This is a genomic window from Polaribacter aestuariivivens (genome assembly GCF_005885675.1).
GTDB classification, from domain to species: domain Bacteria; phylum Bacteroidota; class Bacteroidia; order Flavobacteriales; family Flavobacteriaceae; genus Polaribacter; species Polaribacter aestuariivivens.
The window spans coordinates 173015-230685 of sequence record NZ_VANR01000006.1 but is presented as its reverse complement, the minus strand read 5'-3'; the positions used below and the strand labels follow the sequence as shown (position 1 = coordinate 230685).

The 57671-nt window shown below is 28.8% G+C and carries 51 protein-coding genes and 1 tRNA gene (2 of these 52 running past the window's edge); 49 read left to right on the top strand and 3 right to left on the bottom strand.

Features of this window, described 5'->3' with window-relative positions:
* The 41 genes from FDT66_RS12375 to FDT66_RS12175 all read left to right on the top strand — a co-directional run.
* Positions 1-223, top strand: partial view of an anhydro-N-acetylmuramic acid kinase gene (locus FDT66_RS12375; RefSeq protein ID WP_138537003.1) — the end only. The gene continues 836 nt to the left of window position 1, outside the view; the window shows 223 of its 1059 coding nt (coding positions 837-1059); the start codon falls outside the window, past its left edge; the stop codon is at positions 221-223.
* Positions 224-400: 177 nt separating this feature from the next.
* Positions 401-1633: a Glu/Leu/Phe/Val dehydrogenase dimerization domain-containing protein gene (locus tag FDT66_RS12370; protein ID WP_138537001.1), complete on the top strand. Its 1233-nt coding sequence runs from the start codon at positions 401-403 to the stop codon at positions 1631-1633.
* 14 nt (positions 1634-1647) lie between these two features.
* Complete coding sequence (gene nhaD / locus FDT66_RS12365; protein WP_138536999.1) at positions 1648-3051, top strand: sodium:proton antiporter NhaD; 1404 nt, start codon at positions 1648-1650, stop codon at positions 3049-3051.
* A gap of 137 nt (positions 3052-3188) precedes the next feature.
* Positions 3189-3878, top strand: a complete 690-nt coding sequence (locus tag FDT66_RS12360) for a MotA/TolQ/ExbB proton channel family protein (protein WP_138536998.1) — start codon at positions 3189-3191, stop codon at positions 3876-3878.
* Positions 3879-3975: 97 nt separating this feature from the next.
* The gene (locus tag FDT66_RS12355) at positions 3976-4368 is read left to right on the top strand and encodes an ExbD/TolR family protein (RefSeq protein WP_138536996.1); all 393 of its coding nucleotides are present in this window, start codon (positions 3976-3978) and stop codon (positions 4366-4368) included.
* Positions 4369-4511: 143 nt separating this feature from the next.
* The gene (locus tag FDT66_RS12350; RefSeq protein WP_138536994.1) at positions 4512-5342 is read left to right on the top strand and encodes an energy transducer TonB family protein; all 831 of its coding nucleotides are present in this window, start codon (positions 4512-4514) and stop codon (positions 5340-5342) included.
* Positions 5343-5401: 59 nt separating this feature from the next.
* Positions 5402-6610 carry a bifunctional folylpolyglutamate synthase/dihydrofolate synthase gene (locus FDT66_RS12345; RefSeq protein WP_138536992.1) on the top strand — a complete coding sequence of 403 codons (1209 nt, stop codon included), beginning with the start codon at positions 5402-5404 and terminating at the stop codon, positions 6608-6610.
* Positions 6611-6669: 59 nt separating this feature from the next.
* Positions 6670-6747: transfer RNA gene (locus tag FDT66_RS12340), tRNA-Val, on the top strand.
* 110 nt (positions 6748-6857) lie between these two features.
* The gene (locus tag FDT66_RS12335; RefSeq protein ID WP_138536990.1) at positions 6858-7847 is read left to right on the top strand and encodes an SDR family oxidoreductase; all 990 of its coding nucleotides are present in this window, start codon (positions 6858-6860) and stop codon (positions 7845-7847) included.
* Positions 7840-9123 carry a nucleotide sugar dehydrogenase gene (locus FDT66_RS12330; protein ID WP_138536988.1) on the top strand — a complete coding sequence of 428 codons (1284 nt, stop codon included), beginning with the start codon at positions 7840-7842 and terminating at the stop codon, positions 9121-9123. The genes FDT66_RS12335 and FDT66_RS12330 overlap by 8 nt, the downstream gene beginning before the upstream one ends.
* Positions 9124-9126: 3 nt before the next feature.
* Positions 9127-10062 (top strand): Gfo/Idh/MocA family protein, encoded by a 936-nt coding sequence (locus FDT66_RS12325; RefSeq protein WP_138536986.1) that lies wholly within the window; start codon positions 9127-9129, stop codon positions 10060-10062.
* Positions 10063-10084: 22 nt separating this feature from the next.
* Complete coding sequence (locus FDT66_RS12320; protein ID WP_138536984.1) at positions 10085-10516, top strand: adenylyltransferase/cytidyltransferase family protein; 432 nt, start codon at positions 10085-10087, stop codon at positions 10514-10516.
* Complete coding sequence (locus FDT66_RS12315) at positions 10516-11829, top strand: UDP-glucose dehydrogenase family protein (RefSeq protein ID WP_138536982.1); 1314 nt, start codon at positions 10516-10518, stop codon at positions 11827-11829. Before FDT66_RS12320 ends, FDT66_RS12315 begins: the two co-directional genes overlap by 1 nt.
* Positions 11830-11841: 12 nt before the next feature.
* Positions 11842-12804, top strand: a complete 963-nt coding sequence (locus FDT66_RS12310) for a GDP-L-fucose synthase family protein (protein ID WP_138536980.1) — start codon at positions 11842-11844, stop codon at positions 12802-12804.
* A gap of 3 nt (positions 12805-12807) precedes the next feature.
* Positions 12808-13935, top strand: a complete 1128-nt coding sequence (gene gmd / locus FDT66_RS12305) for a GDP-mannose 4,6-dehydratase (protein WP_138536978.1) — start codon at positions 12808-12810, stop codon at positions 13933-13935.
* Positions 13936-13940: 5 nt separating this feature from the next.
* Positions 13941-15059: a non-hydrolyzing UDP-N-acetylglucosamine 2-epimerase gene (gene wecB / locus FDT66_RS12300; RefSeq protein ID WP_138536972.1), complete on the top strand. Its 1119-nt coding sequence runs from the start codon at positions 13941-13943 to the stop codon at positions 15057-15059.
* A gap of 1 nt (position 15060) precedes the next feature.
* On the top strand, positions 15061-16281 hold the full coding sequence (gene wecC, locus FDT66_RS12295) for a UDP-N-acetyl-D-mannosamine dehydrogenase (RefSeq protein WP_138536970.1): 1221 nt from the start codon (positions 15061-15063) through the stop codon (positions 16279-16281).
* Positions 16278-17312 (top strand): UDP-N-acetylglucosamine 4,6-dehydratase (inverting), encoded by a 1035-nt coding sequence (pseB, locus tag FDT66_RS12290; protein WP_138536969.1) that lies wholly within the window; start codon positions 16278-16280, stop codon positions 17310-17312. Before wecC ends, pseB begins: the two co-directional genes overlap by 4 nt.
* Positions 17312-18454 carry a UDP-4-amino-4,6-dideoxy-N-acetyl-beta-L-altrosamine transaminase gene (gene pseC, locus FDT66_RS12285; protein ID WP_138536967.1) on the top strand — a complete coding sequence of 381 codons (1143 nt, stop codon included), beginning with the start codon at positions 17312-17314 and terminating at the stop codon, positions 18452-18454. The genes pseB and pseC overlap by 1 nt, the downstream gene beginning before the upstream one ends.
* A complete protein-coding gene (gene pseF / locus FDT66_RS12280) occupies positions 18447-19151 on the top strand; it encodes a pseudaminic acid cytidylyltransferase (RefSeq protein WP_138536965.1) in 705 nt (234 codons plus the stop codon). The genes pseC and pseF overlap by 8 nt, the downstream gene beginning before the upstream one ends.
* A complete protein-coding gene (pseG, locus tag FDT66_RS12275) occupies positions 19129-20151 on the top strand; it encodes a UDP-2,4-diacetamido-2,4,6-trideoxy-beta-L-altropyranose hydrolase (protein ID WP_138536963.1) in 1023 nt (340 codons plus the stop codon). Before pseF ends, pseG begins: the two co-directional genes overlap by 23 nt.
* The gene (locus FDT66_RS12270) at positions 20145-20783 is read left to right on the top strand and encodes a formyltransferase family protein (RefSeq protein ID WP_138536961.1); all 639 of its coding nucleotides are present in this window, start codon (positions 20145-20147) and stop codon (positions 20781-20783) included. The genes pseG and FDT66_RS12270 overlap by 7 nt, the downstream gene beginning before the upstream one ends.
* Complete coding sequence (locus tag FDT66_RS12265) at positions 20776-21459, top strand: methionyl-tRNA formyltransferase (RefSeq protein ID WP_138536959.1); 684 nt, start codon at positions 20776-20778, stop codon at positions 21457-21459. The genes FDT66_RS12270 and FDT66_RS12265 overlap by 8 nt, the downstream gene beginning before the upstream one ends.
* A complete protein-coding gene (locus tag FDT66_RS12260; RefSeq protein WP_138536957.1) occupies positions 21437-22147 on the top strand; it encodes a PIG-L deacetylase family protein in 711 nt (236 codons plus the stop codon). The genes FDT66_RS12265 and FDT66_RS12260 overlap by 23 nt, the downstream gene beginning before the upstream one ends.
* Positions 22148-22159: 12 nt before the next feature.
* The gene (gene pseI, locus FDT66_RS12255) at positions 22160-23200 is read left to right on the top strand and encodes a pseudaminic acid synthase (protein WP_138536955.1); all 1041 of its coding nucleotides are present in this window, start codon (positions 22160-22162) and stop codon (positions 23198-23200) included.
* A 199-nt stretch (positions 23201-23399) separates the two neighbouring features.
* On the top strand, positions 23400-24644 hold the full coding sequence (locus tag FDT66_RS12250; protein WP_138536953.1) for an oligosaccharide flippase family protein: 1245 nt from the start codon (positions 23400-23402) through the stop codon (positions 24642-24644).
* Between the two features lie 127 nt (positions 24645-24771).
* The gene (locus FDT66_RS14270; RefSeq protein ID WP_171032382.1) at positions 24772-25263 is read left to right on the top strand and encodes an acyltransferase; all 492 of its coding nucleotides are present in this window, start codon (positions 24772-24774) and stop codon (positions 25261-25263) included.
* Positions 25256-26635, top strand: coding sequence for a capsular polysaccharide export protein, LipB/KpsS family (locus FDT66_RS12240; protein ID WP_138536949.1), 1380 nt, complete (start codon positions 25256-25258; stop codon positions 26633-26635). The genes FDT66_RS14270 and FDT66_RS12240 overlap by 8 nt, the downstream gene beginning before the upstream one ends.
* Before the next feature lie 139 nt (positions 26636-26774).
* Positions 26775-27833 (top strand): hypothetical protein, encoded by a 1059-nt coding sequence (locus FDT66_RS12235; protein WP_138536947.1) that lies wholly within the window; start codon positions 26775-26777, stop codon positions 27831-27833.
* Entirely contained in the window at positions 27827-28537 is a 711-nt protein-coding gene (locus FDT66_RS12230; protein WP_138536945.1) for a glycosyltransferase, read from the top strand. Before FDT66_RS12235 ends, FDT66_RS12230 begins: the two co-directional genes overlap by 7 nt.
* A 12-nt stretch (positions 28538-28549) precedes the next feature.
* Positions 28550-29683, top strand: coding sequence for a glycosyltransferase (locus FDT66_RS12225; protein ID WP_138536943.1), 1134 nt, complete (start codon positions 28550-28552; stop codon positions 29681-29683).
* Entirely contained in the window at positions 29680-30204 is a 525-nt protein-coding gene (locus tag FDT66_RS12220) for an acyltransferase (RefSeq protein ID WP_171032381.1), read from the top strand. The genes FDT66_RS12225 and FDT66_RS12220 overlap by 4 nt, the downstream gene beginning before the upstream one ends.
* Before the next feature lie 7 nt (positions 30205-30211).
* Positions 30212-32332, top strand: a complete 2121-nt coding sequence (locus tag FDT66_RS12215; RefSeq protein WP_138536941.1) for a bi-domain-containing oxidoreductase — start codon at positions 30212-30214, stop codon at positions 32330-32332.
* Positions 32314-33897 carry a heparinase II/III family protein gene (locus tag FDT66_RS12210; protein ID WP_138536938.1) on the top strand — a complete coding sequence of 528 codons (1584 nt, stop codon included), beginning with the start codon at positions 32314-32316 and terminating at the stop codon, positions 33895-33897. Before FDT66_RS12215 ends, FDT66_RS12210 begins: the two co-directional genes overlap by 19 nt.
* Complete coding sequence (locus FDT66_RS12205) at positions 33894-35084, top strand: glycosyltransferase family 4 protein (protein WP_138536937.1); 1191 nt, start codon at positions 33894-33896, stop codon at positions 35082-35084. The genes FDT66_RS12210 and FDT66_RS12205 overlap by 4 nt, the downstream gene beginning before the upstream one ends.
* Positions 35059-35973: an NAD-dependent epimerase/dehydratase family protein gene (locus FDT66_RS12200; protein WP_138536935.1), complete on the top strand. Its 915-nt coding sequence runs from the start codon at positions 35059-35061 to the stop codon at positions 35971-35973. Before FDT66_RS12205 ends, FDT66_RS12200 begins: the two co-directional genes overlap by 26 nt.
* Before the next feature lie 3 nt (positions 35974-35976).
* Complete coding sequence (locus FDT66_RS12195) at positions 35977-36921, top strand: MraY family glycosyltransferase (RefSeq protein ID WP_138536933.1); 945 nt, start codon at positions 35977-35979, stop codon at positions 36919-36921.
* Between the two features lie 20 nt (positions 36922-36941).
* On the top strand, positions 36942-38042 hold the full coding sequence (locus FDT66_RS12190) for a DegT/DnrJ/EryC1/StrS family aminotransferase (protein WP_138536931.1): 1101 nt from the start codon (positions 36942-36944) through the stop codon (positions 38040-38042).
* A 31-nt stretch (positions 38043-38073) separates the two neighbouring features.
* Positions 38074-39969, top strand: a complete 1896-nt coding sequence (locus FDT66_RS12185; protein ID WP_138536929.1) for a polysaccharide biosynthesis protein — start codon at positions 38074-38076, stop codon at positions 39967-39969.
* Between the two features lie 44 nt (positions 39970-40013).
* Entirely contained in the window at positions 40014-40796 is a 783-nt protein-coding gene (locus tag FDT66_RS12180) for a polysaccharide biosynthesis/export family protein (RefSeq protein ID WP_138536927.1), read from the top strand.
* A gap of 2 nt (positions 40797-40798) precedes the next feature.
* Positions 40799-43168: a GumC family protein gene (locus tag FDT66_RS12175; protein ID WP_138536925.1), complete on the top strand. Its 2370-nt coding sequence runs from the start codon at positions 40799-40801 to the stop codon at positions 43166-43168.
* Between the two features lie 52 nt (positions 43169-43220).
* Here FDT66_RS12175 and FDT66_RS12170 read toward each other — a convergent pair whose 3' ends face one another.
* Positions 43221-43961, bottom strand: a complete 741-nt coding sequence (locus FDT66_RS12170; RefSeq protein WP_138536923.1) for a tyrosine-protein phosphatase — start codon at positions 43959-43961, stop codon at positions 43221-43223.
* Positions 43962-44087: 126 nt separating this feature from the next.
* On the opposite strand from FDT66_RS12170, the gene FDT66_RS12165 reads away from it, so the two are divergent.
* The gene (locus FDT66_RS12165) at positions 44088-44939 is read left to right on the top strand and encodes an N-acetylglucosamine kinase (protein WP_138536921.1); all 852 of its coding nucleotides are present in this window, start codon (positions 44088-44090) and stop codon (positions 44937-44939) included.
* Here the strand turns inward: FDT66_RS12165 and FDT66_RS12160 are convergent.
* Positions 44932-46188 (bottom strand): UDP-N-acetylmuramoyl-tripeptide--D-alanyl-D-alanine ligase, encoded by a 1257-nt coding sequence (locus tag FDT66_RS12160; RefSeq protein ID WP_138536919.1) that lies wholly within the window; start codon positions 46186-46188, stop codon positions 44932-44934. The two genes, FDT66_RS12165 and FDT66_RS12160, sit on opposite strands and share 8 nt — an antisense overlap.
* Positions 46189-46256: 68 nt before the next feature.
* Entirely contained in the window at positions 46257-47939 is a 1683-nt protein-coding gene (gene gldJ / locus FDT66_RS12155) for a gliding motility lipoprotein GldJ (protein ID WP_138536917.1), read from the bottom strand.
* Positions 47940-48141: 202 nt separating this feature from the next.
* Here gldJ and porU point away from each other — a divergent pair, with 202 nt between their 5' ends.
* The 7 genes from porU to FDT66_RS12120 all read left to right on the top strand — a co-directional run.
* Entirely contained in the window at positions 48142-51537 is a 3396-nt protein-coding gene (porU, locus tag FDT66_RS12150) for a type IX secretion system sortase PorU (RefSeq protein WP_138536915.1), read from the top strand.
* A 39-nt stretch (positions 51538-51576) separates the two neighbouring features.
* Positions 51577-52683 (top strand): type IX secretion system outer membrane channel protein PorV, encoded by a 1107-nt coding sequence (gene porV / locus FDT66_RS12145; RefSeq protein ID WP_138536914.1) that lies wholly within the window; start codon positions 51577-51579, stop codon positions 52681-52683.
* Positions 52684-52760: 77 nt separating this feature from the next.
* The gene (gene cdd / locus FDT66_RS12140) at positions 52761-53243 is read left to right on the top strand and encodes a cytidine deaminase (RefSeq protein ID WP_138536912.1); all 483 of its coding nucleotides are present in this window, start codon (positions 52761-52763) and stop codon (positions 53241-53243) included.
* 63 nt (positions 53244-53306) lie between these two features.
* Entirely contained in the window at positions 53307-53687 is a 381-nt protein-coding gene (locus FDT66_RS12135) for a group III truncated hemoglobin (protein WP_138536910.1), read from the top strand.
* A gap of 121 nt (positions 53688-53808) precedes the next feature.
* Positions 53809-54873 carry a 3-oxoacyl-ACP synthase III family protein gene (locus FDT66_RS12130; protein ID WP_138536908.1) on the top strand — a complete coding sequence of 355 codons (1065 nt, stop codon included), beginning with the start codon at positions 53809-53811 and terminating at the stop codon, positions 54871-54873.
* A gap of 126 nt (positions 54874-54999) precedes the next feature.
* Positions 55000-56535, top strand: coding sequence for a glutamine-hydrolyzing GMP synthase (gene guaA / locus FDT66_RS12125; RefSeq protein ID WP_138536906.1), 1536 nt, complete (start codon positions 55000-55002; stop codon positions 56533-56535).
* Between the two features lie 5 nt (positions 56536-56540).
* Positions 56541-57671: the 5' portion of an amino acid ABC transporter substrate-binding protein gene (locus FDT66_RS12120; protein WP_246034866.1), read on the top strand. 504 nt of this gene lie beyond the right edge of the window; 1131 of the gene's 1635 nt are visible here — the first part of the coding sequence; its start codon is at positions 56541-56543; the stop codon falls past the right edge of the window.

Genomic DNA, 57671 nt, shown 5'->3' with positions numbered 1-57671 from the left:
TTTAGTAACTGGAGGCGGCTTTTTTAATGATTTTCTTATGGAAAGAATTAATAATATTTCAAAAATTCATATTCAGCACGTTTCAAAAGATTTAATTAATTACAAAGAAGCCTTAATTTTTGCTCTATTAGGTTTGTTAAGGATTGATAATCAAATAAATTGCTTAAAAAGTGTAACAGGTGCAAGTAAAAATCATTCATCTGGTGAAATTTTTTATCCCTAGTTTTTAATTTAAAAATTTGAGTAGTCATTTTTTTAATTTAAATTTGTTAAGTTATAATTAATAATTTTAAAATATTCTACGAAATGAATCAGCTTTAACTTTTGAATACTAAATTAAAATAGTAAAAATTGCACAAAAGAATCATAGTAAATAAGTTGAAAATTTGAACAAAATAGAATGAAAGAATTATTAAAAAAATACGAAAATAAACAACCAGAAATTGTGTTTCATTGGAAAGATCAAGAAACAGATGCTGAAGGTTGGACAGTTATAAACTCTTTAAGAGGAGGTGCAGCTGGTGGAGGAACCAGAATGAGAAAAGGCTTAGATATGAACGAAGTTTTATCTTTGGCTAAAACAATGGAAGTGAAGTTTACCGTTTCTGGACCAGCAATAGGAGGTGCAAAATCTGGAATTAATTTTGATCCAAACGACCCAAGAAAAAGAGGTGTTTTAGAACGTTGGTACAAAGCAGTAACACCGCTTTTAAAACACTATTACGGAACTGGAGGAGATTTAAATGTAGATGCAGACAAAGATGTTATTCCAATTACTGAAAATTGTGGAGTTTGGCATCCACAAGAAGGTATTTTTAACGGGCATTTTAAACCTACAGAAGCCGATAAAATAAATAGAATTGGGCAATTACGTTTGGGCGTAATTAAAGTGATAGAAAATAAGTTTTTTTCACCAGATTTATCCAGAAAATATACTGTAGCAGACATGTTAACAGGTTATGGAGTTTCTGAGGCAGTAAAACATTATTACAATATTTACGGAGGTAAAATCGAAGGAAAAAGAGCTATTGTACAAGGCTTTGGAAACGTAGGTTCAGCAGCTGCATATTATTTAACACAATTAGGTGCTAAAGTTGTAGGAATTATAGATAGAGATGGAGGTCTTATAAATAATGAAGGGTTTTCTATGGAAGAAATTACAGATTTATTTTTATCAAAAGACGGAAATAAATTAGTTTCTAAAAATATGATTCCTTTTGATGAAATTAATCAAAAAATATGGAGTTTGCCTGCAGAAATTTTTGTTCCAGCTGCAGCCTCAAGATTGGTTTCTAAAGAACAAGTACAGCAGATGATAGATACAGGTCTAGAGGTAATTTCTCCTGGAGCAAATGTTCCTTTTGCAGATAAAGAAATTTTCTTTGGACCAATTATGGAGTATACAGACAATCACTTGAGTTTAATACCAGATTTTATATCAAACTGTGGTATTGCAAGAGTTTTTGCTTATTTAATGGAGGCTAGAGTAGATTTGCCTATGCAAGACAAAGCTATTTTTGATGATACATCAAACGTGATAAAACGAGCGCTTCAGAAAACATTTAAAAAAAGCGCATCAAAAACAAAAATATGTTCAACAGCGTTTGAGATAGCGCTAAAACAACTGATTTAATTTAAAATAAAAATATGGAATCAATAATTATTATAGTATTCGTAATGGGGTATTTAGCCATTACGTTAGAGCACAACTTAAAATTAGATAAATTAATACCAGCCTTAATAATGATGGCGGTTTGTTGGGCATTAGTTGCTTTAGGAATCGATAATTTTTCTAATTGGTTTGATTCCGCAAATCATGGTTTGGTAGATGGTTTTGCATCTATGTTACATGATGATAAGCTACATTTAGTTGAAGAAACACTATTGCATCACTTAGGAAAAACAGCAGAAATATTAGTATTTCTTCTAGGAGCAATGACAATAGTAGAAATTATTGATTATTTTGATGGGTTTTCTACCATTAAAGGTTATGTAAACTTTAAAAGTAAAAAGAAGCTTTTGTGGATGTTTGCAATTTTAGCATTTATATTATCTGCAATAATTGATAATTTAACCGCAACAATTGTATTGATTTCTATTTTACAAAAAATTGTAAAAACTAGAGATGATAGAATTTGGTTTGCAGGTTTAATTATTATCGCAGCAAACGCAGGTGGTGCATTTTCTCCAATTGGAGATGTAACTACAACAATGCTTTGGATAGGTGACAGAGTAAGTACAGGAATGTTGTTTACGTATTTATTTTTACCTTCTTTATTGTGTATGGTTGTTCCAACGTTTATTGCTACTTTTTTACCTGCATTTAAAGGAGAAATTGATTTTGATGAAAATGAGGTGGAAAAGCCTAAAAGTCCACACAGTGGAAGAATGCTATATTTAGGTTTAGGAGCTATTTTATTTGTTCCAGTTTTTAAAACAGTAACTCATTTACCACCATATGTAGGTATGATGCTTTCCTTAGCTATTGTTGCTACTTTTGCTGAAATTTATAGTAACTCTAAGTTTTCTATCTCAAGTATAGAAGGAGAAGAAGCAGACGAACATGAAATGGGGGCGCATCACAGCCCTGTTCATTCATCTTTATCTAAAATTGAAATGCCAAGTATTTTATTTTTCTTAGGTATTTTAATGGCAGTAGCTGCTTTAGAATCTTTAGGAATTCTGTTTAATTTTGCAGATAGTTTAAAAGAAGGAATTCCATTAATTGGTTCTGAGTTAGAGGGTACAGCTGTATCAGATTTAGTTGTAATTTTATTAGGAATTGGTTCTGCAGTGATAGACAATGTTCCATTAGTAGCAGCTAGTTTAGGTATGTTTTCTGAACCTTTAGATAATCCTTTATGGCACTTCATCGCTTTTTCTGCAGGTACAGGAGGCTCAATGTTAATAATTGGTTCTGCTGCAGGTGTAGTAGCTATGGGTATGGAAAAAATTGATTTTTTCTGGTATTTGAAAAAAATATCTTGGCTAGCGTTAGTTGGTTTTTTAATTGGTTCTGTAGCATTTGTAGTATTAAGAATGTTTATTTAATATAAGAAACATAAATATAAAATGTCATTTCATACTTGCTTTGAAATGGCATTTTTTATGCGTTATAAATTGATTCATAAAATGAAACAATTTTAAAAAAAAATAGTCGTTAATGTAAAGAACATAAAAAAATATTCATGTTATCATTTTTTCAAGAAAATACAGCATTGTTAGAAGAAACAATTCCGGAAGAAAAAACATTATCCATCTACAAGTTAATTATGGATGGCGGTTTAGGTGGGCAAATAATTATATCCATTCTTTTTATACTATTAGCGGTAGCTATATATATTTATTTCGAACGATTTTTTGCAATCAAAGCCGCTTCTAAAGTCGATAAAAACTTTATGAATCAAATTAGAGATTATGTGTCTAATGGAAAGTTAGAGTCTGCAGATGCACTCTGTAAAAGTAAAAACACACCAACAGCAAGATTAATAGGTAAAGGAATTTCCAGAATAGGGAAGCCATTAGAAGATATAAACACAGCTATTGAAACTGCTGGAAAATTAGAGGTTTATCAACTCGAAAAAAATGTAAGTGTTTTGGCTACAATTGCTGGTGCAGCACCAATGATTGGGTTTTTAGGAACTGTAATTGGAATGATTGTTGCAATTCATGAAATAGCAAATGCTGGCGGACAAATAGATATTAAAATGTTATCAGATGGATTATATACAGCTATGACAACCACAGTTGCAGGTTTAATTGTGGGAATTATTGCTTACATAACCTATAATCATTTAGTGGTTAGAACAGATAAAGTTGTATATCAAATGGAAGCAAAATCTGTAGAGTTTTTAGACTTGTTAAACGAACCAGTATAAATAAGTTCAAGGTTTAAAGTTTCGAATTCAAAGTTCTCAGAGTCGAGTCTTAAACTTTAAATATTAAATCCTGAATCTTAAATTTTGAATACAAAGTATGAATTTACGCGGAAGAAATAAAGTCGATCCAACATTCAATATGTCATCAATGACAGATATTGTTTTTTTATTACTAATATTTTTTATGCTAACATCCACATTGGTAACAGTAAGTGCCATAGATGTTTTGTTGCCAAAAGCTGGTGGTAAAACAGAAAACAATACATCTGTAGCAGTAACAATTACCAGTAAATCATTGTTTTATATTGACAAGACTAAAGTAAGTTCCTCAGAATTAGAAAGTGCGATTTTAAATAAAGTAGGTACAGATAAAAAGAAAACAATTGTAATTAGAGGCGATAAAGATGTTCCTTATAAAAACGTGATGAAAGTAATTGACATCGCAAATAAGAACAAATTAAAAATGATTTTAGCGGTAAAAGGCAAATAATATTTTGGGCGTTTTAACGGGCTTTCCACTATATCTTTTTGCTCAAAAAAGCAAAAAGGATGTCGTTTCAATCCCTAACGCAAGAGCTTATTTAACAGAATAAGGAATAATTTAAATATGACAATAATTCTTTACAGAAGAAAATGAAAATATTAGAAACAAAACATAAACGAAAATCGGCATTAATAACATTAATAATTTTAATGTTATTAGTATTTGCTATTTTCAATTATGGAATGCAATATTTAGATCCACCAGAAGAATATGGATTGGCTATAAATTTTGGAGATTCTAATGTTGGTATGGGACAACCTGTCGTAAACTCAAAAAAAACAGCGCCAAAAGTTGTCGAGAAAAAAGAAGAAGTAGTTGAAGAGGTAAAAGAAACTCCCAAAGAAATAATCAAAGAAGAAATTATTACAGAAGATACTACAGAGGATGTTCCAGTAGTTGAAAAAGTTGAAGAAAAAAAGAAAGAACCTGTAAAAGAAGTTGTTAAAAAAGAAGTAAAACCTCAAGAAAAACCAAAGCCAAAACCATCAAAAGAAAACCAAGATGCCTTAAATAAATTGTTAAACGGAAATTCTTCAGACGGAAAACCAAAAGGGGAAGGAGATGATAAGATTGAAGGTGTAAAAGGTAAAGAAGGAGGAGATCCAACTTCCTCTAAATATTATGGAAATACAGGAAGTGGTTCAGGTGGAAATTACAATTTAGCAGGAAGAAAAGCATTGTCAAAGCCTAAAGAGCAACCAGATTGTCAAGAAGAAGGTATAGTTGTGGTAAGAATCACAGTTGATAAAAACGGAAAAGTAATTAGTGCAATTCCTGGAGTAAAAGGTTCTACAAACACAGCAGCTTGTTTATTAAAACCAGCAAAAGAAGCAGCATTAAAAACAAAATGGAATTCTGACTCTAAAGCTCCTTCAAAACAAGTAGGAACTATTATTTATAAATTTTCTCTGTCTAAATAATCCTGTATTTTTGTAGTCTTGTCATATCTTTGATAGCAAGAATCTTATTTTTATATTATATGACATACAAAGAAACTTTACATTGGATGTTTGCACAATTACCAATGTATCAAAGAGAGGGTAAAACTGCATTTAAAAAAGATTTAACCAATATTTTAGCGTTTTCAAAAGAGTTAAACTTTCCAGAAAAAAAGTTTAAAACGATTCATGTTGGAGGTACAAATGGAAAAGGATCCACAAGTCATATGTTGGCTTCAATTTTACAAGAAGCTGGTTATAAAGTAGGCTTGTATACTTCTCCCCATCTAAAAAACTTTACAGAGCGAATCCGAATTAATGGAAAGGAAATTCCAAGACGAAAAGTTTCTTCATTTATAAAAAAACACAAGTTCTTTTTGGAAAAACAAAAACTATCTTTTTTTGAAATGACAGTGGGTTTAGCTTTTGATTTTTTTGCTGAAGAAAAAGTAGATATTGCTGTTGTAGAAGTTGGTTTAGGAGGTAGATTAGATTCTACAAATATTATAACTCCAGAAGTTTCAGTAATTACTAATATCGGACTAGATCATACACAGTTTTTAGGAGAAACGCTACCTGAGATTGCATTTGAAAAAGCAGGAATTATCAAAAATAATATTCCAGTTGTTATTGGAGAAGAGCAAGAAGAGGTAAGGCAAGTATTTGTTAAAAAAGCAGAAGAAACAAAGTCTAAGATAGTTTTCGCTTCAAAAAATAAAGGAATTTTTAAAACAGACTTGTTGGGTGAGTATCAGCAAAAAAATTCAAAAACAGCAGTAACAGCAATTCAGCAATTACAAAATTTTACCATTTCTAAGAAAAATATCAACGATGGATTATTAAACGTTGTAAAGAATACCAACTTAAAAGGCAGATGGCAGGTTTTACAAGAAACTCCAAAAGTAATTTGCGATACAGCTCATAATAAAGAAGGTTTAGCAATTGTTTTAAATCAATTAAAAAAAGAAAAATATAACAAATTACATATTGTTTTGGGAGTTGTGTCCGACAAAAAACTAGAAGATGTTTTTCCATTATTTCCAAAATCTGCAACTTACTATTTTTGTAAACCAAATATTCCAAGAGGTCTTTCTGAAGACGTTCTATATGAAAAAGCAAAAGAATTTCACTTGTTCGGAAAAAAATATTTATCAGTAGAAAAAGCATTTTTTCACGCACTAAGTGATGCAAATCAGGAAGATATAATTTATGTCGGAGGAAGTACATTTGTTGTCGCAGAAATAATTTAAATAAAAATCATTTTTTTATTTGGTAGATTAAAAAAGCGTATTATATTTGCATCCGCTTAGGGCAATTAGCTCAGTTGGTTCAGAGCACCTCGTTTACACCGAGGGGGTCGGGGGTTCGAATCCCTCATTGCCCACCAAATTAAAATCCTCCACAATTTGTGGAGGATTTTTTTATGTTTCATATTTACGGTATTTTTAATTACCATTTTTGTACATTCGCTTTTTAGTAAAAAATAAACTACTATTAATGAATATTAATTTATCAGGAAAAAAAATAGTTGTAACTGGAGGTGCTGGTTTTATTGGTTCTAACCTCTGTGAAGCTTTACTTGATAAAAAAAATGAGGTTATTTGTCTCGATAACTTTTCAACAGGAAAAGTAGAAAATATAAAACCTTTTTTATCAAATTCAAACTTTACTTTAATTGAAGGTGATATTCGAAACTTAAACACTTGTTTAGGGGTTACCAAAAATGCTGATTATGTTTTACATCAAGCAGCTTTGGGTTCTGTTCCAAGATCCATAAACGATCCAATTACTACAAATGACGTAAATGTTGGAGGTTTTTTAAATATGTTAATTGCTTCCAGAGATAATAAGATAAAACGTTTTGTTTATGCAGCGAGCTCTTCAACCTATGGAGACTCTGAATCGCTTCCAAAGGTAGAGGATAAAATAGGAAAACCACTTTCTCCATATGCGGTTACTAAATATGTAAACGAATTATATGCAGATGTTTTTTCAAAAACCTACGGTCTAGAAACTATTGGTTTGCGTTACTTTAATGTTTTTGGAAAAAAACAAAACCCTAATGGAGCTTATGCGGCTGTAATTCCTAAATTTGTAAATCAATTGATAAATTTAGAATCACCTACAATTAACGGCGATGGTTTAAATTCAAGAGATTTTACATATATAGATAATATTGTTCAAATTAATTTATTGAGTTTAGTAGCTAATAAAAAATCTGTGAATACAGTTTATAACGCAGCTTATGGAGAAAGAAATACTCTAAATGACTTAATGAGTTTTTTAAAATATTACTTATCTGAATATAATCCTGAAATAAAAAACGTAGAAATTTTATATGGTGATAATAGGATAGGAGATATTCCTCATTCACATGCAAGTATTTTAAAAGCAAATAAAAAATTAAATTATAACCCTAAATTCTCTTTAAAACAAGGTCTTGAGAAATCTATTAAATGGTACTGGAAAAATTTAAAAAATGAGTAAAATTAATATTTGTATAGTTGGTTTAGGATATGTTGGTTTGCCTTTAGCAAGACTTTTTGCTACAAAGTATCCTGTAGTTGGTTTTGATGTTAATGAGCGTAGAATAAGTGAACTGAATGATGGAGAAGATTCTACTTTAGAGATTGAAAAGACAGTCTTGACATCTGTGTTGAAAACTAAAAATACATTAAAAAATGGACTTTTTTGTACTTCTCAAATCGATGATATTTTAAACTGTAATCACTTTATTATTACAGTTCCAACTCCCATAGATAAAAACAATAAACCTCTGTTAACTCCTTTAATTAAAGCTAGTGAAACAGTTGGTAAAGTTTTAAAAAAAGGAGATATCGTAATTTATGAATCTACAGTTTACCCTGGGGCTACAGAAGAAGATTGCGTTCCTGTTTTAGAAAAATTTTCAAATTTAAAATTTAATAAAGATTTTTATGTAGGTTACTCTCCTGAAAGGATAAATCCAGGGGATAAGAAACACACCGTTGAAAAGATATTGAAAGTAACTTCAGGTTCAACAATAGAAATTGGGCAAAAAGTTGATAATTTGTATAAATCAGTTATCACAGCTGGTACTCATTTAGCACCTACTATAAAAGTAGCAGAGGCAGCTAAAGTGATTGAAAATTCTCAGAGAGATATAAATATTGCTTTTGTAAATGAATTAGCAAAAATTTTCAATTTAATGGATATCAATACGCAAGATGTTTTGACTGCAGCAGGTACTAAATGGAATTTTCTTCCATTCAAACCAGGTTTAGTTGGTGGGCATTGTATTGGTGTTGATCCTTACTATTTAGCTCAAAAAGCACAAGAGTTTGGTTATCACCCAGAAATTATTTTGGCAGGAAGAAGAGTTAATGACTCTATGGGTGAATATGTTGCTTCTGAGGTGATTAAATTAATGATTAAAGAAGGTGTTGAAGTAAAGAATGCAGATGTATTGGTTTTGGGGATAACATTTAAAGAAGATTGTCCCGATGTTAGAAATACAAAAGCTGTAGATGTTGTTAATGAATTAATTGATTTTGGCACAAATGTGACGATTTACGATCCAGCAGCAAATTCGGAAGAGGTAGAAAAAGAATATAATTTAAAGTCTCAAAATATACTTCCAAATAAAAAATTTGATGCTATTGTTTTAACGGTTGCTCACAAAGAATTTAAAAAATTAAATTTAAAAAAAATAAGAAAGAATAAATCTGTTATTTATGATGTTAAAAATTTTTTTCCATCAGAAGTAATAAATAAGTCACTGTAAAAAATGAAAAATTTTGCATTAATAGGTGCTGCAGGTTACATTGCTCCAAGACATTTAAAAGCTATAAAAGACACTAATAACAATTTAATTGCTGCTTTGGATAAGTTTGATTCTGTAGGAATTATGGATAGTTATTTTCCGAATTCTGATTTTTTTGTTGAATTTGAACGTTTTGATAGGCATATAGAAAAATTAAAAAGAAATCAAAATATTAATTTAGATTACGTAAGTATTTGTACACCAAATTATTTACATGATTCTCATATTAGAATGGCTTTAAGAAGAGATGCAGATGCAATTTGTGAAAAGCCAATTGTATTAAATCCATGGAATATAGATGCGTTGTCAGCTATTGAAAAAGAATCAAAAGGAAAAATTAATACCATACTCCAGTTAAGGCTACATGAATCTATTATTCAGCTTAAAAACAAAGTAGATTTAGCTGATAAGAATGGTAAATATGACATAGATTTAACTTACATCACATCAAGAGGTAAATGGTATGATATTTCCTGGAAAGGAGATGAATCAAAATCTGGTGGAATTGCAACAAATATTGGAGTGCATTTTTATGATATGTTAAGTTGGATTTTTGGAAATGTGCAAGAGAATATTGTTCATCTTAGAGAAAAAAATAAAGCAGCAGGTTATCTAGAATTTGAAAATGCTAGAGTAAGATGGTTTCTGTCAATTGACGAAAATGATCTTCCTTATGAGGTTAAACAAAAACAACAAAGAACATTTAGATCAATATCTATTGACGGAGAAGAGCTAGAGTTTAGTAAAGGTTTTACAGAGCTTCATACAGAGAGTTATAAAAAAATTCTTTTAAACGAAGGGTTTGGACTAAACGAAGTTAAAAAATCAATAGAAATTGTTCATAGTATCAGAAACAATGAGATTTTAAAAAATGGAGAAAAACACCCCTTTTTAAGCTAAATAAAAAAACTATATTTGCAACATGAAAATAGGAATAACTTTTAGTTCTTTCGATTTGCTTCATGCAGGTCACATAAAAATGTTGGAAGACGCAAAACGTCAATGTGATTACTTAATTTGTGGGCTTCAAACAGATCCAACATTAGACCGTCCAGAAAAAAATAGGCCAGTACAATCTGTTGTAGAAAGATATATTCAATTAAAAGGATGTAAATATGTAGATGAAATTGTGCCTTACGCAACAGAGCAAGATTTAGAAGATATTCTTAGGTCATTTAAAATAGATGTTCGCGTAATTGGAGACGAATACGTGAGCAAACAATTTACAGGAAGACAATATTGTGAAGAAAAAGGTATTGAGCTTTATTTTAATAACAGAGAGCATCGTTTTTCCAGCAGTGAACTTCGAAAAGAAGTACAAGAAAAAGAAAATTTGAAAGAAAAAGATAAGTGATGAAGATAGCTGTTATCGGCTCTGGCTACGTAGGTTTGGTTTCTGCTGCTTGTTTTGCTGAAATGGGAAATAGAGTTACCTGCGTAGATATTGATTCTATAAAAATAGAAAAACTCAATAATGGTAAAATCCCTATTTTCGAACCAGGATTAGAAGAAATAGTTCTTAAAAATAAGAATCTTTTTTTTACAACGGACTTATCAACTATAATAAACGATGTCGAAATTGTATTTATTTCAGTAGGCACACCTATGGGTACTGATGGCTCTGCAGATTTACAATATGTACTTGCAGCAGCTAAAACAATTGGCGAAACAATGCAAAAAGAAATAATTGTTGTCAATAAATCTACTGTGCCAGTTGGAACAGCAGATATTGTAAAGGCTACAATTAAGTCAGAGTTAAAAAAAAGAGAAGTAGAAATTAATTTTCAAATGGTTTCTAATCCTGAATTCTTAAAAGAAGGAACTGCTATCAATGATTTTATGAAACCAGATAGAGTAGTAATAGGAGCAAACTCTGACTACGCTTTCAACAAGATGAAACAATTGTATTCTCCCTTTTTTAGAACACACGATCGTTTTATAACCATGGATATTCGCTCTGCTGAAATGACTAAGTACGCTGCAAATGCAATGTTAGCTACTAAGATTTCTTTTATGAATGAAATAGCGAATATTTGTGAAAGAGTTGGTGCAGATGCAAATCAGGTTAGAATTGGTATTGGATCAGATAAAAGAATAGGATATAGTTTTATATATCCTGGTGCAGGATATGGTGGCTCTTGCTTTCCTAAAGACGTAAATGCCTTGAGGAAAATTGCTGAAAAACATGGGTATAAAGCAAGCTTAATAGCTTCTGTTGAGGAGGTTAATAATGCTCAAAAAATTATTATTGCAGAAAAAGTTATTAAAAGATTTGGTGAAAATTTATCTGGCAAAACATTCGCTGTTTGGGGCTTAGCCTTTAAACCAGGAACAGATGATGTTAGAGAAGCACCAGCTTTGTATGTTATAAAAGAATTGGTGAAAAGAGGCGCTAAAATAAATGCTTACGATCCTAAAGCAATGAAACAAGCAAAAGAGCATTACTTAAATAATGTAAAAAATATCAACTATTACAAATCTAAATATGAAGTTTTACAAAATTCAGAAGCTTTAATATTGCTAACCGAGTGGAAAGAGTTTAGATCACCAGATTTTGATGAGATAAAAAAACAATTAAATCAACCTATAATATTTGATGGAAGAAATCAATATAATGCATTCAACCTAGAAGAAATAGGGTTTGAATACTATCAAATAGGTAAATAATTTAATTTAAAAATGATTAATAAGAAAGTTAAAGTATATATAGCAGGTCATAAAGGTATGGTTGGTTCTGCAGTTTGGCGAGCTTTAGAAAAAAAAGGTTATTCGAATTTAATAGGCAAAACAAGTAAAGATTTAGATTTAAGAAATCAACAAGAAGTATTCGATTTTTTAAAAAATGAAAAACCAGATATAATTATTGATGCAGCTGCAAGAGTTGGTGGTATTTTAGCAAATAATGATTTTCCTTATCAATTTTTGATGGAAAATATGCAAATTCAAAATAATTTAATTGAAGGAGCATTAAAAACAGGAGTTGAAAAATTCATTTTTTTAGGAAGTTCTTGTATTTACCCAAAGTTTGCACCACAACCATTAAAAGAAGAATATCTTTTAACTGATTCATTAGAACCAACCAATGAATGGTATGCCATTGCTAAAATTACAGGGGTAAAAGCATGTCAGGCAATTAGAAAGCAATTTAAAAAAGATTACGTAAGTTTAATGCCAACAAACTTATATGGTTATTTTGATAATTTTGATTTAAAATCGTCACATGTATTACCTGCGATGCTTCGTAAATTTCATGAAGCAAAAACAAATAATAATGCTTCAGTAAATTTATGGGGAAGTGGAACTCCAATGAGAGAATTTTTATTTGTAGATGATATGGCAGAAGCTGTAATTTATGCATTGGAAAATAAATTACCAGAATATTTATATAACATTGGTACAGGTAAAGATATTACTATTAAAGAATTAGCAGAAACCATACAGAAAGTTGTTGGGCATAAAGGACAAATTAATTGGGACTTAACAAAACCTGATGGAACACCTAGGAAATTAATGGACGTTTCAAAAATGAAAGAATTAGGTTGGCAATATTCAACAGAATTAGAAGATGGAATAGAAAAAACCTACAAATGGTTTTTAAAAAATATAGATAGTATTAAAGAAGTGAAATTAGAAGCGAATTAAAGTATGAAAGTAGCATTAATTACAGGAATTACTGGGCAAGATGGGTCATATTTGGCAGAGTTGTTATTAGAAAAAGGGTATATGGTCCATGGTATAAAAAGAAGATCTTCTTTATTTAATACCGATCGTATTGATCATTTATACCAAGATCCACATCATCCAAAACAACGCTTAAAATTACATTATGGAGATTTGACGGATTCTATGAATTTAACAAGAATTATAGAGGAATGTCAGCCAGATGAAATTTACAACTTAGGAGCAATGTCCCACGTAAAGGTTTCTTTTGATACTCCTGAATATGTAGGAAATGTAGATGGATTAGGAACTTTAAGAATATTAGAAGCTGTTAGGCTTTTAGGTTTAGAGAAGAAAACTAGAATATATCAAGCTTCAACTTCAGAATTATATGGAGGATTGGCCGAAAATAAAAATGAACGTGGTTTTTACGACGAAAATTCTCCTTTTTATCCTCGTTCTCCATATGGAGTTGCAAAAATATACGGTTTTTGGATTACTAAAAATTACAGGGAAGCTTATAACATGTTTGCCTGTAATGGAATTTTGTTTAACCATGAGTCTCCAAGAAGAGGAGAAACTTTTGTAACTCGAAAAATTACTAGAGCTACAGCTAGAATAGCTTTAGGTCTACAAGACAAAGTCTATTTGGGTAATTTGGATGCAAAACGTGACTGGGGGCATGCCAAAGATTATGTTAGAATGATGTGGATGATTTTACAGGCGGACAAAGCAGAAGATTGGGTTATTGCAACAGGAAAAACAACAACTGTACGCGAGTTTGTAAGAATGAGTTTTGCTGAAGTGGGCGTCGAATTGGAATTTAAAGGAAAAGGAGTTGATGAAAAAGCATTGGTGAAAAAATGTAATAATCCAGAATATCAAATAGAAATAGGGAAAGAGGTTTTATCTGTTGACCCTTCATATTTTAGGCCGACAGAAGTAGATTTATTAATAGGAGATCCAACAAAAGCAAAAGAAAAATTAGGTTGGGTTCCGGACTATGATTTAAAAGATTTAGTAGAAGATATGATGAGAAGCGACATTAAATTAATGAAAAAAGATCAGTACCTAAAAAATGGAGGGTATACTACTTTAAATTATTTTGAATAATTTTTATGAAAAAGAAAAACTTAATCATTTTTGGAACTAGGCCAGAAGCTATTAAAATGGCACCTTTAGTCAATAAATTTCTGGAAGACAGTAGATTTGAAACAAAAGTTTGTGTAACTGGACAACATAGAGAAATGTTGGATCAAGTTTTATCTTTTTTTGATATAATTCCAGATTATGACTTGAGTTTAATGAAACCAAATCAGAATTTATACAATTTGACTGGAGAGGTTATTTCTGGTTTAAAACCTGTTTTGGAAAAATATAAACCAGATTTTGTATATGTTCATGGAGACACTACAACAACAATGGCAGCAAGTATTGCCGGTTTTTATGCAGGTGCAAAAGTTTGTCATGTAGAAGCTGGTTTAAGAACAAACAATATGCTATCTCCTTTTCCAGAAGAGATGAATAGGCAAGTAACAGGAAGAGTAACTACTTATCATTTTGCACCAACAATAAAGTCTCAAGAAAATTTATTGTCAGAAAATATTGTGAAAGAAAATATTTTGGTCACTGGAAATACGGTTATTGATGCTTTATTAGAAAGTTCGAGTAGAGTAGAGAATTTGAACAATGAAGATGTTATAAAGTTAAATGATATTGTTGATTTTGCTAAGAGAGTACTATTAGTAACTGGTCATAGAAGAGAAAATCATGGTCAAGGGTTCATCAATATTTGTGCTGCTCTAAAAGAGATTGCAGTTCAAAATCCTGATGTAGAAATTGTATACCCAGTACATTTAAATCCAAATGTTTTAAAGCCAGTTAATGAGCTTCTTACAAATGTAAAAAATATTCATTTAATAAAACCCTTATCATACCCTACTTTTGTATGGTTAATGAATAAATCTTACTTGATAATTACGGATAGTGGAGGTGTACAAGAAGAAGCGCCAAGTTTGGGGAAACCCGTTTTGGTAATGAGAGACACAACGGAAAGACCAGAGGCAGTTGATGCTGGAACAGTAATTTTAGTTGGTACAGATACTAAGCTAATAATAAAAGAAACACAAAAATTATTAGATAATTCTAAACACTATTCTTTAATGAGTTCTTTACATAATCCTTACGGGGATGGTAGAGCTTGTGAAAGAATAATTGAATTTATTTCAAATATTTAATATGAAGAAAGTAGAAGTTGTAACAGTAGGATTAGGATACATTGGTTTACCAACCTCAGCATTAATTGCTCAGAATGGAATTCAGGTTTATGGAGTTGATGTAAATCAAGAAATTGTAGATACCATTAATAAAGGCGAAATTCATATTGTTGAGCCAAGTTTAGATATAGCTGTAGAGGAGTCTGTTAAAAAAGGGTTTTTAAAAGCAGGAATACAACCAGTGGAAGCAAATACTTACCTTGTTGTGGTTCCAACACCTTTCAAAGGAAATCACGAGCCTGACATATCATATGTTGAAGCTGCTACAAAAAATATAATTCATCTTTTGAAAGAAGATGATCTTTATATTATTGAATCAACCTCTCCAATTGGAACTACAGAGAAAATGATGCGTCTTATATATAATTTACGACCTGAATTGGAAGGAAAATTAAATATAGCATATTGTCCAGAAAGAGTGTTGCCAGGAAATGTAATGTACGAATTAGTATACAATGATAGAGTTATTGGTGGAATCGATGAAAAATCCACTAATAAAGCATTAAATTTTTATAAACAATTTGTAAAAGGAGAATTACACTCAACTAACGCAAGAACTGCAGAAATGTGTAAGTTAACAGAGAACTCATCAAGGGATGTTCAGATTGCATTTGCAAACGAACTGTCTTTAATTTGTGATAAAGCAGAAATAAATGTTTGGGAATTAATTAATTTAGCAAATAAACACCCAAGAGTAAATATATTACAACCTGGATGTGGAGTTGGAGGACACTGTATTGCTGTAGATCCTTATTTTATAGTCTCAGATTATCCAATGGAATCTAAAATTATAGGTACAGCTCGTGAAGTAAATAACTATAAATCTTTTTGGTGTGCAGAAAAAATTCAAAATGAAAAACTAAAATTTGAATTAGAGCATAAAAGAAAACCAAAAATTGCTTTAATGGGGCTAGCATTTAAACCTAATATCGACGACTTACGTGAATCTCCAGCAAAATACATTGTAAATAAAGTATTACAAAATGACAATAATGGAAACTACTTTATTGTAGAACCAAATATTGAAGAGCATAATGTTTTTAAATTAACAGATTATAAAAAGGCAGTTGAAGCTGCAGATATAGTTGTTTTTTTGGTTGCTCACAAAGAATTTAAAGAATTAAACATAGAGCAAAACAAAATAATACTAGATTTTTGTGGAATAAATAAGAATAGAATATGAATTTAGATTTAAGTAATAAGTCAATTTTGATAACTGGTGGAACTGGTTCTTTTGGAAAAATGTTCACAAAATTAATTTTGGAAAGAAACCCTAATATCAAAAGATTAGTAATTTTCTCCAGAGATGAACAGAAACATTTTCAAATGTCACAAGAATTTTCTGAAAATGAATATCCACAAATAAGATATTTTATTGGAGACGTAAGAGATTCTAAAAGATTAGAAACTGCATTTGAAGATATCGATATAGTAATTCATGCAGCAGCTATGAAACACGTTCATTTAGCAGAATACAATCCGATGGAATGTGTAAAAACAAATATTAATGGTGCAGAAAATGTTATTAATGCAGCTCTTAAAAGTGGTGTTAAAAATGTTGTAGCTTTATCTACTGATAAAGCAGCTGCTCCAATTAATTTATATGGAGCGACCAAATTAGCTTCGGATAAACTTTTTATTGCTGCAAATAACATTAAAGGTAAAAGAGATATTAAATTTTCTGTGGTAAGGTATGGAAATGTTATGGGATCCAACGGTTCTGTTATGCCTTTTTTCTTAAATAAAAAGAAAAAAGGAGACTCTTTTTTACCTATAACAGATGATAAAATGACAAGGTTTAATATTTCTTTAGAAGACGGATGTGAAATGGTTTTTTATGCAATAGGAAACGCTTGGGGTGGTGAGGTCTTTGTTCCAAAGATTCCTTCATATAGAATACCAGATGTAGCTGAAGCAATTGCACCTGAATTAAAACAAAAAATAGTTGGAATTAGACCAGGAGAAAAGTTACATGAAGAAATGATTACATCATCAGATTCTTATAATACAGTTGATTTAGGTAAATACTACGCTATTTTACCTCAAAAATCACCTTATTCAAAATATTCGAAAGAAGATTATAAAGAAGCATTTAATGGTACTGACGTTCCAGAAGGTTTTTCTTATGATTCTGGGAATAATACTGAGTGGGAAACTGTTGAAAGTTTAAGAGAGTTAGTGAAATTACACGTCGATTCTAATTTTAAAATATAATGAAACCTATACCTTACGGAAGACAAAATATTGATCAGAACGATATTGATGCTGTTGTGGAAACATTAACATCAGATTTTTTAACCCAAGGACCAAAAGTTAAAGAATTCGAAGATAAGTTTGCTGCATATGTTGGTGCCAAATACGCTGTCGCCGTAAATAACGCTACATCAGGACTTCATTTAGCAGTTTTAGCATTAGATTTAAAAAAAGGGGAACGGGTTATTACAACACCAATAACATTTGCTGCATCTGCTAATTGTATTAAATATGCAGAAGGTGAGGTCTGGTTTGCAGATATAGACTCTAAATCTTATTTATTATCATTAAAAAAAACAAGGGAACTTATAGAGAGTAAACCAAGAGGGTTTTTCAAAGGAATTATTCCTGTAGATTTTGCAGGTTTACCTGTTAATTTAGAGGGTTTTAGAGAGCTTGCAAATGAGCATGATTTATGGATTATAGAAGACGCAGCTCATTCACCTGGAGGATATTTTATAGATTCAGAAGGTAATAAACAAATGTGTGGAAATGGAAAGTACGCAGATATTGCTGTCTTTTCATTTCATCCAGTAAAACATATAGCATGTGGTGAAGGAGGTATGATTACTACTAATTCAGAACTATTATTTCAGAAGCTTTCATTGTTAAGAACTCATGGTATCACTAAAGAAAATATGATAGAAAATCATGGGGGATGGTTTTACGAAATGCAAGAATTAGGTTATAATTATAGGTTAACAGATATCCAATCTGCTTTAGGGATAAGTCAACTTTTAAAAAATAAAGAAGGAGTTAAAAGAAGAAATGAATTAGCTAGTAATTATAAAATGGCTTTTAAAGGAAAGGTTAAATATCAAAATTTACCAGAAGGGTATCTTAATGCACACCATCTTTTTGTAATTGAAATTAATGAAAGAAAAAGACTTTATGATTTTTTAAGAAATCATAATATTTTTGCTCAAATACATTATATTCCTGTTCATACTTTGCCTTATTATAAGGAAATTGGTTACGAAGATGCAAATTTAAGTAATTCAGAAAATTTTTATTCAAAATGTATTAGTTTACCAATGTATCCATCTTTATCTGACGAAGAGCAAAACTTTGTAATAAATAAAGTACTCGAATTCTATGACTAATCTTTGTATTATACCAGCAAGGGGTGGGAGTAAAAGAATACCAAAGAAAAATATTAAAGAATTTCTTGGTAAGCCTATTATAGCCTATTCAATAGAGGCGGCTGTAAAGTGTGAGCTTTTTAATGAGGTAATGGTTTCAACAGAGGATATTGAAATAGCTAAAGTTGCAAAAAAATTTGGAGCAAAAGTTCCTTTTTTAAGGAGTACTAATAATGCTAACGATTTTGCTGTGTTAGCAGATGTTATTGAGGAGGTCATCAAAGAGTATGATGATATAGAAAAAAAATTTGATAATATTTGTTGTTTGCTTCCAACAGCTCCTTTCGTTAATTCAATTACAATTAGAAACGCATACAATACCCTTTTAGAGGATAAATTCGATAGTGTATTTCCTGTATTAGAGTTTTCGTTCCCAATACAACGCTCATTAAAAATTGAAAATAAAAAAGTTAATATGGTTTGGAATGAGTTTATGAATACTCGTTCACAAGATTTAGAACCAAGATATCATGATTCTGGTCAGTTTTATTGGTTAAAATCATCTTGCTTTAAAAAACATAAAAAATTATATACTAGTAATTCTGGAGCAATTATAATATCAGAATTGCATGCCCAAGATATAGATACAGAAACTGACTGGAAATTAGCCGAAATTAAATATAAAATTATGCTCAATGACCAAGAAAATAATTTTTAGAGCAGACGGAAATTCAAATATTGGTTTAGGGCATTTATTTCGATTATTTGCATTAATAGAAATGTATAAAGAACATTATGAATGCATATTTGTTACAAAAGAAAATTCAACATTATCAGTATTTTCTAAAAAACATAATTTGGTAATTTTACCTAAAAATATAAATATTTATGAAGAGTCAAATTGGTTAGCTGAAAATTTTTCTCCAAACGAACATTGTATCATTCTTGATGGCTATCAGTTTAATTTTAGTTATCAAAAAAAAATAAAAAAAGTCGGCTTTAAATTAGTGTTTATTGATGATAATATTGAAAAGGAAATAGCTGCAGACATCGTAGTTAATCATTCTTTATTCGTAACTGAAGCACATTTTGGAACTCATAAAAATGTCATTTTTGGTCTTGGGAGCAAATATGCCATCTTACGTCCATTATTTTTGGAAGAATCAAAAAGAAATAGAGAAATAAAAACCATTACTAAAGTTTTTATTTGTTTTGGAGGGGCAGATTTTAATAACTTAACTCACAAATGCTTAAATGCAATTGTTGAATTTTCTGATTTCAAAGAAATACACATTGTTTTAGGAAGTGCATATAAACAAAAAGAAATATATAGAACAATAGAACAAAACTGTAGTAAAGTTTTTTTGCATAAAAAGTTGGATGAAAAAGAAATGATTGGACTTATGAAGAAGTGTGACTTTGCCATTGTTCCTTCAAGTACAATAAGTTATGAGGTTTGTGCAGTCAATATGATTATCTTAAGTGGTTATTATATAGATAATCAACTTAGTATATATAAAGGCTTAATAAACAATAGTTTAATTTATTCTGCAGGTAATTTTAACGAAATGGATGAGGTAGATTTTAAAAATAAAATTTTAGAGGTTATAAATGATTCTCAAGAAAATTATAAAATAATGTTAGAAAATCAAAAACATTTCTTTGACGGTATGCAGAAATCTCGTTTTTTAGAACTTACAAAAGAATTATTATGTTAATACAGGTTTTAGTAGATAATCCTAATTCTTGGATTTTACCATATGCAAAAAATTTAGTAAATATTATAAAAGAAAAATTTAATTATGAAGTCCGTTTACTTTTAAAACATGAAGAAGTTATTAAAGGAGATGTATTGTGTCTATTAAGTTGCGAAAAAATTTTTAAAAAATTAAATTTAAATAAATATAACTTGGTTGTTCATGAGAGTGATCTTCCAAAAGGAAAAGGATGGTCACCATTGACATGGCAAGTTTTAGAAGGTAAAAATTCTATACCAATTACTCTTTTCGAAGCGGTAGAGAAAGTTGATGCAGGAATAATATACAATCAAGATTTTATTGAGTTAAAAGGACATGAACTACTTTCTGAAATTAAACATAAACAAGGCGAAAAAACAATTAGTTTAATTGTTAATTTTTTAAAAGATATTAAAAACATTAAAGGAGAAAAACAAATTGGTGAAGAAACTTTTTATCCAAAAAGAACTTCAAAAGATAGTGAATTAGATATTAATAAATCCATAAAAGATCAATTTAATCTCTTGAGAGTTTGCGATAATGAAAGATATCCAGCTTTTTTTAATATTAATGGACAACAATATTTATTAAAAATTTATAAAAAAAATGAATAATTATTTAATTTTATCTCATAAGCCTTGGAATATCTCATTAGCTGATAAGATGAAGGCTCACTTTTCTAATGATAATTGGTTTTTTATAGATAATAAAAATGATTTTAACTCTGAAAAACTCCAGCAGATTAATCCAGATTATATTTTCATTCCTCATTGGTCGTATATTATAAAAGAAGAAATTTATGAAAATTATAATTGCATAGTTTTTCATATGACAGATTTACCATTTGGTAGAGGAGGAAGTCCTTTACAAAATTTAATTGCTAAAAAAATAAAAGAAACAAAAATTAGTGCAATAAAAGTGGTAAAAAAAATAGATGGCGGTCCAATTTATTTGAAAGAAAAATTAAATTTGTTTGGTACTGCAGAAGAGATTTTTTTAAGAGCAAATGATGTGATTTGTAATATGATTGTTAAGATAATCAATCAAAATATGACACCAGTAGCTCAAACAGGAGAACCTGTAATATTTAAAAGAAGAACTCCAGAAATGAGTAAAATAAACAAAGAAATTAAAGATGTTAATACACTTTATGATCATATTAGAATGTTAGATGCAGATGGATATCCAAAAGCTTATATTGAAACAGATTTTTTTAAATTTGAATTTACAAGAGCTTCGTTAAAGTCAAATGAAACAATAATATCAGATGTTAGAATCGTTAAGAAATAAAAAAATATTAGTTGTAGTAGCTCATCCAGATGATGAGCTTTTAGGCCTAGGTGCTACAATGAATAAGTTAATTACAGATTATGGATGTACAATCAGAGCAGTAATTTTGGGTGAAGGTATTACTTCTAGAGGTGAATCCAGAGATGTTGAATTCTGGAACAAACAATTACAAAGGCATAAAGAAAATATTGAAAGTGCAAGAAAATCTATTGGATATTCTTCAGTTGGAGTTTATGATTTTCCTGATAATAGATTCGACAGTGTAGATTTATTAGATATAATTAAAGTTGTAGAAGAAGAAAAAACTGAATTTAACCCAGAAATTATATTTACCCATCATGGAGGAGATGTAAATGTAGACCATCAAAGAACATTTGAAGCTGTTATCACAGCAGTTAGACCAATGAGCCATGAAAAAGTTAAAGCTATTATCACTTTTGAAACTCCATCTGGAACAGAATGGAGAGCTAGCACAGATCCTAAACATTTTATTCCAAATATGTTTGTTGAAGTATCAGAATTAAACTTGCAAGCAAAAATACAAGGAATGGAAGCTTATGAATTTGAAAAAAGAAAATATCCACACCCAAGATCACCAGAGGCACTGAAAATTTTAGCTCAGCAAAGAGGTGTCATTGTTGGAAAAGAATATGCAGAAGCATTTACCATTGTTAGAGCAATAAATTAAAAAAATAAAAAAATGAAGATTGGAAATTATACAATTGGCAAAAATCAACCATGTTTTATTATTGCAGAGTTATCTGCAAATCATAATGGTAGTTTAGATATTGCAATAGAAACCATAAGAGCAGCTAAGAGAACAGGTGCAGATGCTATTAAATTACAGACTTACACACCAGAAACTATGACTATTAACCATAGTAATCATCATTTCCAAATTAATGAGGGAACTTTGTGGGACGGAAAGACGCTATTTGAATTATATGGAGAGGCATATACACCTTGGGAATGGCATGAAACTCTTTTTAAAGTAGCTAAAGAAGAGGGTTTAATATGTTTTTCTTCTCCTTTTGATATCTCAGCTGTTGACTTTTTAGAAAATTTAGATGTTCCTGCTTACAAGATAGCATCTTTTGAAATTCAAGATATTCCATTAATAGAGTATGCTGCTTCTAAAATGAAACCAATTATTATGTCTACAGGTATCGCAGAATTAACAGATATTCAATTGGCTGTAGATACATGCAGAAAAGTTGGAAATAATGAAATAATACTTTTAAAGTGTACGTCCTCTTATCCAGCCCCATTAGAGCTGGCAAACTTAAATACTATAAAAGATTTGCAAAAAAGGTTTAATGTAGAAGTTGGTTTTAGTGATCATACCTATGGTGTTTTAGCACCAGCAGTTGCTACAACTCTAGGAGCTAAAGTTATAGAAAAACACTTTATTTTAAATAAATCTATAGGTGGACCAGATGCAGATTTTTCTTTGGATGAAATAGAATTTAAAGAAATGGTTGATGCTATTAGAGATACAGAAAAATTATTAGGTACAGTGTCTTATGATGTGACAGAGAAAGTAAAAAAGAATAGAAAATTCGCTAGATCTTTATTTATTGTAGAGGATGTAAAAAAAGGTGACTTACTTACAGATAAAAATATAAGATCAATTAGGCCTGGTTATGGTCTTCATCCTAAATATTATAAAGAGATTTTAGGAAAAAGTTTTATTAAAGATTGCCCAAAAGGAGAGCCTTTATCTTTAAATATGTTTGAATAAGGTTTTTTTAATAAAAACAGGTCTGTAGTTTTTTATTAGAGATAAAAATAATTGTAAAAAAGAAAAAATAAATTTTGAATTACTATTCTTTTTAATATTAACTGAGAAAATGGAAATGTTAAGATTTAATTTTGAAATATTTGTAACTAATAAGTAATTAAAAGTTAATCTACTTTTTTTGTCTTTTGAAAAATAATAAATGAATTTAAAAAAAATAAAAAGTTATGCTGGTGAACTCTTGTATCTTTTATCTTCTATAGTTCTTCCAGGGATTGGTTTTATTACTAGTATCTTGGTTGCTAAATTCGTAGATCCAAAAGATAATGGGTTGATTGAGTCTTATTTTTTAATTTTGCCCTATTTAGGTTTTCTTCAATTAGGTGTTTTTAATGGTTTAAATCGTAATATTGCTTTTTACAAAGCCAAAAATGAACTATCCAAAGTAAATTTGCAAGTAAATACGTCATTATATGTTAGTAGAGCAGTTGCTATTATATCAATAATTTTTGTATTAATCTTTGTAATAATAAATAACAATTCATATAAATTACTTGACTATTTTGCTATCACTGGAGTTTTAATAATTTCGGTTTTATCACCAATAGCACTTCATATTGATACTACTTTTCGTAGTGGTCAAGATTTTAAAAAGCTTGGGGCTTTAAAGCTGTATGAGGCTGGTTTACAACTTTTATTAACGCCATTATTAGTTTTTTTTAAAGGTTATGGAAAAGTATTAATGAATACAGGTAAAGTAATAATAAATGCTATTTTGAGGCTTAAAAACTCACCTTATAAATTGGAAGCTAAGTTTGACTTTAAAAGTTATAAGGAGCTTTTAAGTGTTGGTTTTCCTTTGTTATTTGGTGGTTATTTATTTATTTTGTTTACAATAGCAGATCAATCTATTATTGGTTTAAATTTGGGAAGTGAACAATTAGGTTATTATTTTTTATCGAAATTAGTTCTTACAATTATGTTATTAATCCCTTCATCACTAACTTCGATTTTATATCCTAAAGCAAGTGCATTATTTGGAACTTATGGTAAGCCTTCAAGTTTACGAAAGTTTTTTTGGAATTCTTTGCTTATTAATTTCATAGTTTTATCTTTTATCGGTCTAATTATATATTTTAGTATTGATTTCATAGTATTCAATTATATTCCTAAATATTTGCCAGGAGTTGAGGCTGCTAAAATAAATGTTATTACTGGATTTTCTTTTTTAAGTATCGGTCCAGGAGTAATAATGGGGGTTATTAGGAAAAATAGATTTTATATTTTTTTAGTAGGATTAAGTTTGCTTGCAATGTGGGGTGTAAGTTTTTTCACAAAAATTACTTCTATTGAGCAAGTTGCATACTATAGATGTATTATTTCATTAATTTTGTCAATAGGAACAATTTTTTATAGTTATTATTTAACTTTCAGTAAACATGAATAAAATTTTATCAAATCCAATATATTATTTATATAGAGCATTCAAAAAATTAATTAATTTCTTTTTTTTTGTTGTCGGGAATATTTATTTTAAATTAATTGGAATGGATTTCTCTTTTTTTAAAGTCAAAATGGATAGAATTCCCCATATAATATTGTATCAAAATGCAAAGATAACTTTAGGAGAAAATGTTGTAATTACTTCATGCTCATCTACAAACCCAATAGGAGTAAAACACAAGTGTATTTTAGCAGTTCTTAATAGTGGTGCACAAATAAATATTGGAAATAATACTGGAATTACAGGAGCATCTATTTGTTGTTCTACACAAGTTGACATAGGCTCTAATGTTTATATTGGTAGCGGAGTTGGTATTTGGGATACAGACTTTCATCCTATTAATTGGAAAGAAAGAGAAAAACGTCCAAATGATGGCAAGTCTTTACCGATAAAAATCGGTGACAATGTATTTATTGGTGCTAATTCTATTATTTTGAAAGGCGTAACTATAGATGATGGAGCTGTTATTGGTGCGGGATCTGTAGTTTCTAGAAATGTTGGTAGCAATGAAATTGTAGCTGGTAACCCTGCTAAGAAAATAAAAAAAATAATTTATGAGTAAAATAGTTTTACATGTAAGACCATGGAATAACCAATTTATGTTTGAATTTTCAGAAAAATTAAATAATGTAGGTGATTACAATGAAATAATTTTCGTAACAATGTTTTCTGAGAGTTATGACTTTTTTATTAAAAGAAAAAAAAAGATATTATTACTTCCAGATTTGGTAAACGACATAGTGATAAATCAAAATCGTTTAATCCAAATTGATAAACTTCTAAAAAATAATAATTTTGGTTTAAATGACATTTTAGAAACTGAAAGATTTTTTGATACAGATATCTATAATGAAAATTATTTTTATCGTTATGCGATATTATTAGATAATATAATTGATAAAAACACATTAAATGTTTCTTTATCTTTAGATCATTTTATTTATTGTTTTAGTGCTCTTCTTACAAATGCAAAAAATGGTTATAATTATTCTTTTATTCCAGTAGGGGTACCATATAATAGTGTAGTTGCTTTAAAAGACTCTTGGAATATAAGAGTTAATAGAATTAATCAAAGAAAAATAGAAAAGAAAAGTTTAACAGATAGATTAAATGTTCCTATGACAGAAAGGCTTGTCTATATGAAAAAACAGACTAGCCCTAATGTGTTTAAGACCAATTCAAAGAATGCTATCAAGTATTTAAAGAAAGACGAAGAAATAAAAAACCACTTGAATGACAAAGGGTATTCTCTATTAAGAAAAATTAAACGAAAAATTACTTCAATAAAGAGTAAAAATTATTACTTACCAGATATTAAATCTTTAGGAGATATAAAAAATAAATTTGTATATATTCCGCTTCATATGGAGCCAGAAGCAACTGTTATTCTTTATAGTACTTATTTTCAAAGTCAAATTGAAATGACTAGATTGATTTCAAAAGTTTTACCTTATGGTTGGGAAATAGTGGTAAAAGAGAACCCAAAAATGCTTAAAGTGCGTAATAAAGAATTTTATAAAGCCCTTAAATCTATACCAAATGTAAAGTTTGTTAATATGCCTGTTGAGTCTACAGAATTAATTAAAAAATCTGAAATAGTTGTCGCACTATCTGGAACATCTTCTTTAGAGGCATATTTATTAGATAAACCAGCTATTTTATTTGGAACACCACCACATCATAAATTATTAAAATATACTGGCTATGGAATTAATTACTCTATGAAAGAGTTAAAGGAAATATTTAGTAAAGAATTAAACATTTCAGATTTTTATAATGATTCAGAATGGGAAGATTTTATTGGGGCAACATTACCGTATAATATGATTCCTAAAAGAAACAATAAAGCCCAATTATTTATTGACATTATAGAGAATCCGCCAGAAAAATTTAGTAAATTTATTCAAGATACATTATTTGATGAAAGAGGATAAGTATTTTGAGAATTTTTTAAAAATATGGAATGTTATGTTTTTTACTAACATTCTATGGATTCTTGGTTTAAATCAATTTAGATTTATATTAATTATTAGTTGTTTAGTGTTTTTTAGCTTTAATTCTTTCATGAAATTTATGAGCTATCGAAATAAGAATACATCATTTAAAAATAAAACCTATCGATTGTATTCTGGTTTATTAATTATTGGTTCTTTTGTTTTTATATTAGGACTTTTAAATAATTATACAGATTCTAAATATTTTGGTAGACTTGTTTTCGATTTATTTGCTTTTTCTCTTATTTTATCGGGTATTACTTTTGTTAACGTTTCAAGAAAATTATGGGTTAAATTTTTAAATACTTACTTTTTTTGGACAATATTGTTTATCTTAATAGGTATTCCTTCTCTAGATTTTAATTATTTTTTAACAGCAAGTAGTAGAAATAGTATGTTAATCGAAATGGCAGAAAACTCAACCTATAAAATTAACTATGTAGCTCAAATGACAACTTTAGCTTTAGTTCCATTAATTTTAATTATATCTATTCAATTTGGAAAAAAAAAGCATGTCGTTTTAACTGTTGCTATGTTATTTTTATATTTATTTAATGGGTTTTATTATGCAAAAAAAAATGTATTATTTGAGCTAATATTTTTGGTTATAGTTTTAATTTTCTTTTATTTAAAAGGAAAAGCAAGATTTCGTTTATTAATCTCTCTTTTTATTAGTGTATTTGTTTTTATGTATATTTTTTCAGAATCTATATTTGTCAACCGTTTTGAAAACCGTATAGATACAGCTGTTTCTACTGAAAGGAATGATCGTTTGGTGGAAGCAGATACTTTTTTCGCCTCTTATGAACTTCATGATTATGTTTTAGGTAGAGGTTTTGGAGGTTTTGTAGAAAATACAGTTGGGGGAAGTGTATTACATATTGGGCTTATTAATTTTATATTTAAATTTGGGTTTTTATGCATGGTAGTTCTCTTTCTCTTTATCACAAAAAAAATTATTGATTCTTTTTTTAAAAGAAAAATGTTAACTAATAAATTTGAAATTATAATGTCTATGTTTTTTCTTGTTTATATGGTTAGCTCACCTATGTGGTCTTGGTATACGAATATGTTATACTTTCCTTTTATGGTTTTTGGGTCATATATAATTACTGCTAAAAATTCAAATTTATGTTAACAATAGTTACGCCAACTTTAAATTCAGTTAATTTTTTAGAAAACAATATTAATTCCATAAAAAAATTAACAATTCCATTTGAACACATTATCGTAGATGGAGGTTCTTCAGATGGGACATTAGAAATTATAAAAAAACACCCTCATGTTAAGTTAATCAATCAAACAGAAAAGTTGGGCATGTATCATGCCATATCTTTAGGTTTTGAGAAAGCAAAGGGAGAATTTATTACTTGGGTAAATTCCGATGATGTTGTTGTTAAAGAAGGTTTTGAAAAAATGTATGAAGTACTAAAATCTAATAAATGCGACTTCGTATATTCCGATTCAATCTTTAATTTTATAAAAAAAGGAAAAAAAACGAGGATTAGTGGATCTCGATTTCCAAAGTTTATATTAAAAAATAAGATTATGCCCTTTGTTCAACCAAGTACAATGTATACAAAAAACTTATACGAGAAAATAGGAGGTTTAAACTACTTAAAGTTTAAACTAGCTGGAGATTTAGATATGTTTAGACGTTTTTCTATAGAAAAAGGAATTAGATTTAAATATTTGAATATAGTATCTACAGAATTTTTAAAGTATGGAGAATCCCTAGGAGATATAAATATTAAAGCTATGAGAAGAGAAGTAATTAATATGGAAGGCAAGACAAATGTTCTATCGAAAATAATTATTCGAATAATTTTATTAATGAGATAATTTTTTTGATTTATGAAAGTTTTATTAAACTTAATGCCAATTAAAAGTGGAGGAGGACAACAAGTAGCTTCAAACTTTATAATACAATCCTTAAACAATAGTGACTTTACACTTTTCTTTTTGGTTACAGAAAACACACATGTTCATAAAATATTAATAGAAAAAAAATGCAAAAATATATATACAGTAAAAGAAGGATTGTATAATAGATTAATTTTCCAGTTATTTAGGTTTAGTAAAGTTGTTTTAAATAATAACATCGAAATAATTTACACAATGTTTGGACCTGGTTTACACTATAGAAATATAAAGTCAGTTACTGGATGCGCATATTCAAATCTGTTCTACCCTGAAATAAAGTTTTGGCAAGGATACTCTTTTTTACAAAATATTAAATTAAAATTAATAGATAGGTATAGACTAAAAAGTACATTAAAATCTGATTTTATAATTTTTGAAAATGAATCGATGCGAAATAGAGCAGTGGATTTATTTAACTATCCAGCGGAACAAACAGAACTTATTTTACCTTCAATATCCTCTTATCCTACTTCTAAAGTTTCCAAAAAATTTAGAACGAGATTAAATGAGATAGAAACCAATAAATTTAATCTTTTAATGCTTTCTGGATGGCACAAAAATAAAAATATAGAAATTGTTCCGGAAATACTTCTAAGTTTAAAAAAACAGAATGTTATGGATGTAAGCTTTGTAATAACTGTTCCTCCAAAAGATCCAAATTCAATACTTTTATTAGAGAAAGCTAAAAAATATTCTGTTGAAAAAAACATAGTTTTTTTTGACCAAGTTTTACCTTCAGAAGTACCTTTTTTATTCGAAAAGATAGACGGTGTTGCTCTTTTTAGCTTGTTAGAAAGTTTTAGTAATAATATTATTGAATCTTGGTATTTTAAAAAACCTCTATTTATATCAGATGAGGAATGGTCACGTTCTATATGTGAAAACGCAGCTGTTTATGTGGAACGAAATGATGCATCTAATATTTGTGATAAAATAATAAATTACAGAAGTAACATAAATTTACAAAACCAAATCAAAACTAATGCAGATTTAATTATCGAAAAATATCCAAGTCCTAGTAAAAAAGTAAATATGCAATTAGATTTATTAAGGTCAATAAAATGAAAAAAGAGATTAAAAATTTTGCTGTTTGTACTTATGAATCTTTATCTTCAATAGTTTTTTCTTTACCTAGACACAAATTGTTTAATTTAGTTAAAAGTAACTATATAAGAATTCAAGGAGGTATCGTTGGTAAAAGAGTTACATTCTATCCTGGTATAAAAATCAACCCAGCAATAAATATAATTATTGGAAATAATGTTGACTTAGCCTGGGGTGTAATAATAACTACCAAAGGCGGTGTTGAAATAGGAGAAAGAACTTTAATTGGATATAGAACTCAAATAATATCTGCAAACCATATAATACCTAGCAACCAAGGAAGAATCTTCGATTCTGGTCATGTGTCTAAAAAAGTTATTATAGGAAAAGATGTATGGATTGGTGCAAATTGTATAATTACATCAGGTGTTATTATAGGTGAAGGAGCAGTAATTGCTGCTGGAAGTGTTGTAACTAAAGATGTAAAACCATTTACAATAGTTGGAGGAGTTCCTGCAAAAATTATTAAAGAAAGAAAATAAAATTTATATGAAACAAATAATACAAGACCTTAAGAAGGGAGACACTATTTTAGAAGAAGTACCAGTGCCAGCCATAAAGTCGGGAGCTGTTTTAATAAAAACGACTAAAACATTAGTGTCTTTAGGAACTGAAAAAATGTTAGTAGAATTTGGTAAAGCAAACTTTATTCAAAAAGCGAAACAGCAACCAGATAAGGTTAAAATGGTTTTAGATAAGGTAAAGACAGACGGATTAAAGCCAACATTAGATGCAGTTTTTAATAAATTAGGGCAACCATTACCATTAGGTTATTGTAACGTGGGAGAAGTGGTAGCTGTAGGTAAAGGTGTAAAAGAATTTAATATTGGAGATAGAGTAGCATCTAATGGTAATCATGCAGAGTATGTGTTGGTACCTAAAAATCTTGTAGCTAAAATTCCTGAAAATGTAACCGACGAAGAAGCTGCATTTACAATTATAGGCTCTATTGGGCTACAAGGAATTAGATTGTTAAAACCTACTTTTGGAGAAACAATAGTTGTAGTAGGCTTAGGTCTTATAGGTTTGGTAACAGCAGAGTTGTTAAAGGCTAACGGATGTAATGTTATTGGTTTCGATTTCGATTCAGAGAAAATTAAAATAGCGAAAGAAAAAGGAATTATTGCTATAAATCCAGCAGAAGGTACAGACCAAGTAAAATTTGTTGAAACATTTACAAATGGAGTTGGTGCAGATGGAGTTATAATTACGGCATCTAGTAAAAGTAACGATATTATATCGCAGTCTGCCCAAATGTGTAGAAAATTAGGAAGAATTATTTTAGTTGGCGTAATTGGTTTAGACATTAGTAGAGCAGATTTTTATAATAAAGAAATTTCTTTTCAAGTTTCTTGCTCATATGGTCCAGGGCGTTATGACGATGAGTATGAAAACAAAGGAAATGATTATCCAATAGGTTATGTACGTTGGACAGAAAAAAGAAATTTTAACGCAGTTTTAAATGCAATTTCTAACGGCTCTTTAAATGTTAAACCTTTAATTACAGAACGAATTCCTTTAGAAGATTATCAAAAAATATATGGAGACATGGGAGTTTCCAAGTCGATTGCCTCTATATTAGAATATAATACAACAGAAAAACCAGTTTCTACAGTTAAAATTAGTAACAAATCATTTAAAGGAAATAAAGGTGTTATTGGTATTGTAGGAGCAGGTAATTTTACAAGTGCTACTATTTTACCAAGTTTAAAAAAATTAAATGCTAATATAAAATACATAGCAAGTTCTGGAGGGTTATCTTCGACCACTATGGCAAAGCAATATCAGATTGCAAATTCTACTACAGATTATAAAGAAATACTAAATGATACAGAAACAGATTTAGTTTTAATAACAACAAAACATAATATGCATGCTTCTATGGTCTTGGAAACTATGCAAGCTAATAAAAGTGTTTTTGTAGAAAAGCCTTTGGCATTAACAGCAGAAGAATTAAAAAAGATTGTAGAAGAATATAATAAGCGTAATGTAAATATTTCTGTAGGTTTCAATAGACGTTTTGCTCCTTTGGCAAAAAAAATGAAAAAAGTTTTAGGAAACGATAAAGCACCTATGAATATTATTGCTACAATGAATGCTGGTTTTATACCTGCAGATGTATGGGTACATGATATGGAAGTTGGAGGAGGAAGAATTATCGGAGAAGCTTGCCATTATATAGATTTGTGTACTTATTTTGCAGGTAGTAAAGTAATTTCTGTTTGCATGAATGCTATGGGAGCCAATCCACAAGAAAACACCGATAATGCAAGTATATTGTTAAAATATGAAAACGGAACCAATGCAGTTATTAACTATTTTGCAAATGGATCTAAAGCCTATTCAAAAGAAAGAGTTGAAATTTTCTCTCAAGAAAGAACTTTAATTATGGATAATTGGAGAAAGTTAAAAGCATATGGTTTTAAGGGTTTCTCTAAAAGCTCTTCAAAACAAGACAAAGGTCATTATAACCAATTTAATCAATTAATTGAACAGCAGCAAAAAGGAGGAGAACCTATTATACCTTTCGAGGAAATTGTTAATACAACAAAAGCCTCATTTGCAGCGATAGAATCTTTGAAACAAGGAAAATGGGTGGAAGTAAAATAAGTACACTGTATAATACAATAAAATATCTAAAGCCTATTCAAATTTATTATAGGCTTTACTATTTTATAAGAAATCGTTTCTTTAAAAAAAAATACAATAAAAAGTTAGAGAATAATGAACTTTCTTTAGTATGGGAAGACTTTTTGTTAACCCCTAACTCATACTTGGGAGAAAATGAGTTCTTTTTCTTAAACATCACAAAAAAATTTGGAGAGAGTATAGATTGGAATTATTCGGAGTTTGGAAAACTATGGACTTTTAATCTTAATTATTTCGATTTTTTAAATCAAAAAGAAATTAAAACTGAGGAAGGACTAAGGTTAATAAAAGACTATTTAAAAAACGACCAGTATTTAAAAGATGGTAAAGCAGCTTACCCAATTTCACTTCGAGGAATTAATTGGATTAAATTTTTGTCGAATAGAAAAATTTTAAATCATGAAATAAATCAAGGATTATATAACCATTATCAAATACTTTTAAATAATATAGAATATCATTTGCTTGGAAATCATTTATTAGAAAATGGTTTTTCCTTATTATTTGGAGCATATTATTTTAAAGACGATACTCTTTATAAGCCAGCTTTTAAAATTTTAAAATCAGAACTGAAAGAACAAACTTTAAAAGACGGTGGTCACTTCGAATTATCTCCAATGTATCACCAAACTATGCTGTTTAGAGTATTAGATTGTATAAAATTAATACGACTAAATAATTGGAAACAAGATAATTTATTACAGTTTTTAGAAAGTATTGCATGTAGAATGTTGTCTTGGATAAAAGAAGTAACTTTTAAAAATGGAGACATTCCAATGGTAAATGATAGTGCTTTTGATATTGCCCCATCCACTAAAGAATTGGTATTGTATGGAGAGGAGTTAAATTTAATTATAGAGAATGTAAAACTGTTAGACTCTGGTTACAGAATGTTTAAAAAAAATAATTTTGAGTTATTTGTAGATGTTGGTAATGTAGGAGCTTCTTATCAACCTGCGCATGTACATTCAGACACTTTTAATTTTGTATTGTATGTAAATCAAAATCCTATTTTTATAGATACAGGATTATCTACCTATGAAAAGAACGAATTAAGACAATTAGAAAGAAGTACAGCAGCACATAATACTGTGCAAATAGAAGATATAGAGCAAACCCAAGTTTGGGGAGGGTTTAGAGTTGCTAAAAGAGCCGAAGTTACAAGTTTAAAAGAAAATAAAAATAGTATAAAAGCTACTCATAATGGTTACAAAGCCTTAAACCTTACCCATTCAAGAAAGTTTACTGTTAGTGAAAATAATATTAATATAGAAGATGTTATCACTTCAGAAAAACCTTTTAAGAAAGTTGCTCATTTTCATCTTCATCCAGCTATTTCTAATGTCACAATAAGAAAATCTAAAGTTTTACTTGGAGACTATAATATAGAAGTGTTTTTTGAAGGAAAAAACATCTCCATTGAAAAAGGAAATTATAGATTTGCAAAAGGTTTTAATAAAGCGTCTACTGCAATAAAATTAAAAGTTTTATTTGAATCTAGTTTGTCAACAAAAATTCAATTATGAAAATATTATTTTTAACGTATTATTTCGAACCAGATTTATGTGCGGGCTCTTTTAGAAATACATCTTTATTTAAATCGCTAGCCCAAAGGGTTAAAAATATAGATAGTATAGATGTGATTACAACTTATCCAAATAGGTACGATTCTTATAAGGTTTCTGCAGATAAGATAGAAAAAAGAGGTGATAATATTACAATAAATAGAATTCGTATACCTGATCATAAAAGTGGGTTGTTTGGGCAAATAAAATCGTTTAGAATTTTTTATTATGAAGCTAAAAGAATAGCAAAAGATAAAAATTACGACCTAGTTTATGCTTCTTCCTCTAGATTGTTTACAGCATTTTTAGGAGCAAAATTAGCCCGAAAAAATAAAGGGAAATTATATTTAGATATTAGAGACATTTTTAGAGAAAGTATTGTAGAGATTTTTAAAAATCCTATTATTAAAATCGGTTTAGATTTTTTTCTTAGACCTATAGAAAATTATACTTTTAAAAACGCAAATCACATAAATTTAGTTTCAAAAGGTTTTGAAAGTTATTTCGTAAAGTATAAACAGTGTTCCTATTCTTTTTACACAAATGGAATCGATATTGTATTCTTAAATAAGAATATAGAAGTACCTAATGAAGATAAAAAACTTAAAACAATTGTTTATGCAGGTAATATTGGAGAAGGACAAGGTTTGCATATTATTTTGCCAAAGGTAGCTAAAGCCTTTCAAAATAAATATAAATTTATTATTTATGGAGATGGAGGAGCTAAGCAAAAATTAATATCGGCAATAAAAGAAGAAGGAGTAGAGAATATAGAAATAAAAAAACCTATTGATAGAAAGTTATTAATAAAAGAATATCAAAAGGCAGATTTTCTGTTTCTTCACTTAAATAAATACAAAGCTTTTGAAAGAGTATTACCATCTAAATTATTTGAATATGGTGCTTTTGATAAACCTATAATAGCTGGAGTGGGCGGTTATGCTTCTGAGTTTCTTAAAGAAAATTTATCTAATGTTATTTTATTTGAACCAGGAAATGTTAAAGAGTTTATAGATTCTTTAAAAAAATATAAATATATAAAAGTGCGAAGAAATACTTTTGTGGATAATTTCTCAAGAGAAAAAATTAATATTTTAATGTCACAATCTATACTTAAAACTCATGAAAATACTAATTACAGGAAATAAGGGGTTTGTTGGTGGAAATTTAACAGCATTTTTACTTAAAAAAAACAAGCAAGTCACAGGGGTTTCTAGATCTCCTTTGAAAAGTGAGATAGATTACAAGACTTTAGATTTAAAGATTTTAAATAATGCAAAAGCAATTGTCCACTTAGCAGGTAAAGCACACGATTTAAAAAAGACTTCTGAAGATAAAGAGTATTTTAAGGTAAATACAAAACTTACAAAAACACTATTCGATAAATTCTTAAAAAGCGATTGTGAAATTTTTATATATATGAGTTCCGTAAAAGCGGCAGCAGATGTTGTAGAAGGTGAATTAACAGAACAAGTAGCACCAAACCCAATAACAGCATATGGTAAATCTAAGTTAGCAGCTGAAGAGTATATTTTATCAAAAAATATTCCAAGTAACAAAAGAGTTTATATTTTAAGACCTTGTATGATTCATGGACCAAATAATAAAGGAAATTTAAACTTATTATATAATTTTGTTTCTAAAGGAATTCCATACCCTTTTGGGAGATATGATAATCAAAGATCATTTGTTTCAGTAGAAAATCTATGTTTTATAATTAACGAACTTATAGATAATTCTAAAATCGAGTCTGGTATTTATAATATCGCTGATGATGAGTCAATTTCGTCGAATCAATTGGTGAGAATTATAGGAGAAACCATTTCAAAACCAGTAAGAATTATACATACGCCAAAGTTTCTAATAACTATTTTATCAAAAATTGGAGATGTACTTCCTTTTCCCCTTAATTCGGAGCGATTACAAAAGTTGACTGAGAATTATGTGGTTTCAAACATTAAAATAAAGAATGCTATTCAAAAAAGTTTACCTTTGTCAACTGAAAAAGGAATTCAAAAAACGATTTCTTCATTTTAAACTATGGAAAATTATTTTATTGTATCTATACTCTTAGTTTTTTTATCTTTTGTTTATTTAAAACTTGCTATAAAGTTTAAAATTATTGACAAACCTAATGAAAGGAGTTCTCATTCAAAAATTACTGTTCGAGGAGGAGGCATTGTTTTTCCTATTGCTATTATATTGTTTTCTTTGTTCAATAACTTTCAATACCCTTTTTTTATTCTAGGTGTATTGTTAATTTCTATAGTAAGTTTTCTAGATGATATTTATACATTAAGTTCAAAAATTAGATTTCCTTTCCAGTTAATTGCTGTAATTTTAATTTTATACCAAATAGGCATCCCTTTGAATGCCTTGTATTTAATTTCGCTTTTTTTTGGAGTTGGAATAATTAATATGTTTAATTTTATGGACGGAATTAATGGTATAACAGGTATGTATTGTATTGCCTCTCTTTTAGGCTTTTACTTTATTAATACCAATGAATCTATTGTTAATAACAGCCTAATAATTTATGCATTAATTTCTCTTTTAATATTCGGGTTTTTTAATTTTAGGAAAAAAGCACTCTTTTTTGCTGGAGATATTGGAAGTATTTCAATAGGTTTATTAATATTTTATTTAGGTATGTATTTTACCTATTATTTATCATCCCCTTTAATTATTGGACTTATAATTGTTTATGGAGCAGATGCAACAAATACCTTATTATATAGAAAATTATTTACTAAAGAAAGTGTTTTAGACCCACATAGACATCATATTTATCAAAAGCTGGTAGATGTAAAAAAAATGTCTCATTTACAGGTTTCAATAATTTATGCTTCTATTCAATTATTGGTAAATATAGTCGTTTATAAAACCTACAATTTAGATATGCAAACCCAATATTTTACATTATCTATTTTGGTTACCATTTTCACACTGTTATATATATATCTTTTCAAGAAAATTAAAGCTTAAGTACAAAATTTTCATATTTAATGAATCAGAAAATTTTTTTATCAAAACCAAAATTAAATCCTTCTTTAAGAAATATTAATTCTGATGAAGAAAACATAACTAAATTTGAAAATTCATTAGAAAACTACTTAGGTGAAAAAAAATATGTTGTTGCTCTAAATTCAGCTACTTCAGCTTTACATTTAGCTTTGATTTTATTAGGAGTTGAATCTGGTGATGAAGTTATTTGTCAAAGTTTTACCTTCGTTGCGACAGCAAATCCAATTATATACCAAAAAGCAAAACCAATATTTATTGATAGTGAAAAAGATACATGGAATATGTGTCCTATCTTGCTAGAAAAAGCAATTTTAGATAGAATTAACAAAGGTAAAAAACCCAAAGCAATAATTTTTGTGAATTTATATGGAATGCCAGCTAAAATTCAAGAAATAACAGCAATTTCAAAAAAATATGATATCAAATTAATTGAAGATGCTGCAGAAGCTTTAGGGGCTGAATATAAAAATAGAAAATGTGGTACTTTTGCAGACTTTAGCGTAATATCTTTTAATAATAATAAAATTATAACCACGTTTGGAGGTGGAGCTTTGATTTGTAACCATAAAAAAGATAAAAAAAAGGCTGTTTTTTTATCGAAACAAGCAAGAGACATCGCTCCACACTATCAACATTCAGAAATAGGATATAATTACAGAATGAGTAATGTTTTAGCAGGAATTGGAGTAGAGCAAATGAACTTTCTAGAAAAAAATATTAAAATTAGAAGAAAAAACAATACAGTTTATGAATTGTTTTTAAAAGAAATTGAAGGTATAGAAATTCTGAGTGAATATTCAAAGGTAAACAATTCAAATCACTGGCTTACTTGTATTTTAATTGATGAAAAAATAACTGGTTTCAATAGAGAAAAATTAAGATTATTATTAAGCGATAATAATATTGAGTCTAGACCGCTTTGGAAACCAATGCACTTACAGCCAATATTTAAAAATTCCGATTTTTACGGTTCAAACGTATCTGAAACTTTATTTAAAACAGGTATTTGTTTACCTTCAGGCTCAGATTTGACAGAAACAGATTTGGAAAGAATTACTTCAACAATCAAGAAATTATTGTAACTTCGCGAAGTTCTTTACTATTACTATAATAATGATAAGAAATTTCCTTTTAAAAGCTTTAAATAAATACGCATCAAAATGGTTTGTTTTATTTATTGATGTTGTTCTTATTTGCATAGCATTTATAATTGCTTACGGAATACGTTTTAACGTAAGTTTAAATTTTGACTTTTCAAGCCTTAAACAGCAATTGCCTATTGTTGTAATCACATCATTAATTAGTTTTCTTTTAGTAGGATCTTATAAAGGTATCATAAGACATACAGGCACTAAAGATGCTTTTAACGTTTTTTTTGGCGTTACAATTTTTAGTTCTATCATTGGTTTTTTAGTAATCACAAATCAATTTTTAACAATTTATAATGGGTTTACAATACCTAAATCAATCATCTTAATACATTATTTAGTATCTGTTTTTTTGTTAATTATTAGTAGGTTTATTTTTAAAGCTTTTTACGAAGTTATTTCTACAGAATTAAATACGATAACAAATGTTTTAATATATGGCGCTGGAGATTCAGGTATGATTACATATGGTGCTTTAAATCGAGAAAGAGGTAATAATTATGATATTTTAGGTTTTATTGATGATGATTCTAATAAAATTGGAAAAAAAATTGATCGTATAAAAATTTATAATTCTGATAAAATAAATAAAGAATTCATTGACGCTCATAATATTGATGAGGTTATCATTTCTATACAAAATATAAAACCTAACAGACTTTTAGAAATTACAGATAAGCTCTTAAATTTAGATGTTGAAGTAAAAATAGTTCCACCATTATCACAGTGGATTGGGGGAGACCTTCAGGCGAATCAAATAAAACAAGTCAATATCGATGACTTGCTAGGAAGAGAAATAATATCAATTAAAAACCCAATTGTAAAAAGAGAAGTTGCAAATAAAGTTGTCTTGGTAACTGGAGCAGCAGGGTCTATAGGTAGTGAAATATCTAGACAACTATCAGGTTATGATTTGAAACTCTTAATATTGTTAGATCAATCTGAGTCACCTCTATACAATTTACAACAAGAATTATTGCAAAAAGGTGAAAACAATTTTAAAGCTTTAGTAGCAGATGTTAGAGATTTAAAAAGAATGGAAGAGGTTTTTGATAAATACAAACCACAAAAAGTTTTTCATGCAGCCGCATATAAACACGTTCCACTAATGGAAAAAAATCCATATGAAGCTGTTAGGATTAATGTTTGTGGAACAAAAAATATTGCAGATTTATCATTAAAACATAGCGTAGAAAGATTTGTTATGGTTTCTACAGATAAGGCAGTAAACCCAACTAATGTAATGGGAGCAACTAAAAGATTAGCTGAAATGTATATTAGTTGTTTAAGTAATGAAAAAAGTAATACTAAATTTACCATAACACGTTTTGGAAACGTTTTAGGCTCTAATGGATCAGTAATTCCTTTATTTAAAAAGCAAATAGAAAAAGGAGGTCCGTTAACAGTAACTCATAAAGATATAACAAGATATTTTATGACTATTCCAGAGGCCTGCAGATTAGTACTTGAGGCTGGAACTATGGGTGATGGAGGTGAAATTTATATTTTTGATATGGGTAAATCTGTAAAGATTTTTGATATGGCAAAAAGAATGATTTCGCTTTCAGGACTAAAATACCCAGACGATATTGATATAAAAATAACAGGTTTAAGACCTGGGGAAAAACTATTTGAAGAATTATTAGCAAATGGTGAAAACACAATAAAAACATATCATGAAAAAATCATGATTGCTAAGTCACCAGATTTAGATTATCAAATAGTAAAAAATAAAATTATAGATTTAATGGGTAAAAATTTAACATTACCAAATTATAAAATTGTTGAGTTAATAAAAGAAATAGTACCAGAATATATCTCTAATAATTCAGTATATGAAAAATTAGACGTTAATGACTAACAAATCGATTTAAAATATTATTTTTGCAAAAAAAATATATTGATATGAAAGTGTTCTTTGATAAAGGAAAAATTATTTTTATTTTATTTGTTTTAGTTTGTCTATCGGCTTGTGTTTCAAACAAAAAAATTGCATATTTCCAATACGATGAAATTGATCAAGAAGATATTAGTAATGTATATACTACGGTTTTTAAACCTGATGACTTATTACAAATAACAATTTCAGCTGAAGACTTAGAAGCTGTAAGACCATTTAATTTACCTGCCGTAGCTTTTTCAGTTTCAACAAATTCTGTTGTAGGACAACCACAACAATTATCTTATTTAATTGATAGTAAAGGAGAAATTGATTTTCCTCTATTAGGAAAATTAAAAATTGGAGGATTGACAAGAGAGCAAACTATTAAGCTATTGAAAGATAAATTAGACCCAGATTATGTTATAGATCCTAACATCAATATCAGAATAGCTAATTTTAAAATTAACGTAACTGGAGATGTTCAGAGGCCAGGAACATATACAATTCCAAATGAAAGAGTTACTATTTTGGATGCAATAAGTTTGGCTGGAGACTTAAATATTTCTGGTAGAAGAGATAATGTTTTGGTTACAAGAGAAGAAGGAGATAAAAAGGTACAATACGTTGTTGATTTAAGATCTAATAAATTATTTTCATCACCAGTTTTTTACTTACAACAAAACGATAATATTTATGTGGAACATAATTATGCTAGAATCCAATCCGCTTCAAGCAATACAAATACTAGTTTATTTATTTCAATAACAGGTTTGTTAATTACAATCGTTTCACTTTTAACAAGATAGAAATGCAAAAAACTAATAATTTTTTAGATTCTCATCAGGATGAGAATACAACTTTAAATATGCGAGAAGAGATTGAAAAATATCTTCTTCATTGGAAATGGTTTATTCTTGGAGTTTTAATAGCATTTTTCGTAGCTTTCTTGTATTTAAGGTATACATCTCCAAAGTATAGTGCAACAGCTACTATAATGATAAAAGATAATCAAAAATCAGGAATATCTAAAGAACTAGAAGCTTTTAAAGATATGGGGATTGTTGGAGGAGGTTCTAGTAATAATACAGATAATGAAATTGAAATAATAAGGTCTAGAAAAATTATTGGTCAAGTTGTAGATTCTCTAAGCTTAGATATTATTTATTATGTTGAAGGAAGAGTCATCAAGTCAGAAATTTATAATACGAATCCTATTACATTACAATTTATTTCAAAAGATTCCACTTTTTTTGAAAAAGATACAGTTTTTACCGTATCTCAAAAAAATTCAAATGAATTTTTTTTTAAAAATTCAAATCAAGAAATTATCTCTTCTCACTATTTTGGAGAAGATATAAAATCTAAAATTGGTGTGTTTAAAATTGAAAAGCTAAATGATTTTAACCAAGATGTTTTTATTCAATTAAATAACAAGTCAAAGGTTATTGACGGGTATAGAAATAGGCTGAATATTAGTCCAGTTAATAAAAACTCTAGTGTTTTAATGCTTTCAATTGACAATGGTGTTCGTGCTAAAGCAGAAGATTTTTTAGACGAGTTAGTTAGGCAATATAATATTGATGCGATTAACGATAAAAGTGAAGTTTCAAAAAAAACTAGAGATTTCATCGTTGAAAGAATAAAAAAAATAGGTCAGGATTTAAGTAAGATTCAAGATAGTGTAAAAAACTTTAAAGACGATAATAACATTACGGGTCTTTCTATGGAAGGTCAATTAGTTCTAGAAAATGCATCTAAAAACAATGAGAAAATAATAGATTTAAGTATAGAATTAAATTTAGCTAAAGGTATTTATGAAAACTTGAGTGAAAAAAATTACGAAGATGATGAAACTTTACCTTCTAATTTAGGTTTTAATGATATCTCAATCTCTAAGTCTATATTAAGTTATAATGAATTAGTTAGTAAAAAAAATGCTCTTAGAAGTGCAGGTGATAAAAACCCAAAATTAATTCAATATAAAAGAGAAATTATTTCACAACGAAAGAATCTCATAAAAAGTATTAAAAATTTAATTTCCTCATTAGAGTCACAATTAAGTCAAATAAATAAGTCCGCAACTATTGCAAATACAAAAGTTTCTTCTATACCTACTGTGGAAAGGGGATTTATTGATATTGCAAGACAGCAGGAAATTATATCTGGTTTATTTTCATACTTATTAAAGAAAAAAGAAGAAACAGATATCTCTTTGGCAGTTACAGTACCAAATGCAAAAATTATTGACGTAGCCTATAGTTCAGAAAATCCGGTTTCCCCAAAAAGGAAAATTATCTATTTAGCAGCATTATTCCTAGGGTTATTAATACCATTTATAATCATTTATTTAATAAATTTATTAGACACAAAAGTTCATAATAAAAAAGATATTGAAAATATTTTAACGGTTCCTTTCTTAGGGGATATTCCTAGGTCAGAAACAAAAGAAAAAATTATTGTTGGTCACGATGTTAGATCAAGCGGTTCAGAGGCATTTAGATTAATTAGAACCAATCTAGATTTTATGCTAGCTAACAATACCAAAACAAGTAAATTTATTTTTATTACATCCACAACTAGTGGTGAAGGTAAATCTTTTATCTCAATTAACTTGGCAGCAACATTAGCACTTTCAGGAAAGAGAGTTTTATTAATGGGTATGGATTTACGAGCACCAAAGGTTACTGAATATTTAGGAATAGAAAGCAGAAAGGGTGTTACAAATTATATTACAAACAAAAATTTAACTTTAGACGATATTAAATTCAATATTCCTGAAGCAGAAGGGTTAGATATCATTTCTTCTGGTGCTATTCCACCAAACCCTGCAGAACTATTAGTTAGTAAAAGTGTAGAAAATTTATTTGATGAAGTTAAAAATTACTACTATTACGATTATGTAATTGTAGATACTGCTCCAGTAAATTTAGTAACGGACACACTCTTAATCGCTAAATATGCTGATATGTTTTTATATGTTGTTAGAGCAAATTACTTAGATAAGAGATTATTAGCAGTTCCAGAAGAGCTGTATAGAAACAAAAGACTGCCTAATATGTCTATCGTATTAAATGATACAGATCCAAAAAGAAGTTACGGTTATGGATATGGAGGTTATGGTTATGGATATCTTACAGAACAAGCTAAGCCATGGTACAAAAGAATTTTTTCTAAATAGATTATTTAGCAAACTTAGTATAAAAAAAGAGCAATTTAAAATTGCTCTTTTTTTAGTTAAATATATTAGTATTATTTTTTAAAAGGTGTTTAATTTTTTTCAAATTTTTTTCTGTACTTATTTTTTTTAACAGTTCTAAATGATGATGATGATGAGTATCAGAACCTACAAAATCATACAAATTAGCTTTTAAAATTTCATTACTAATTTTTTGAACGTTTTTCCCATATTGTTCAGTTAATGACAGTAAATTTAACTGAAACAAACAGCCTGCTTTTTTAAGTTTAAAATAATTATCAAAATCATTATGATAAAAATTATACCTTTCAGGATGCGCCAAAACGGGTTTGTAGCCTTTTAGTTGAATTTCAAAAAGAATTTCATACAAATTAATTGGCGCATTAAAATATGACATTTCAACTAAAACATATTTGTCTTTTAAAGGCAGAATATCATCATTCTCTAAACGAAGGCTAAATTGTTCGTCCATCATATACTCTGCAGCAGCATTTATATTAATATCTAAATACCCTTTTTCTTTTAATGCAGTTTGTACTTCTTTTAATTTATTTCTTATAGTTTCTGACGAGTTTGGATATACATCGCCTAAAACATGAGGGGTTGTAATAAAATTTTTAATTCCATACGAGTGCATTTTTAGAATTAATTCTAACGAGTTTTTCAAATTTTTAGCACCATCATCTATTCCAGGTAGTAAATGTGAATGGATGTCAATAAAATTATCAGAAAAAAAATCGGTTAAGGGAATCCCTTTTTTCTTAAAAAAAAACATAGTTATCAATTTAGTGCAAATTTACAATATTTCAAATTATTTATAGGAACGAAAACGATTGAAGTTTTTTTTGTAGTTGCTAGAGTGTTTCTGATGTTATATATTTGGAATAAATATATACTAATTATGATTTTAATTGCAGATGGAGGATCTACCAAAGCAGATTGGATAGCCTTAAATAAAGATAAAAGTGAAGAGTTTAGAGCAAGAACTTTAGGTTTAAATCCTGCAGTAGTTCCAGAAGAAGAATTGCACAACAGAATCATAAATATGTTTCAACTAATCAATATTAAAGATGATGTTACAGAAATTCATTTTTACGGTGCAGGTTGTGGAACACCAAAACCAACTGCTATTTTAAAAAAAATATTAGAAAATATTTTTGTAAATGCAAAAGTTTTTATTTCTGAAGACATGTTAGCAGCTGTGTATGCAGCTACTGGAAAAGAACCAGCAATGGTTTGTATTTTAGGAACAGGCTCAAATAGTTGTTATTTTGATGGAGAAAATATGAAAATGTTGGTGCCATCTTTAGGTTATATTTTAATGGATGAAGCAAGTGGTAATTATTTTGGAAAAAAATTAATCATTGATTATTACTACAGCAAAATGCCAAAAAATATTGCTGCAGAATTTGAAAAGGAATTTAACTTAGAAGCAGATTTTATTAAAAAAAGTATTTATAAAGATGCAAATCCTAATATGTATTTAGCTTCTTTTGCCAAATTTATGTTTGATTTTAAAGATGAAAAATATATAAAGAGATTAATCAAGAAAGGATTTCAAGAGTTTTTTAAATATAGAATTTTACCATATAAAATAAGTGAAAAAACACCAATTTACTTTATAGGTTCTATTGCACATTATTTTAGAGATATTTTAGAGAAAATTGCAAAGAAAAACGATTTACAAATTACAGATGTTATTCAAAGACCAATTGATAATTTATTAGAATATCATAGGAATAATATTAAGTAATAAATTCCAAAACTCTCTCTAATTGCATTCCTCTTGAGCCTTTTATTAAAATTGATTGGTTTTTTAGAGGATTTTTTATGACATAATTTTTAAGCTCCTCAAAATTCTTAAATTTTTTATTTGTTGTTGAAGCTTTAAAAAAATGTTCTCCCACATAAAATGTGTTATCAAAAGAGTATTTATCGCTTAAATTAACTATTTTTTGATGCTCTTCATCAGTTTCTATTCCTAATTCAAACATATCACCTAAAATCACAGTTTTTGATTTTTCCTTTATTAGTGAAAAATTTTCCAAAGCTGCTTCCATACTAGTTGGATTCGCATTATATGCATCTAAAAATATGATATTATCATCTTTTTTAATAACTTGAGAACGGTTATTTGTTGGAATATAATTTTCAATAGCGTCCTTAATGTTTTCAATAGATATATTAAAATATGTTCCTATGGTTATTGCAGCAGCAATGTTTGTGTAATTATATTTTCCTATCAAATTGCTTTTAATAATGATATTTTGATGGGAAATTTTCACAAATGGATCTGCTTCTAAAAACTGAGTATCACTTGAAAAAAGAATTTTTTTGCAGTTTTCAGTCTTTTCTACCTGAATAGCATCATATGGATTTACAATGGCAGTTTTATCATTATTAATAAGATAAGTGTACAATTCACTTTTACCTTTAATAACACCATTTATACCTCCAAATCCTTCTAAATGTGCCTTTCCAAAATTTGTAATGTATCCAAAATCGGGTGTTGAAATTGAGCACAAAAACTCAATTTCTTTTTGATGGTTGGCACCCATTTCAATAATACCAATTTCAGCTTTTGGGGTAATTGATAAAATTGTTAAAGGAACTCCAATATGATTATTTAAATTTCCAATTGTGGCTGTGGTTTTATATTTTTTTGAAAGTACAGCGTTTATAAGTTCTTTTGTAGTAGTTTTTCCATTACTGCCTGTTAAGCCAATAACAGGAATTGTTAATTTGCTTCTATGATATTTTGCTAAATTTTGAAGTGTTTCTAAAACATTGGCAACTAAAATTGTTTTACCTGAAATTTTATATTCAGCTTCATCTATTATTGCATATTTAGCGCCAAGTTTTATAGCTTCTTTAGCAAATTTGTTTCCGTTAAAATTATCACCTTTTAGAGCAAAAAAAAGTGTATTGGGTCTAATTTTTCTAGTATCTGTATCTACTAAAAAGTGTTCTGTATAAATCTTATAAATATCTGCTATAGTCATTTTTATCAAATAAAAAACCTCATTGTAAAGATAACAATGAGGTTGTAAATATTCTAAAAATCTATCAATTATCTACTTGGTGTTCTAGATTTTCTTTTTTTGTAAGTCATTGGGCCTAATTTGTCTGTAACACATCTAAAACCAATGTAATTTGTAGCCATATATTCTGGTAAATATCTTCTTTGAGCTGGATCTAACCAATATTCTCTGTCAGACCATGCACCACCTTTATACACTCTTGTTTTATCACTAATAAGGGTTGTTCTGCTTTTATCATCTGTAGAAATGATATCTCTACCAGTTAAAGAGTCTCTAACTCTTGTAGGTTTTTTTGGTGAATTATACATGCTTGGTCTAGATGCAAATTCATCTTGATTATCTTCGTAAAAACGAGAAGAGTTTAAATCACCATCACCAATATTAGCATTTTCTGCTTTCGAAAAATTGGTTCTAAAAGTAGCATCGTCTTTTGTAATTGGGATGTATTTAATTGATCCAGGAAGTTGTTCTGGTATAATATTACCATTTGGTAAAGTATCATAAACAATGTTTCCTGCTTGACCGCCAACAATTACAACTTCACCATTTTGATTGATCATTTTTTTGGTAAACAAATTACCTCTAAAATAATTAAAATCATTTGCTTCATTGTCTATAATTGGTCTATACACATCAGCAACCCATTCAGCAACGTTTCCTGACATATCATATAATCCAAAAGCGTTTGGAGGGTATGATTTTATACGAATTGGAATATCAGAACCATCAGAACTCCATCCAGATAATCCACTATATTCTCCTCTACCTTGTTTAAAGTTTGCTAATTGATCGCCTTTAAAACGTTTTGATTTTGCTCTGGTATATTTTCCATCCCAAGCATATTTTTTTCTACCTCTAATGTTATTATACTCTCTATTTTCAATATTTGCCTTCGCAGCAAATTCCCATTCAGCTTCAGTAGGTAATCTAAATTTTTGTTGTAAAATTCCGTCTGCTTTTGTGATTTTTCTTCCTTGAAAATCATCTTTACCTGGTCTAGGTTCTCCTTTTTTTCTAATATTTCTAGTTCTAACACCTCTTTTATAAATGGTTGTATCTCCATCAAAAAGTTTTGAGTCGTCAACTAAAAAAACGTCAGTATCAAAAAAGTTTCTAACAGAATCTTTTTCAAAAATATTTTCAATATGGCCTTTTTCTATTAAAGTTCTCAAGTTTACAGCGTTTGTTCTCCATTTGCAGTATTCATTCGCTTGTATCCAACTCACACCAACTACAGGATAATCTGCATAAGCTGGGTGACGAAAATAGTTTTCTGCTAAAATATCTGTGTTTCCTAAACTTTTTCTCCAAACTAATGTGTCTGGTAAAACAGAGTTGTAAATATGTTTGTATTGTTCTTCAGAAGGAGGAAAAACATCTTTTATATACTGTACATATAAAAAGTACTCTGAGTTGGTAACCTCTGCTTCATCCATAAAAAACGAACGTACGTGAATTTTCTTAGGTGTGGTATTCCAATCAAACATTACGTCGTCTTGAACTTGCCCCATCGTAAAACTACCACCTTCAATTTCAACCATACCTAATGGCGGTTTTTGACCTTCAAAAGAATTAGCCCTGATGTAATTACCGTTTTTAGGATCGTTAAAAGATAAACCTGTTAAACGAGATTTACCAGCAGTTGATCTGTTACAATTCACTAAAAGAACTGTTGTGAAAGCAACTAGAGATATTTTTAAGATATTTTTCATTTCCAAATTGAAAATTATTTATTGTTTTTGTATTAGCGATGCAATTTACAATAAATATGCTTTTAGGCAAGTAATTTGTAAATTTTAACGCATCTAATTTTTGTTCACTTTTTATTAAACGGGTACATTTTAAATTTAGTATAATTTATCTTTGTATCTATTAAAATATCTCTAAATTATTTGCGTTATTTGAATATATTTTATGAAAAGATTTTTACCCTTACTATTTTTTATAATTATTATTCCTTTTTCTAATGCACAAAATGGTAATTCTGTCTTGTCATCTGGAACTTGGTTTAAGTTTTCTGTAGATACTACTGGTGTTTTTAAAATTGATAAAAATTTGTTGCAACGTATTGGAGTTTCAACAAATGGTTTGAATCCACAAAAAATTCATATCTACGGAAATGGTGGAACCTTATTGCCTGCATTAAATAATGACTTCAGGTATGATGATTTGCAAGAAAATGCTATTTATATTGAAGGTGAAAGTGATGGAAGTTTTGATAATAATGATTTTATTCTTTTTTATGCGAAAGGTCCACATGATTGGAATGTGAATACTTCAACAAAAACGGCAAGACATCGTCAAAATATATTTTCAGATAAAGCTTATTATTTTATAACAGTAAATAATATTGATGGTAAAAGAATTCAAACAAAAGCCTCTAACACCAATACTTCAACTTTAACAATTACTAATTTTGACGATTTTACTTTTTTAGAAAAAGAAGAGTTAAACATTTTAGCAGCTGGAACACAATGGTTTTTTAATGATAATTTTAATATAGAAAATACACAGAGTTTTAATATTCCTTTTGAAAATGCATTATCAAATTCACCTATTTCTGTGAGAACCAGAGGTGTTAGTAACTCGGTTTCAAATGCCTCAATGCAAGTAAATGTAAACGGACAAGATGTTTACACAATTACATATCCTCCAGTAAATCCAGGAGCATTAACAAAGGCATTTACTTCTGAAAGAACTGCTGCTGTAAATAACTCATTAGAATCTATTAAAGTAGATATTACGTTTAATAGTGGAGGTGATCCTTCAGCAAGTGCTTATTTAGATTTTGTTGAAATTATTGGAAAAAAACAATTAAATGCAAAAGGAAATCAATTTTCATTTAGAAGTTTTGAACAGTTTGAAGCAACAGGAGCAGTAACATTCGAAATTCAGAATACAGATAATATTTTTCAAATTTGGGATGTTTCCGACTTCATTTCTCCTAAAAGTATTATTAACGAAAGTACTGGAAATAACTTTAGTTTTAGAGATGATGGAGGTGCTTTAAAAGAGTATATTGTTTTAAGTCAAACTGATTTTTACACTCCAGAAACCATTGAAAATGCAAAGGTAGAAAATCAAAATTTACACGCCCTACAAGATATTAATTATCTTATAATTACAAATAATGATTTGACTTCTCAAGCTCAAAGATTGGCAAATTATCATCAAACAAACTCTAACCTCACTACAAAAGTGGTGAATTTAGATGAAATTTATAATGAGTTTTCTTCAGGTTCTAAAGATATTACTGGAATTCGAGATTTTATCAAACACCTTTATGAAACCAATACTTCTCCAGATAACAAACTAAAATACATCTGTTTTTTTGGTGATTCTTCATACGATTATAAAGATAGAATTCCATCAAACAATAATATTGTACCGGTAAAATTATCTGAACAAAGTTTTAATTTAGCAAGTTCTTATGTTACAGATGATTATTTTGTGATGTTAGATGCCAATGAAGGTACAATGCTAACGTCACATACATTAGATGTTGCTTCTAGTAGAATACCTGTTTCTACAATTACACAAGCAAAAGAAGTAGTAGATAAGATTTTATCATATTACAGCAAAACTTCAATAGGAGATTGGCGAAACACAATTACACTTTTAGCAGATGATATTGATGAACCTGGAGAAGAAGTAATTCAAGGTGGAGTAGAGTCTATTGCAGATGAAATAAAAAATAATAAACCTATTTTTAATATCAACAAAATCTATGCAGATTCTTACGTGCAAGAAAATTCTTCAGGAGGTGAACGCTATCCAGAAGTAAAAAAAGCAATAACCAATGCAATAGAAAAAGGAACTTTAATTTTTGATTATTTTGGTCATGGAGGTGAAGATGGTTTTGCTTCTGAAAGAATTTTAGAAAAACCTCAAATTCAAGAGTTTAACAATCCTAATGTTTTACCACTATTAATTACAGTTACATGCGATTTTTCTAGATTTGACAATCCGAATAGAATTACTGCAGGTGAACTAACTTTATGGAATAAAAATGGTGGTGCTGCAAGCATGGTAACTACAACAAGAGAAGTTTTTATTTCTGTTGGACAAAGCTTTAATGAAAATTTAATTCGAATTTTATTAGAATTTAATAATGAAGATTTATCGATATCAGAATCACTACTAAAAGCAAAAAATCAGTTTTTTAATTCTCAAAAATTTTTCATTTATTCTTTTGGAGATCCAGCAATGAAATTAGCTGTTCCAGAACCAAATGTTAGAATTACAAAAATGAATGGTAAAGATATTTCGCAACCCTTAGATACCTTAAAAGCATTGTCAAAGGTTAGTTTTGAAGGTGTTGTTGTAAATAATTCAAACGTTGTATTAAATAACTTTAACGGTTCATTATCAACAACTGTTTTTGATAAACCTATTGATAAAACTACTTTAGATAATGATAATTTTGGTATAAATATGATTTTTGATACTCAAGATAGTAAATTGTTTAGAGGAAAATCAACCATAACCAATGGAACTTTTTCTTTTGATTTTATTGTTCCAAAAGATATCAAAGTTGCATACGGAAAAGGAAAATTAAGTTTTTATGCAGAAAATGGTGAAACTGACAAAGCTGGTTTTAATTTTGATGTAGTTGTTGGCGGAATAGATGAAAATGCCCCAGAAGATAATGTTGGTCCAGAAATTCAACTGTTTATGAATGACGAATCATTTATAGCTGGAGGAAATACAAACACATCACCTAACTTGATAGCAGTTTTATCAGATGCAAGTGGTATCAATACTTCTATTACTGCAGTAGATCATGATATAGTAGGTATTTTAGATGGAGATACCTCAAACCCAATTATTTTAAACGACTTTTATCAAACAGAATTAAACGACTTTACAAAAGGGAAAGTAAACTATAGACTAAGAGATTTAGCTGTTGGACCTCATACTTTAAAAATAAAAGCGTGGGACACTTACAATAACTCATCAGAAAAAACGTTAAATTTCGTGGTTGTAAGTGATGCCATTTTAAATTTAGAAAACGTTTTAAATTATCCTAATCCTTTTGTAAATTACACAGAGTTTTGGTTTAATCATAACAAACCAAATGAATCACTAGAAGTACAAGTTCAAATTTTTACTGTTTCTGGTAAATTAATAAAAACAATTAACCAAAATGTACAAACAGCAGGTAATTTGTCAAGAAACATTACTTGGAATGGTTTAGATGATTTTGGCAATAAAATAGGTAAAGGAGTTTACATCTATAAATTAAAAGTTAAGTCTACAGTAAGTAATCTGGTATCAGAAAAATATGAGAAATTAGTAATACTTCAATAATATAGTATATTTGTAATAATTAATATGATAATTGAATAAATGAAAAAAATAGTAACATGTTTTATAATTTGTGCTTTAGCAACATTTAAAATTGCTGCACAAAATGGAGGAATAACAACAGCAACCCCATTTTTATTAATTGTACCAGATGCAAGATCAGGTGGTATGGGAGATGTTGGTGTGGCAACATCAGCAGATGCTTTCTCGTTATTTCATAATCCAGCTAAAATAGCATTTAGTAACCGACAAATAAAAACAGGAATTACGTACTCACCATGGCTACGTAACTTAACGGATGATATTTTTGTAGGAAGTGGTTCATATATTAATAGGTTTAGTGAAAACGCAGCTTGGGGTGCAGATTTTAAATATTTTTCACTTGGACAAATAGATTTAACAGACAATCAAGGAAACGCAAATGGCTCCATTAATCCAAATGAATTAGTAGCAACTGGTTCTTATTCGTTAAAACTTAGTGAAACTTTTGCAATGGGTGTTTCTTTAAAATACATTCGTTCTAATTTAGCTTTTAACGGAACTGCTGGAAATAACTTACAACCTATAAACTCATTTGCAGTAGATGTTTCTGGATATTACCAATCTTTAGAAGAAAATTACGGTAATTTTAATGGACGTTATAGAATTGGTTTTAACATAGCCAACATTGGTCCAAAGGTTTCTTACACGCCTGGTGAAGAAGATTTTATTCCAACAAATTTAAAATTAGGAGGTGGTTTCGATTTTATTTTAGACGATTATAACACAATTTCTACAACAGTAGAATTTACAAAATTATTAGTGCCAACAGTTCAAGATCCAAATAATGAAAAAGGTTGGGTTGAAGGTATTTTTAGTTCTTTCGGTGACGCTCCAGGAGGTTTTAGTGAAGAGTTAAAAGAAATTACTTACGCATTGGCAGCAGAATATTTATACAACAATGCTTTTGCTTTAAGAGCAGGTTATTTTCACGAAAGTGAAGACAAAGGAAACAGACAATATTTTACAATGGGTGGTGGTTTTAAAACAAATGCTTTAAATATCGATTTATCTTATTTAATAAATGCATCTGATGTAAACAACCCATTAGAAAACTCATTACGTTTTTCTTTATCATTTGATTTAGGAGAAATTTTTGAAGACTTTTAGAAGTCGCAAAAAATTAGTAGTTTTATAAAATATAAAAAGCAGTCTTTCAGGGCTGCTTTTTTTGACCCTTTTTATGTATGAAAAAAATAGAAATTAAAAATACTGCAATTGTTTACAATGATATTTTAGAACTTCCAAGTGATGACAAAATGTTAATGGAAAAAGCAATTGAAGCAAGAAAAAACGCTTATGCTCCATACTCTAAATTTAATGTAGGTGCAGCTTTATTGCTAGAAAACAATAAAATTATATTAGGAAACAATCAAGAAAATGCAGCATATCCTTCAGGTATGTGTGCAGAAAGAGTGGCTATTTGGAATGCAGGTTCACATTATCCAGGAGTAAAAATTAAAAAACTAGCAATTACAGCAAGCTCTACAATTTCAAAAGTAGATAAACCTGTAGGACCTTGTGGTGCATGCAGACAAACTTTATCTGAATTTGAAATCAATCAAAAACAACCTTTTGAGGTTTTGTTTATGGGAGAAGTTGGTGAAGTCATAAAAACAGAATCACTTTTATCATTATTGCCTTTTTCTTTTGATAGTGCTTATTTGTAAAAAAAATAATCTTTACTTAAATACAAGTTATTAGTTTTTATTTTAATAGTTTATTCCGTTTATATGAAACAAGATATTTCAACAAGAAAAGACATCAAATTAATCATTACAAAATTTTACGACAAACTATTGGTAGATAAAACAATGATTCCCTTTTTTGAAGATATTGTTGCTCAAAATCATTTAGAAAATCATATAAACGTCATTTCAGATTTTTGGAATGATATACTTTTCGATACCACTACATATAAGAATAATACAATGCAAAAACACCTAGATAAACATGCATTTATAAAATTCAAAAAAGAACATTTTACAATTTGGACATCGTATTTATTTGACACAATTGACACTTTTTTTCAAGGTGAAATTTCAGAAAGAATGAAAAACAGAGCAACCTCAATAGCAACTGTAATGCAACTTAAAATGAATTTGTATTCTTAAAAAAAAATAATTTCCACAAAATGTATGTTTGAATATCGTTATTTTAAAATAAATAGAAGTTTTTAAAAAATGTAAATTAGTAACTTTCTGCAAACTTTAGTTTAATAATCAATATAAGTTTATGATTTCATCAAAAATTACAGGTACAGGAAGTTTTATTCCATCAATAAAAAAAGAAAACAAAGCATTTATTAATGCAAACTTTTTAAATGAAGATGGTTCTAAATTTCCATCCGAAAACGAGATAATTATAGATAAGTTTAAAACAATTACGGGTATTGATGAAAGAAGATACGCGAAAGCAGAATTCAAAACTTCTGACATTGCATTTTTTGCTGCAGAAAAAGCAATTAATGATGCAAACGTAAACCCGGAAGAATTAGACTATATTATTTTTGCACATAATTTTGGTGATGTTAAACAAGATGCAATTCAAGGTGATATGCTACCAAGTTTAGCAACGAGAGTAAAATATAGGTTAGGTATTGCAAACCCCAATTGTGTAGCTTACGATATTCTTTTTGGTTGCCCAGGTTGGGTAGAAGGTGTTATACAAGCACAAGCATTTATAAAAGCTGGTATGGCAAAAAAATGTTTGGTTATTGGAGCAGAAACTTTGTCTAGAGTTGTAGATAAACATGATAGAGACTCTATGATTTACAGTGATGGAGCAGGAGCTTGTATTGTTGAAAAAACAGAACAAAAAGATGCAGGTATTATCAGTCACGCATCACAAACTTTTGCAAAAGAGGAAGCTTATTTTTTACATTTCGGTAAATCTTTTAATCTTAATGAAGATAAAAACGTGCGTTACATAAAAATGTATGGACGTAAAATTTATGAATTTGCCATAACAAATGTCCCTGCAGCTATGAAAGTAGCTTTAGACAAAAGTGAAATATCCATAAACGAAGTAAAAAAAATATTTATACATCAGGCAAATGAAAAAATGGATGAAGCCATCATAAAAAGATTTTACAGGCTATATAAAATGCCAGCTCCAGAAGGTGTAATGCCAATGAGCATTCATAAATTAGGAAACAGTTCTGTAGCTACAGTACCAACATTATTAGATTTAGTTTTAAAAGGAAATATAAAAAACCAAGAAGTAAATAAAGGTGATGTTGTAATTCTGGCTTCAGTTGGGGCAGGAATGAATATCAATGCCATTGTATATCGTTTTTAAAAAAAAGCAATACAGTTTTAAAGTCTTTATAAATCTGTAATTAAGAGTTTAAGCATCTGTGCTTAATTTTTAAATTTTCTTTACCAACTTTGTGTTTAGTTTCAATTCAAAATATTATTTTTGCGCATGCAACAACACAACGTACTTATATTAGATTTCGGTTCGCAATACACTCAATTAATTGCGAGAAGAGTTAGAGAATTAAACATTTATTGTGAAATCCATCCTTATAACAATCCACCAAAAAATGCTTCAGAATTTAAAGCCATTATCTTATCTGGAAGTCCAAACTCAGTAAGAGGTGAAAATGTTTTACATCCAGATTTATCAGAATTTAGAGGTAAAAAACCACTTTTAGCGGTTTGTTATGGAGCCCAATATTTAGCTCATTTTTCTGGAGGAAAAGTAGCGCCTTCAAACACGAGAGAATATGGTAGAGCAAATTTATCATTCATAAAAAACAATGAAACTTTTTTTGAAAACATTTCAAAAGGAAGTCAAGTTTGGATGAGTCATTCAGACACGATTAAAGAATTACCAGAAAATGGTGTTTTATTAGCAAGTACAAATGATGTTGAAAATGCTGCGTATAAAATTGAAGGTGAAGAAACTTACGGAATTCAATTTCATCCAGAAGTTTATCACTCTACAGATGGAAAACAATTATTAGAAAACTTCTTGGTAAAAATTGCAGGAGTTGCACAAACGTGGACAGCAGATTCTTTTGTGGAAAGTACTGTGGAAGCAATTCAAAAACAGGTAGGAAATGATAAAGTTGTTTTAGGACTTTCTGGAGGTGTAGACTCAACAGTAGCTGCTGTTTTATTACACAAAGCAATTGGTAAAAATTTATATTGTATTTTCGTAAACAACGGTTTATTGCGTAAAAATGAATTTGATAGCGTTTTAGCACAATATGAAGGTATGGGGTTAAACGTGAAAGGTGTAGATGCGTCAGAACGTTTTTTAACTGCTTTAGCAGGCTTAGTAGATCCAGAAAAAAAACGAAAAGCTATTGGGAATGCGTTTATTGAAGTTTTTGATGATGAAGCACATCAAATAAAAGACGTAAAATGGTTGGCACAAGGTACAATTTATCCTGATGTTATTGAATCTGTTTCTGTAAATGGAGGTCCTTCAGCAACTATTAAAAGTCACCATAACGTTGGAGGTTTGCCAGATTTTATGAAACTAAAAATCGTAGAACCTTTAAAAATGATTTTTAAAGATGAAGTAAGAAGAGTAGGAGCTTCTATGGGATTAGATCCAGAGTTGTTAGGTCGTCATCCATTTCCAGGACCAGGTTTAGCAATCCGAATTTTAAGCGATATTACAGCAGAAAAAGTTCGTATTTTACAAGAAGTAGACGCTATTTTTATAAACGGATTAAAAGAAGATGGTTTATATAACAGTGTATGGCAAGCAGGTGCTATGTTGTTACCAGTAAATTCTGTAGGTGTTATGGGAGATGAGCGAACTTACGAAAAAGTAGTTGCTTTAAGAGCTGTAGAAAGTACAGATGGTATGACTGCAGATTGGGTAAATTTACCATACGAATTTCTACAAAAAACATCAAATAAAATAATAAATCAAGTAAAAGGCGTTAATAGAGTAGTATATGACATCAGCTCAAAACCACCTGCAACTATAGAATGGGAATAGAACATATGAAACATTTAAAATTTTTTATTTTTTTATGTATTTTAACGTTTACTGTTTCTTGCGGTCAACAGAAAAAATATATTCAATACAAGGTTAAAAAAGGCGAAACGATTACAGAAATTGCTAGTAAACTAGATATGTCTGCAAGAGATTTAATGCGTCTTAATCCAGACGTGGCTAAAAAACCAAAAGAAAATACGGTTATCATCATTCCGAATAAAAAAATGAAGAATCTTAGTAATGATATTGTTACCAAAAATGATGATAAAAAAGAAGATACTAAAGGTGATGAAAACGATAAAAAGGAAGACAATATTGGTGTTGATGATAAAGAGCGTTTAAGAAACGAACTAATTGCTGCATTAGAAAAAGAATACAAAATTCATGAAGTAAAAAAAGGAGATACTTTTTTTAGTTTAACTCGTTTTTACAATGTTTCAAAAGAAGAATTAATTGCTTTAAATCCTATATTATCTGAAGGTTTAAAATTAGAGCAAATTATAAAAATAAAACCTTTAGAAGAAGTTTTAGATGAAGATGAATTTTTGTATGTAGATGAAATAGAAGAAGGTATTTCTCTAAAAGCAACCTTAATGCTTCCTTTTAGAGCAAAGGAATTAGACACTTTAAAAGCCAAAGAAATTTTTGGAAATAGTAAATTAGCAAATATTGTAACCGATTTTTACATGGGAGCAGAAATTGCTATAGATTCTCTAAGAAAACAAGGGGTAAAAATTCGATTAAATGTTTTTGATACAGAATCTAACAGTACAAATATTAAAAATATTTTAGCTGAAAATGATTTGGATGATAATGATGTAATTATTGGCCCACTATATTCTGAAGAAGTACAATATTTATCAGAAAAAATAAAAACACCAATAGTTTTTCCAATCTACTCTAAAAACCAAGCAAGTTTTAATTCAAAGAGAATTGTAAAAACCTCACCAGATAAAAACTTATTTAGAGAAAAGTTGTTAAGTTATATTAAAGAAAACTTTCATGATGGAAACATTATAGTTGTTGGTGATGGACAATCAGCATCAAACTTTAACTCTAGTGAAATAGAAAGAGAATTACAATCTCATGATTCTATTAATTCGATAACTTTAATTACTCCAAAAGACGGGTATATT

Bases quoted from the DNA above. Each gene is read 5' to 3' on its own strand.
- FDT66_RS12325 (WP_138536986.1), top strand. From the start codon at position 9,127: ATGAAAAATTTTGCATTAATAGGTGCTGCAGGTTACATTGCTCCAAGA.
- FDT66_RS12250 (WP_138536953.1), top strand. From the start codon at position 23,400: ATGAATTTAAAAAAAATAAAAAGTTATGCTGGTGAACTCTTGTATCTT.
- FDT66_RS12350 (WP_138536994.1), top strand. From the start codon at position 4,512: ATGAAAATATTAGAAACAAAACATAAACGAAAATCGGCATTAATAACA.
- porV (WP_138536914.1), top strand. From the start codon at position 51,577: ATGAAAAAAATAGTAACATGTTTTATAATTTGTGCTTTAGCAACATTT.
- FDT66_RS12165 (WP_138536921.1), top strand. From the start codon at position 44,088: ATGATTTTAATTGCAGATGGAGGATCTACCAAAGCAGATTGGATAGCC.
- FDT66_RS12195 (WP_138536933.1), top strand. From the start codon at position 35,977: ATGGAAAATTATTTTATTGTATCTATACTCTTAGTTTTTTTATCTTTT.
- wecC (WP_138536970.1), top strand. From the start codon at position 15,061: ATGAAGAAAGTAGAAGTTGTAACAGTAGGATTAGGATACATTGGTTTA.
- FDT66_RS12190 (WP_138536931.1), top strand. From the start codon at position 36,942: ATGAATCAGAAAATTTTTTTATCAAAACCAAAATTAAATCCTTCTTTA.
- FDT66_RS12330 (WP_138536988.1), top strand. From the start codon at position 7,840: ATGAGTAAAATTAATATTTGTATAGTTGGTTTAGGATATGTTGGTTTG.
- FDT66_RS12230 (WP_138536945.1), top strand. From the start codon at position 27,827: ATGTTAACAATAGTTACGCCAACTTTAAATTCAGTTAATTTTTTAGAA.
- nhaD (WP_138536999.1), top strand. From the start codon at position 1,648: ATGGAATCAATAATTATTATAGTATTCGTAATGGGGTATTTAGCCATT.
- FDT66_RS12265 (WP_138536959.1), top strand. From the start codon at position 20,776: ATGAATAATTATTTAATTTTATCTCATAAGCCTTGGAATATCTCATTA.
- pseG (WP_138536963.1), top strand. From the start codon at position 19,129: ATGACCAAGAAAATAATTTTTAGAGCAGACGGAAATTCAAATATTGGT.
- FDT66_RS12170 (WP_138536923.1), bottom strand. From the start codon at position 43,961: ATGTTTTTTTTTAAGAAAAAAGGGATTCCCTTAACCGATTTTTTTTCT.
- FDT66_RS12200 (WP_138536935.1), top strand. From the start codon at position 35,059: ATGAAAATACTAATTACAGGAAATAAGGGGTTTGTTGGTGGAAATTTA.
- gmd (WP_138536978.1), top strand. From the start codon at position 12,808: ATGAAAGTAGCATTAATTACAGGAATTACTGGGCAAGATGGGTCATAT.
- FDT66_RS12240 (WP_138536949.1), top strand. From the start codon at position 25,256: ATGAGTAAAATAGTTTTACATGTAAGACCATGGAATAACCAATTTATG.
- FDT66_RS12345 (WP_138536992.1), top strand. From the start codon at position 5,402: ATGACATACAAAGAAACTTTACATTGGATGTTTGCACAATTACCAATG.
- FDT66_RS12310 (WP_138536980.1), top strand. From the start codon at position 11,842: ATGATTAATAAGAAAGTTAAAGTATATATAGCAGGTCATAAAGGTATG.
- wecB (WP_138536972.1), top strand. From the start codon at position 13,941: ATGAAAAAGAAAAACTTAATCATTTTTGGAACTAGGCCAGAAGCTATT.
- FDT66_RS14270 (WP_171032382.1), top strand. From the start codon at position 24,772: ATGGATAGAATTCCCCATATAATATTGTATCAAAATGCAAAGATAACT.
- pseF (WP_138536965.1), top strand. From the start codon at position 18,447: ATGACTAATCTTTGTATTATACCAGCAAGGGGTGGGAGTAAAAGAATA.
- guaA (WP_138536906.1), top strand. From the start codon at position 55,000: ATGCAACAACACAACGTACTTATATTAGATTTCGGTTCGCAATACACT.
- FDT66_RS12185 (WP_138536929.1), top strand. From the start codon at position 38,074: ATGATAAGAAATTTCCTTTTAAAAGCTTTAAATAAATACGCATCAAAA.
- FDT66_RS12360 (WP_138536998.1), top strand. From the start codon at position 3,189: ATGTTATCATTTTTTCAAGAAAATACAGCATTGTTAGAAGAAACAATT.
- FDT66_RS12320 (WP_138536984.1), top strand. From the start codon at position 10,085: ATGAAAATAGGAATAACTTTTAGTTCTTTCGATTTGCTTCATGCAGGT.
- porU (WP_138536915.1), top strand. From the start codon at position 48,142: ATGAAAAGATTTTTACCCTTACTATTTTTTATAATTATTATTCCTTTT.
- FDT66_RS12210 (WP_138536938.1), top strand. From the start codon at position 32,314: ATGGGTGGAAGTAAAATAAGTACACTGTATAATACAATAAAATATCTA.
- pseI (WP_138536955.1), top strand. From the start codon at position 22,160: ATGAAGATTGGAAATTATACAATTGGCAAAAATCAACCATGTTTTATT.
- FDT66_RS12315 (WP_138536982.1), top strand. From the start codon at position 10,516: ATGAAGATAGCTGTTATCGGCTCTGGCTACGTAGGTTTGGTTTCTGCT.
- FDT66_RS12180 (WP_138536927.1), top strand. From the start codon at position 40,014: ATGAAAGTGTTCTTTGATAAAGGAAAAATTATTTTTATTTTATTTGTT.
- FDT66_RS12175 (WP_138536925.1), top strand. From the start codon at position 40,799: ATGCAAAAAACTAATAATTTTTTAGATTCTCATCAGGATGAGAATACA.
- FDT66_RS12160 (WP_138536919.1), bottom strand. From the start codon at position 46,188: ATGACTATAGCAGATATTTATAAGATTTATACAGAACACTTTTTAGTA.
- pseC (WP_138536967.1), top strand. From the start codon at position 17,312: ATGAAACCTATACCTTACGGAAGACAAAATATTGATCAGAACGATATT.
- FDT66_RS12335 (WP_138536990.1), top strand. From the start codon at position 6,858: ATGAATATTAATTTATCAGGAAAAAAAATAGTTGTAACTGGAGGTGCT.
- FDT66_RS12205 (WP_138536937.1), top strand. From the start codon at position 33,894: ATGAAAATATTATTTTTAACGTATTATTTCGAACCAGATTTATGTGCG.
- cdd (WP_138536912.1), top strand. From the start codon at position 52,761: ATGAAAAAAATAGAAATTAAAAATACTGCAATTGTTTACAATGATATT.
- FDT66_RS12270 (WP_138536961.1), top strand. From the start codon at position 20,145: ATGTTAATACAGGTTTTAGTAGATAATCCTAATTCTTGGATTTTACCA.
- FDT66_RS12355 (WP_138536996.1), top strand. From the start codon at position 3,976: ATGAATTTACGCGGAAGAAATAAAGTCGATCCAACATTCAATATGTCA.
- FDT66_RS12215 (WP_138536941.1), top strand. From the start codon at position 30,212: ATGAAACAAATAATACAAGACCTTAAGAAGGGAGACACTATTTTAGAA.
- FDT66_RS12130 (WP_138536908.1), top strand. From the start codon at position 53,809: ATGATTTCATCAAAAATTACAGGTACAGGAAGTTTTATTCCATCAATA.
- FDT66_RS12220 (WP_171032381.1), top strand. From the start codon at position 29,680: ATGAAAAAAGAGATTAAAAATTTTGCTGTTTGTACTTATGAATCTTTA.
- FDT66_RS12135 (WP_138536910.1), top strand. From the start codon at position 53,307: ATGAAACAAGATATTTCAACAAGAAAAGACATCAAATTAATCATTACA.
- gldJ (WP_138536917.1), bottom strand. From the start codon at position 47,939: ATGAAAAATATCTTAAAAATATCTCTAGTTGCTTTCACAACAGTTCTT.
- FDT66_RS12370 (WP_138537001.1), top strand. From the start codon at position 401: ATGAAAGAATTATTAAAAAAATACGAAAATAAACAACCAGAAATTGTG.
- FDT66_RS12260 (WP_138536957.1), top strand. From the start codon at position 21,437: ATGTTAGAATCGTTAAGAAATAAAAAAATATTAGTTGTAGTAGCTCAT.
- FDT66_RS12235 (WP_138536947.1), top strand. From the start codon at position 26,775: ATGAGCTATCGAAATAAGAATACATCATTTAAAAATAAAACCTATCGA.
- FDT66_RS12225 (WP_138536943.1), top strand. From the start codon at position 28,550: ATGAAAGTTTTATTAAACTTAATGCCAATTAAAAGTGGAGGAGGACAA.
- pseB (WP_138536969.1), top strand. From the start codon at position 16,278: ATGAATTTAGATTTAAGTAATAAGTCAATTTTGATAACTGGTGGAACT.